The organism is Bacteroides sp. D1 (assembly GCF_000157095.2).
GTDB classification, from domain to species: domain Bacteria; phylum Bacteroidota; class Bacteroidia; order Bacteroidales; family Bacteroidaceae; genus Bacteroides; species Bacteroides xylanisolvens.
The window spans coordinates 106,556-164,226 of sequence record NZ_JH114344.1; the positions used below are offsets into that span (position 1 = coordinate 106,556).

The 57,671-nt window shown below is 42.8% G+C and carries 32 protein-coding genes; 18 read left to right on the top strand and 14 right to left on the bottom strand.

All coding sequences use genetic code 11. The annotated features are described in order from the left end of the window. Positions 1 to 299 precede the first annotated feature (299 nt). The 3 genes from BSAG_RS08035 (at position 300) to BSAG_RS08025 (ending at position 3,983) form a co-directional block, all read left to right on the top strand. The gene (locus BSAG_RS08035; protein WP_004315541.1) at positions 300 to 1,112 is read left to right on the top strand and encodes a Cof-type HAD-IIB family hydrolase; all 813 of its coding nucleotides are present in this window, start codon (positions 300 to 302) and stop codon (positions 1,110 to 1,112) included. A gap of 230 nt (positions 1,113 to 1,342) precedes the next feature. Continuing rightward, positions 1,343 to 2,824, top strand: coding sequence for a cysteine--tRNA ligase (cysS, locus tag BSAG_RS08030; RefSeq protein WP_004315539.1), 1,482 nt, complete (start codon positions 1,343 to 1,345; stop codon positions 2,822 to 2,824). Between the two features lie 253 nt (positions 2,825 to 3,077). Next, on the top strand, positions 3,078 to 3,983 hold the full coding sequence (locus BSAG_RS08025) for an IS982 family transposase (RefSeq protein ID WP_004315537.1): 906 nt from the start codon (positions 3,078 to 3,080) through the stop codon (positions 3,981 to 3,983). 16 nt (positions 3,984 to 3,999) lie between these two features. Here BSAG_RS08025 and BSAG_RS08020 read toward each other — a convergent pair whose 3' ends face one another. The 3 genes from BSAG_RS08020 to BSAG_RS08010 form a co-directional block, all read right to left on the bottom strand. After that, positions 4,000 to 6,861: a chondroitinase family polysaccharide lyase gene (locus BSAG_RS08020; protein WP_004315535.1), complete on the bottom strand. Its 2,862-nt coding sequence runs from the start codon at positions 6,859 to 6,861 to the stop codon at positions 4,000 to 4,002. A 130-nt stretch (positions 6,862 to 6,991) separates the two neighbouring features. Beyond that, positions 6,992 to 8,542 carry a sulfatase gene (locus BSAG_RS08015; RefSeq protein WP_004315533.1) on the bottom strand — a complete coding sequence of 517 codons (1,551 nt, stop codon included), beginning with the start codon at positions 8,540 to 8,542 and terminating at the stop codon, positions 6,992 to 6,994. Positions 8,543 to 8,706: 164 nt separating this feature from the next. Then, entirely contained in the window at positions 8,707 to 9,909 is a 1,203-nt protein-coding gene (locus tag BSAG_RS08010; RefSeq protein WP_004315531.1) for a glycoside hydrolase family 88 protein, read from the bottom strand. 205 nt (positions 9,910 to 10,114) lie between these two features. Between BSAG_RS08010 and BSAG_RS08005 the strand changes: the two genes are divergently transcribed. After that, on the top strand, positions 10,115 to 10,525 hold the full coding sequence (locus tag BSAG_RS08005) for a PaaI family thioesterase (protein WP_004315530.1): 411 nt from the start codon (positions 10,115 to 10,117) through the stop codon (positions 10,523 to 10,525). A 170-nt stretch (positions 10,526 to 10,695) separates the two neighbouring features. Here BSAG_RS08005 and BSAG_RS08000 read toward each other — a convergent pair whose 3' ends face one another. Both BSAG_RS08000 and BSAG_RS07995 read right to left on the bottom strand, forming a co-directional pair. Continuing rightward, positions 10,696 to 11,571: a DUF3108 domain-containing protein gene (locus tag BSAG_RS08000; RefSeq protein WP_008770449.1), complete on the bottom strand. Its 876-nt coding sequence runs from the start codon at positions 11,569 to 11,571 to the stop codon at positions 10,696 to 10,698. Next, entirely contained in the window at positions 11,516 to 13,432 is a 1,917-nt protein-coding gene (locus BSAG_RS07995) for an Ig-like domain-containing protein (RefSeq protein WP_008770450.1), read from the bottom strand. The genes BSAG_RS08000 and BSAG_RS07995 overlap by 56 nt, the downstream gene beginning before the upstream one ends. A gap of 337 nt (positions 13,433 to 13,769) precedes the next feature. Here BSAG_RS07995 and BSAG_RS07990 point away from each other — a divergent pair, with 337 nt between their 5' ends. Then, positions 13,770 to 14,381 carry a DsbA family protein gene (locus tag BSAG_RS07990; protein WP_004316803.1) on the top strand — a complete coding sequence of 204 codons (612 nt, stop codon included), beginning with the start codon at positions 13,770 to 13,772 and terminating at the stop codon, positions 14,379 to 14,381. A gap of 124 nt (positions 14,382 to 14,505) precedes the next feature. Here BSAG_RS07990 and BSAG_RS07985 read toward each other — a convergent pair whose 3' ends face one another. Next, on the bottom strand, positions 14,506 to 15,462 hold the full coding sequence (locus BSAG_RS07985) for an Rpn family recombination-promoting nuclease/putative transposase (RefSeq protein WP_004316804.1): 957 nt from the start codon (positions 15,460 to 15,462) through the stop codon (positions 14,506 to 14,508). 298 nt (positions 15,463 to 15,760) lie between these two features. On the opposite strand from BSAG_RS07985, the gene BSAG_RS07980 reads away from it, so the two are divergent. Continuing rightward, positions 15,761 to 16,237 carry an HU family DNA-binding protein gene (locus BSAG_RS07980; RefSeq protein WP_004310403.1) on the top strand — a complete coding sequence of 159 codons (477 nt, stop codon included), beginning with the start codon at positions 15,761 to 15,763 and terminating at the stop codon, positions 16,235 to 16,237. 96 nt (positions 16,238 to 16,333) lie between these two features. On the opposite strand, the gene BSAG_RS07975 is transcribed toward BSAG_RS07980, so the two are convergent. The 4 genes from BSAG_RS07975 to BSAG_RS07960 are packed head-to-tail and all read right to left on the bottom strand — an operon-like array spanning position 16,334 to position 25,730. After that, a complete protein-coding gene (locus BSAG_RS07975; protein ID WP_004310401.1) occupies positions 16,334 to 17,989 on the bottom strand; it encodes a RagB/SusD family nutrient uptake outer membrane protein in 1,656 nt (551 codons plus the stop codon). Between the two features lie 8 nt (positions 17,990 to 17,997). Next, the gene (locus BSAG_RS07970) at positions 17,998 to 20,769 is read right to left on the bottom strand and encodes a SusC/RagA family TonB-linked outer membrane protein (protein WP_004316807.1); all 2,772 of its coding nucleotides are present in this window, start codon (positions 20,767 to 20,769) and stop codon (positions 17,998 to 18,000) included. Positions 20,770 to 20,796: 27 nt separating this feature from the next. Next, positions 20,797 to 22,593, bottom strand: coding sequence for a RagB/SusD family nutrient uptake outer membrane protein (locus BSAG_RS07965; protein WP_004316808.1), 1,797 nt, complete (start codon positions 22,591 to 22,593; stop codon positions 20,797 to 20,799). Positions 22,594 to 22,604: 11 nt separating this feature from the next. Beyond that, positions 22,605 to 25,730 (bottom strand): SusC/RagA family TonB-linked outer membrane protein, encoded by a 3,126-nt coding sequence (locus BSAG_RS07960; RefSeq protein WP_008770452.1) that lies wholly within the window; start codon positions 25,728 to 25,730, stop codon positions 22,605 to 22,607. 485 nt (positions 25,731 to 26,215) lie between these two features. Between BSAG_RS07960 and BSAG_RS07955 the strand changes: the two genes are divergently transcribed. From BSAG_RS07955 to lpxA, 5 genes are all read left to right on the top strand, one after another. Further along, entirely contained in the window at positions 26,216 to 29,323 is a 3,108-nt protein-coding gene (locus BSAG_RS07955) for a glycoside hydrolase family 2 TIM barrel-domain containing protein (protein WP_004316810.1), read from the top strand. Positions 29,324 to 29,504: 181 nt separating this feature from the next. Then, complete coding sequence (locus BSAG_RS07950) at positions 29,505 to 30,680, top strand: efflux RND transporter periplasmic adaptor subunit (RefSeq protein ID WP_004316811.1); 1,176 nt, start codon at positions 29,505 to 29,507, stop codon at positions 30,678 to 30,680. A gap of 16 nt (positions 30,681 to 30,696) precedes the next feature. Next, a complete protein-coding gene (locus BSAG_RS07945) occupies positions 30,697 to 34,128 on the top strand; it encodes an efflux RND transporter permease subunit (protein WP_008019299.1) in 3,432 nt (1,143 codons plus the stop codon). An 11-nt stretch (positions 34,129 to 34,139) separates the two neighbouring features. Next, complete coding sequence (locus BSAG_RS07940) at positions 34,140 to 35,531, top strand: TolC family protein (RefSeq protein WP_004324284.1); 1,392 nt, start codon at positions 34,140 to 34,142, stop codon at positions 35,529 to 35,531. 18 nt (positions 35,532 to 35,549) lie between these two features. Next, complete coding sequence (gene lpxA / locus BSAG_RS07935; RefSeq protein ID WP_004298353.1) at positions 35,550 to 36,320, top strand: acyl-ACP--UDP-N-acetylglucosamine O-acyltransferase; 771 nt, start codon at positions 35,550 to 35,552, stop codon at positions 36,318 to 36,320. Between the two features lie 161 nt (positions 36,321 to 36,481). Here lpxA and BSAG_RS07930 read toward each other — a convergent pair whose 3' ends face one another. Next, on the bottom strand, positions 36,482 to 37,123 hold the full coding sequence (locus BSAG_RS07930) for a carbohydrate-binding family 9-like protein (RefSeq protein WP_004313859.1): 642 nt from the start codon (positions 37,121 to 37,123) through the stop codon (positions 36,482 to 36,484). Between the two features lie 112 nt (positions 37,124 to 37,235). Here BSAG_RS07930 and BSAG_RS07925 point away from each other — a divergent pair, with 112 nt between their 5' ends. From BSAG_RS07925 to BSAG_RS07895, 7 genes are all read left to right on the top strand, one after another. Further along, complete coding sequence (locus BSAG_RS07925; protein ID WP_004313858.1) at positions 37,236 to 41,294, top strand: two-component regulator propeller domain-containing protein; 4,059 nt, start codon at positions 37,236 to 37,238, stop codon at positions 41,292 to 41,294. A 292-nt stretch (positions 41,295 to 41,586) separates the two neighbouring features. Continuing rightward, complete coding sequence (locus tag BSAG_RS07920) at positions 41,587 to 43,122, top strand: sulfatase-like hydrolase/transferase (RefSeq protein WP_004313857.1); 1,536 nt, start codon at positions 41,587 to 41,589, stop codon at positions 43,120 to 43,122. A gap of 159 nt (positions 43,123 to 43,281) precedes the next feature. After that, entirely contained in the window at positions 43,282 to 46,440 is a 3,159-nt protein-coding gene (locus BSAG_RS07915) for a SusC/RagA family TonB-linked outer membrane protein (RefSeq protein WP_004313856.1), read from the top strand. Between the two features lie 27 nt (positions 46,441 to 46,467). Continuing rightward, positions 46,468 to 48,240: a RagB/SusD family nutrient uptake outer membrane protein gene (locus BSAG_RS07910; protein WP_004313855.1), complete on the top strand. Its 1,773-nt coding sequence runs from the start codon at positions 46,468 to 46,470 to the stop codon at positions 48,238 to 48,240. Between the two features lie 30 nt (positions 48,241 to 48,270). Beyond that, positions 48,271 to 49,371: a DUF5017 domain-containing protein gene (locus tag BSAG_RS07905; RefSeq protein WP_004313854.1), complete on the top strand. Its 1,101-nt coding sequence runs from the start codon at positions 48,271 to 48,273 to the stop codon at positions 49,369 to 49,371. 227 nt (positions 49,372 to 49,598) lie between these two features. Further along, positions 49,599 to 50,546 carry a tRNA-dihydrouridine synthase family protein gene (locus tag BSAG_RS07900; protein ID WP_004313853.1) on the top strand — a complete coding sequence of 316 codons (948 nt, stop codon included), beginning with the start codon at positions 49,599 to 49,601 and terminating at the stop codon, positions 50,544 to 50,546. A 54-nt stretch (positions 50,547 to 50,600) separates the two neighbouring features. Continuing rightward, positions 50,601 to 51,878: a DcaP family trimeric outer membrane transporter gene (locus BSAG_RS07895; RefSeq protein ID WP_008019293.1), complete on the top strand. Its 1,278-nt coding sequence runs from the start codon at positions 50,601 to 50,603 to the stop codon at positions 51,876 to 51,878. Between the two features lie 417 nt (positions 51,879 to 52,295). Here the strand turns inward: BSAG_RS07895 and BSAG_RS07890 are convergent, their stop codons facing one another. The 3 genes from BSAG_RS07890 to BSAG_RS07880 form a co-directional block, all read right to left on the bottom strand. Next, complete coding sequence (locus BSAG_RS07890; protein ID WP_004313851.1) at positions 52,296 to 55,367, bottom strand: chondroitinase family polysaccharide lyase; 3,072 nt, start codon at positions 55,365 to 55,367, stop codon at positions 52,296 to 52,298. Positions 55,368 to 55,402: 35 nt separating this feature from the next. Continuing rightward, positions 55,403 to 56,095 (bottom strand): DUF6250 domain-containing protein, encoded by a 693-nt coding sequence (locus tag BSAG_RS07885; protein WP_008770454.1) that lies wholly within the window; start codon positions 56,093 to 56,095, stop codon positions 55,403 to 55,405. 115 nt (positions 56,096 to 56,210) lie between these two features. After that, positions 56,211 to 57,581, bottom strand: a complete 1,371-nt coding sequence (locus BSAG_RS07880; RefSeq protein WP_008019291.1) for an LruC domain-containing protein — start codon at positions 57,579 to 57,581, stop codon at positions 56,211 to 56,213. Positions 57,582 to 57,671: the final 90 nt, after the last annotated feature.

The following is a 57,671-nucleotide window of genomic DNA, read 5'->3' on the forward strand; positions in this document are numbered from 1 at the left end:
TAACTTTCGTTATGCGGCTTTTATTTATCTAAATGTCATATCATCAATCAAGAAATCAGAAACAGGAGAAGCTACTACATCCGAAAAATACGAGTCTGGTTCAAAAAGAAAGTCCCTGCATCTGATGCATGACAGCACGACGACTCAGATCTGAAGCTTCTTTATTAATATTCAATACTTTACAAAAACATCTGCCAAGTTGAACAAACGATGGCTGGCTTAGCTAAAGCCACATCTTTTCCCCCACCACCTTGCGGAAAAACTTTTTTAATCTATCTTTGCACCCAAAACAACGCTACATGAAATACAAACTTATCGTGCTCGACCTTGACGGCACACTCACCAATTCTAAAAAAGAAATCACTCCCCGCAACAGGGAAACTCTAATACGTATACAAGAGCAAGGAATACGACTCGTATTAGCTTCCGGACGACCTACTTATGGTATTGTACCATTAGCCAACGAATTACGGATGAATGAATTCGGAGGTTTCATCCTCTCCTATAACGGAGGTGAAATTATCAATTGGGAAACAAAAGAGATGGTATATGAAAATGTGTTACCTAATGAAGTTGTTCCGATGCTCTATGAATGTGCCCGTACCCACCAACTAAGTATATTAACCTATGACGGAGCAGATATAATAACAGAAAACTCTCAAGACCCATACGTACAGAAAGAGGCCTTTCTCAATAAAATGGCAGTACGGGAAACAAACGACTTCCTCACAGAGATCACGCTTCCTGTAGCCAAATGCCTCATCGTGGGAGACGCAGATAAACTCATTCCGCTTGAAGCAGAACTTAGTCTCCGGCTACAAGGACATATTAACGTTTTCCGTTCAGAACCCTATTTCCTCGAATTAGTTCCGCAAGGAATTGACAAAGCTCTTTCTCTTGCTGTCTTATTGAAAGAAATAGGAGTAGCACGAGAAGAAGTCATAGCAATGGGAGATGGCTATAATGACTTATCCATGATTAAGTTTGCAGGACTGGGAATTGCTATGGGAAATGCACAAGAACCTGTAAAAAAAGCAGCAAATTACATCACTCTAAGCAACGAAGAAGACGGTGTAGCAGAAGCTATTGATAAGTTTTGCAGTCAACAATAACCAAACATTTACTTTCATGCCGACAAAATTTTAGTTTCTCGGTGAGAAACCTTTGGTTTCCCGTAATGAAACCATTGGTTCCCCGGTGTGAAACTTTTAGTTTCATACCGGGAAACTAATAATATTACCAGTAAAACAGCTCAAGAGCTAAAATCAACTCATCAAAGATAGAGCGCATATTCAGATTTTATACTAACTTTGCAGTTCCAATAAAACAAATATAAAATGTTATGGAACATCAACTTACCATTTACAACACCTTAGATAGAAAGAAAGAGTTGTTCGTACCGCTTCATGCACCTCATGTAGGCATGTATGTGTGCGGACCGACTGTTTACGGAGATGCCCATTTAGGACACGCCCGCCCGTCTATAACCTTCGATGTGTTATTCCGCTATCTCACCCACCTAGGATATAAAGTACGCTACGTACGAAATATTACCGATGTAGGTCATCTGGAACATGATGCCGATGACGGAGAAGACAAGATTGCCAAGAAAGCACGTCTGGAAGAGTTGGAACCAATGGAGGTTGTTCAATATTTCCTGAACCGCTATCATAAAGCAATGGAAGCACTGAATGTACTTTCTCCGAGCATCGAACCACATGCTTCAGGACATATCATTGAACAAATCCAACTGGTACAGAAGATTTTGGATGCCGGATACGCCTATGAAAGCGAAGGCTCCGTTTATTTCGATGTAGCCAAATACAACAAAGATCACCATTACGGAAAACTTTCCGGACGTAATTTGGACGACGTATTGAATACCACCCGTGACCTCGACGGACAAAGCGAAAAACGCAATCCCGCCGACTTCGCCCTTTGGAAAAAGGCACAACCTGAACATATCATGCGCTGGCCGTCTCCATGGAGCGACGGTTTCCCCGGATGGCACGCCGAATGTACCGCTATGGGACGCAAATACCTAGGCGAACACTTCGATATTCACGGAGGAGGAATGGACTTGATTTTCCCTCACCACGAATGTGAAATCGCACAATCGGTAGCCTCACAAGGTGATGACATGGTTCACTATTGGATGCACAACAACATGATTACCATCAACGGAACCAAGATGGGTAAATCACTCGGCAACTTCATCACTTTGGACGAATTCTTCAACGGTACTCATAAGCTGCTGGCACAAGCCTACACACCAATGACAATCCGTTTCTTCATCCTGCAAGCTCATTACCGCAGCACGGTAGACTTTAGCAATGAAGCACTGCAAGCATCCGAAAAAGGGCTGCAACGTCTGATAGAAGCCATTGACGCATTGGATAAGATTACTCCCGCACCGGCAACTTCAGAGGGAATCAACGTGAAAGAACTGCGCGCTAAGTGCTATGAAGCAATGAATGACGACTTGAATACACCGATTGTCATCGCACAGCTTTTCGAAGGTGCCCGCATTATTAACAATATCATTGCCGGCAATGCCACCATATCCGCCGAAGACCTGAAAGAGTTGAAAGAAACATTCCATCTGTTCAGCTTCGACATCATGGGATTGAAAGAAGAAAAAGGTTCTTCTGATGGCCGTGAAGCAGCCTACGGTAAGGTAGTAGATATGCTACTGGAACAACGTATGAAAGCGAAAGCCAACAAAGACTGGGCTACTTCCGATGAAATCCGCAACACACTGACAGCACTCGGATTTGAAATCAAAGATACTAAAGACGGTTTCGAATGGAGGCTGAATAAGTAATAAGAAAAGAAAGTGCTCAACGCACCGTGCAAATACAAAGAAGACCGGCTCACCACGAACCGGTCTTCTCTTTTTTCATAGAAACATGATAACTAATACCTCTCTTTAAATTCTTGTTTTCTCTTATCTTATTCACTAATTATTTAACGTGAGTTCGATATAAATCAATAAATATATCATTGCAAAATAGGCACATAGCGATAAAAGTATTAAATTTATAGTGACAAATTATAACATTTAAACGATTACCGCTATGTTTTCAGAGGCTAAAGTTACAGAGATTTATTGTATGGCAGATGATTTTTGCAAGGAATTTACATTGCAACAGAAAAAATATATGATTGAAGACAAAGGACATAAGCATCGCAACAAGCCGAACCGTATGAACGATGCGGAAGTTATGGTAATTCTCATCCTGTTTCATTCCGGTGGATTTCGATGTTTTAAACATTATTACAAAGAGTACGTCTGCAAACATTTGAGAGGCTTGTTCCCCCGATGTGTGTCTTATAATCGTTTTGTGGAACTGGAAAAAGAAATACTTCTTCCTCTGACCATTTTCATCAAAAAGGTTCTGCTAGGCAGTTGTACCGGTATCAGTTTTGTCGATTCCACTCCCTTACGTGTCTGCCGTAACCAACGAATATTGATTCACAAGACTTTCGAAGGACTTGCCGAGCGTGGAAGATGCTCTATGGGATGGTTCTTCGGATTCAAGCTGCATCTGATAATCAATGATAAAGGAGAGATCCTCAATTTTATGTTTACTCCCGGCAATGTGGATGACAGGGAACCATTGAAACAAGGAAAGTTTCTGGAAAACATAAAGGGAAAATTGTATGCGGACAAGGGATATATCGGTCAGACTTTGTTCGAGAACCTCTTTCTTAATGGTATACAGACGATTACTAAGGTCAAGAATAATATGAAGAACTCCTTGATGAGTATCGCTGATAAGATATTGCTTAGGAAAAGAGCTCTGATTGAAACTGTTAATGACGAATTGAAGAACATTGCACAGATTGAACACTCCAGACACCGTTCATTCAATAACTTCATTGCAAATGCATTGTCAGCGATAGCAGCCTATTGTTTCTTTGAAAAGAAACCCGCCATTGATGTGAAATTTGTCAATGACGGGCAACTGGCTATGTTCTGATTATATCGAACTCACGTTATTTATTTTCCATGAGCATTTCAACCGGCTGTCCATGCTGACAGGTTACCGTCAGTACGGTCTGGTCTCCCTGCTGTTCCAACCGGACATTTTCCATCGGGCTTGTCAATCTCCAATGTCCTTTAAGCCGTATCTCCTTAGTAATAGGACGACTGGGCTCTTTCGTTGTATACGTCTTCTCTTCTATATTCAGATTCGGATCACAGACGCTTAAACGGATACCCTTATCAGATTCCTTTGCATACATCACCATTGTTTCCGCAGGAATAGCCACGAACACTTTATCAGCGGCAGGCTGATAAGCTTCAAAAGCAGCATACGCCGTGATACCTGTCTTTTTATCATAAACAACGTGAGCAGTCTGATCGCGTTGCAACACCTCGTATGCAGGAGTTTTGCGCAGTTCGTCGAGATCGGAAGCAGAAGGCTGTATCAATACCATATATTCATAAGTCCCCTCTTTCGGCGCCTTGCCATGTTCTATCCAGGCAGAAGAAAATTTTCCTTTGGTTATTTCACGCGTCTTTTCATGCCGTGATTCCTGTTCTGCCACCTGTGCGCGAACGGTTCCGTCCACTACATGATAATAATTGTCATAACCATCATGAAGCCAATAGTTATCCTCTCCTACTTTGGGCTCCTTACCATTATATTTTGTCTGGAAAAGAGTCGTTTCCGTAGGATAATCCGCATTGGAGTTCGCAATACCTGTTCCCAGGCAAACCATCCGGTTATCAAAACAGAAAACGGATTTACGGGCCACAAAGTCTGGTGTGAAGTTCTCATAATCCCGTTCTGCCAATTTCATAGCGAACATTCCATTTTTACCATCTAAAGAACTGCTTCCGGAGAAATTCTCTTTGGAGCGTGCCATAGTCGTTCCTTTCAATGGGCTATCAAGCAAGTTGAAAGGCAAATGAATGGTAGTTGTGCCCGGCAAACGGTTCCAGTCCCATCCCTCCTGCACAAAACCGCTTCCGGCACGTGACACGGGATTTCCTTTCCCCATAATCTGCACGGAGCCATAACTCTGATAACGTCCGTAACGGTTATCTTTCGTATAAATTTCAGAGCCCCATACGTCAGTGGTATACCCTTTCAATGTCACCATCCAGTCCGCACGACGGAAAATGCCTGCCGAACCATAGTTGTAAACGAAGAATCCCTGTGGAGCCTGTGCCGGTTGAATACCTTCCTTCTTGAAGAAACGCGCATTCGGAGTATCACTATTGCGTATCAGACGTAAATAGTCAGCAGCCAGACCACGATCAAACGTATTTCCCTGACCGGATAAATCACCGGATAAAGCTATATTGGCAAATGCTTCGATATCATCGCTTCCCATCTTCCCTCCAAAAGGATGACGGCCACTGATTCCGATGCCCCATTCATAGAAATTGCAATAATTGCGCATAGCAATAAAGGCTGATTTCATGTGTTTGCGCGCATCTTCGGTCAGTTCAAAACTTGTACCATTGGTAAATGCAATATATTCTCCTACAGTCGCAAGTACTCCAGTGGTATATCCCGGATAGAAACCGCCATGATGGAAAGTCGTACCGTCTACCTTTATACCACCGATCGTTCCCGGAGTATAACGCAAAGAAGAAGATAGCCAACGTGACAAGCCGCTCAAAGCTTGCGCCTGTTCCCTTGCATCGGGAAACATCATAGCGGAAATAAATTTCGCCATCAATAACGTATGCCAGGAATCCAACAATTCATCACGTGTTGGAGAACATGGCTGACGAGTTTCTTGCAGAGCCGCCCAAAAACGCAATGTGGAGAGATAAGCATCCCGATGAGGATGTTTATAGATAGCATCACGCATCAGCCAGGCAGTTGTATATATCTTACGTACCTGATAACCATAATGATGATTGGTACCCATACCGCTACCGTATGCAAATCCCTGATCGATAGCATAGTCGAATACGGTAAAGTAGTTTTTCTTTGATGTTTCGTTCTGGTTATAATAAGCATCATAGGCAAAGCCGGAAAGCATCGTTTCAATATCGTTCCATGACATTTCTCCTTTCTTCTTGTCCTGTTCATCAGGAGCAACAATAGGAGTTCCTATAAATCCCGTCCCAGCGATGGATGGACTGATAGCCGCTTTCTCAAATGTTTTATAGGCAGCATTAATCGGTCCTTGCGGAGCCTTTTTCACTTCCAGAAAGTCAGTCAAACGTTGTTCGATAGTCTTCAGCTCCTTCTTTTGTTCGCTTGTCAATTTAGAAGGCAGAGGAATATCATACGACTGTTGTTCCCATTTCCACACGAGACACCAATGCCACAGGTCACGATTAGACAGCCCATTATTGGTAGGCAACTGTTGGTCGGGAGTGGTACGAAGATTCATTTTCTTTTCCGGAAAAATCAGACGGTCAAGAAAGATACGTCCCTTCCGTTGCGGGGCAACCAGCCGATAGGCTACGATCTTCTTATCTTTCTTGTCGCCCTGCATATACTCAAAAGAGATCCAGCAAGCCCGCCAGCCTGCTGCCTGCAAACGATAAGAGAACCAGTAAGAGACTTCTCCCTCCTTATTCAGAAACTCAAAACGAATAGAATCCTGCTGCGGTTTCTCATTATAAATCCACAAGGTAATGCCGAACTGCTTCTCGTTTCTCGTATTCAACGATAAAGGAGCAATTTGAACATCCAGCGTAGAACCGGGCTGAAAGTCCCATTCCAGACTACTTTCACCCTCCTTGTAAAAAAGAGAAGAGATTTTCACTTCTCCCTTTCCGGAAACTTTAAATGCTTCGGGTACTTCCTCTTCAAATCCGATGAGTTGGGCGAAAGCTGAAGGAATAATTCCCAAAAGGAATAATATTATAAAACAACTGCTTTTCATTACTGAATTGTTATCTTTTTTAGGCACGGATTACACGGATGAACGCGGTTACTTTGCAACAATGACAACACTAAAGACCGTGAATCCGCGTGATCTGTACCTAAATGATTATATAAGAATACATAAATCGTTAATAAGGAATCCTGTCCGACAGAATCTTTTCCGTATACCAAGGATCATTAATCTCCTTTAGCATAGCTCCCATTTCACCGCAAAGTTGTGCCACAATCTCCTTATTTTCTTCCAAAGGCAAGTTATGCAGTTGATATGGATCTTTTACATCATCGAACAAAAGACTTTTTTTCAACTCCTTCGTATCACGGTCGATATATAAAGCCAATGTATATTGAGCCGTCTTGATACCTCTTGAAGAAGGGAAGTAAGTTTGCACCAATCCATTTTCATCTTTATCACCGTCTACATTCTGAATGTACAGCGCACCGGTAGGACGAACGATTTCCGCCTTTTCATCGAAGAAAAGAGGAGCAAAATTACGTCCCTGCACTTCTGCCGGGATAGAATCACCCAGCCCGCACAAGCCAAGCACCGTAGGCATAATATCAGGAGCGGAAAGCAATAAATCATCCACCCTCGGCTGAATCTTACCGGGGAAACGAACCAGGAACGGAATATTCATAGATTCGGAATAAGGGGAATTCTTCGGATCATCGGTACGCTGGCTGCACATCGTTTCACCATGATCGGAAGCAAAGATGACAACTGTGTTCTTATCTAATCCCATCTCTTTCAATGTTTCCAGAATCTGACCGAAAGCACGGTCCACACCGGTTACGGAGGCGAAATAATAACGGGCGGATGCTGCCTTCTTCATCTTCAAATCTACATTCGGGCGAATCAACAGACTATCCAAAGGCTGGTCTTTATAAAGATTGAAATCTTGTTCCTCGCAGTCATTCAAAGAACGGTACGGGCTGTGAGGAGGATTCATACCTACCATAATAAAGAAAGGTTTCTTGGTATCGCGTACGTTACCGTCATTTTTCAGATAAGAAACAACCTTGCCTGCTTCATGCAGGGGCGACCATTCTTTCGGATCATGCCTCTTGCCGTCCGTATCCCAATAATGCGGGTTCTTATGTTCATCAAATGTACCGTAAGAATACCAGTAATTAAAACCATGACGACGTTCTTTCGGAGTATAAGCATCCCATGCCGGACGTTTCTCTTCCACATATTGTCCCGGATGTTCGGGATCGTTCGGAGTTGGGAAGTCGGCATGAAGTTTGCCGAAATAGGCACAGTCGTAACCTGCTTTACTAAATACATCACCAATACATTCCGCATCTTCGCGTAAGGAGCTGATCGGACGTGAGGAGTTACAATTCAATGGTACACCACTTTTATTCGGGTACATACCAGTCAGTAACATTCCACGATGAGGGCTACTCAACGGGCAGTTACTCTGTGCAGACGACAGTACCATCGATTCACGCGCAAACGCATCTAAATTGGGAGTATGCACGGGGTCTCCTTTAAAATTTACTTTATCCCGAAATCCGTCCTGGCTCCAAAAGCCCATTGCCTGATTACGGTATTGATCGGGAAATACATAAATTATATTGGGATGTTCTGCTTGTTGGGGCACTTGCTTCGGAGCCTTGCAACCCTGTGCGGCAAACAGCGTCAGGCCTCCTACAAGAAGGTTAATAGGTTTATTCATGATAGTTTACGATAAATGATTTAAACAGGTTAGTAATAAATGATAAGAGAGGAATAATAAACAATCAATGCTGAATGATAAACGGTAAACATGTTACGTTAGAATCTGTAGAGTATTCATCGTTCACTGCTTACCGTTCATTATTTTTTATTATTTCTTATTCCTCATTTCTTTTCCAAATCTCTTTTACGCATCAGTCCTTCCAGGAAGTAATAGTCAGCATAGTTCAGAGGGACATCGATTTCCTGACCGTGAGGAATACTACCTACTGAATGCATCAGGATAAAGTTTCCATTTGTTCCAACCTTTGCACGATAAGCAGGCGACCCTAAACTCTCCATAATCTTATCAGCGGTTTCCTTGTAGTGATTATCCGGCAGGTAACCATCCAGTTCGTAAAGGGCAGAAGCTGTACAAGCGGCAGCAGAAGCATCACGCGGTTCGTTTGGAATATTCGGAGCATCGTAATCCCAGTAAGGAACGAGATCTTCCGGCATATTCTTATTATTAAATATAAAATTATATACTTTTTGTGCCTGGTCGAGATATTTCTTGTCTTTCGTGTAACGATAGCAAGTAGTGTATCCGTAGAGTGCCCAAGCTTGTCCACGGGCCCAAGAAGATTCATCCGCATATCCCTGTGCAGTTTGTTTCTTACGCACTTCACCTGTCTCCGGATCGTAATCTACCACATGGTAGCAGCTATTGTCCGGACGGAAGTGGTGAGCCATTGTTGTATCAGCATGTTTCACTGCAATATTATAAAAAGTAGAATCACCTGAAAGAGCGGTTGCCTCAAACAAGAGTTCGAGATTCATCATATTATCAATAATCACCGGACATTTCCATCCACGCGTTCCCTGCCAGCCTCTATCGGCATCCCATGACTGGATAACGCCTGCATTCGGGCGAAAACGGGTAGAAAGCGACTTAGCTGTTTCAATAATTACATCTTTATATTCTTTCTTGTCCGCCAAACGGTATCCGTTCAGATAACTGCAACCGATCATAAACCCTACGTCATGATGCCATTTCAGATATTTTACCGAATCAAGAGCTTCCGTATATTTTTCGGCCAATGGTAACCATTTCTGATCTCCGGTCAGATTATATGTGAGCCACATACTGCCGGGGAAGAAGCCGGAACACCAGTCTTCGATAGGTATATAGGATATACTACCGTCTTTGTTGATAGTTCTTGGATTCAGGATCTTACCGGATTTCTCAATAATGTCCGTTTGAATCGTGTTTTGTGCAACTGCGTTGTCGATGTTGTCTTGAATAAAGTCTACTTCAACCTTTTTTTGTCCGCCGCAACTCGTTAAGATCAAAAGGGAAAGTCCTAATGCGCTAAGAATTGTTTTCATAATACATGGATTGTTTATTAAGTGATTAATTTTCTTGATTGCAAAAATAGTGCATTTAAAGAGAATAGACCGACCCAAATAATCCAAATGAGGAACTATTTTGGTACATTTGCAAAAGATTTTGGATTTATGAATTATGATTTATGCCTGAATGACATTTTCATAAATCAGAATCCACCCCATAAATCATAAATTATAAATCATCATGACACCACAAGAATTCTTTAAGAATGACATATTTGCCAAAAATGCAGGTATAATTCTGCTGGAAGTAAGAAAAGGGTATAGTAAAGCCAAGTTAGAAATAAAAGCCGAACATCTTAATGCAGGTGCCCGCACACAAGGAGGAGCCATCTTTACGCTGGCAGACCTTGCGCTTGCCGCAGCTGCTAACTCGCACGGCACACTAGCTTTCTCTCTCTCGTCCACTATTACTTTCCTGCGTGCCAGCGGCCCCGGAGACACTCTCTTTGCCGAAGCACGCGAACGCTATATCGGCCGAAGCACAGGTTGCTATCAGGTAGATATAACAAACCAAGACGGAGAGTTGATTGCAACTTTTGAATCCAGCGTATTCCGAAAGGATCAAAAAGTGCCTTTCGAAGTTCAGGAATAAAAACAGGAAGGTGCATCAACACTTTTAAAAGTATACCTTTTAGACACAGATAACGCGGATGATACGGATAAGAAGATAATAAATCCGTGTCATCCGCGTTATCCGCGTCTAAAAAATAACAGGTTGGCAGGTCAATTTACTTCTGATATGCCTTCGTTTTTTCTCTATATCTATTTAACGATAGAAGTCAGCGGATGCCGGTTACCGGTCACATTATTCAGGAATGCTTTTGCCGAACCGAAGTTCAGGAATAAATCCAAGCGGACAGGAAGATGGTTCAAGTCGTCCGTCACGAAGAAAGTAATCACCTCCTTTTCTTTTCCTTTCTTATCATATTCTACCAATGAGAAGATCAGGCAACGGTAAGTAACTCCATTCTCCGCTTTTACATTTTCTTTCCCACGGTAGATAAGCGTTTGCTCTTCCACTTTACGGCCCGTAGCCATCGGGAACTTAATTTTGTCTCCTACCTTATAATCCGCAGGGTCGTAAGAACGTGCCTGCGCCAGAATGCTTAACATATCGTATATACAGCGGCTATCGCTAGCTTCAGATTCATCAAACGCTCCATCCCGGTAAGTACGTTTCTGGTTTACGAGGCAAAGACCGTCCTTATAAGAAAACCAAGCCTCATCGACCGTGTAACGTTTTCCCTCTTCGGCACCTTTGCGGAAATAGCGTGGTTCCAGTTTTTCACCGATCACACAAGTCAGCGTATCGCGCATCTTGAAAAAGAAATCTGCCCGTTTGCTACCTAAAGCAAGCAGGTTGATCCGGTAGGCTGGCTGCGAATGATAAGTGGTCGCATTCGTTGTCAGACTGGCGAGTCCGGCTTTCACCCAGACAAACTTCCAGTTGAAGTATAAATCATACATTACATGTTCGCCGGATTGAAACGCATCATTCTTCGCTTCACATTGGGCACTGGCAGGGAGGGCGAAGATTCCCGTCAGTAATGCCACCAATCCAATAATAAGGTTACGTCGAGCGTCAACGACGGCGGTTCTGATTATTTCGATCCCTATCTTTCTTTTTCTTGTCTTCATCTGGTTTTTGTTTTTTAAGTTCGTCCGGTTTCTGCTTATCTACTGGAGTCGCATGAATATCCCACGGTTGGGTCACATCCCACAACGCTTTATATTCCAATATCGTCGGATAGTAGTAAACAGCCTCCGGCTGGATGCCTTTAGCAAAGTCTCCCGTGTCCCATTCACCATTTCCATTTGTGTCATTGATTAGTCGGGCTGCATATTTTCCCGGATTCAGGAAGTAGAAATCGACCATTCCGTCCTCTTCCACTCTCCGCTTACGGACCACCTTGTCCTGGGCGTCAAGCAATTCGACAAAGGCCAGTGAGTCTGCTCCCGTCACATTGAAATGAAGTGTGAAATATTCATCTTCACTACGCACCTTGAATCCTTGTTTTATCTTATCGGTAAATAATCCGTATATTCCGTGGAAGGCAGTCGAGTCTACTGAGAATTCATATTCCAATGTCGGTTCCCAGTCATAATACAGATTAAATTTCTTCAGATTCACTGAATCCTGCTCAAACTCGAATGGTATATCTTTCCAGAGCGTATCTACTTTTTGCCGCAGATGTATGGCAGCAGTGTCATAACTGGCTATCGGTTCTTCAAAATTCAAAGAAATATAGCCGTATACATCCATTGACGAAGGGGCACTAACATTCACCGGCAAGAACTTCGTCGGTTCGGGTTCATCCTCTTCCCCTTTCTTTTTCTTCTTTTTCTTTTTGTCCTTATCCGGCTCCTCTTTCTTATATTTCTGTTTCGAAACAAGGTTCAGCGTATCCGTACGGGGCACTAGCTGATTCAAAGTATCCGTATAAAGATAAGTCAGACTCATGGCCAGCGTATCCTGCTTGAAGAGCAGAGAATCTTTCACCCAATAATGGATCGTATCGTTCCGCTGATTCTTTTCGATGACAAAAGCATCCTTTTCATCGAAGTTCAAGCCTTTCAAGACAGGCAAAGTGTCCGCCTTACCGGCGAAATAGAAAGTGAACTTTTGAGGAACCAGCCTTTCCGACTTGATAAGGTATTGTGAATAATTGAGTTCCTTAAAAGCACGGAGAATGACATCATCCGGCAAATAATGCATATATTTCTTCTCAACAATCGTGTCGTAAGTTAACGAGTCCACCCAAGCCGTATCCATGCGGATGCGTTCTTCCATGCGGGGGATAATCAACGAATCGTGGAAAGCGATCATCTCGCTCTTCTGGTTGAAGGCAAAGTTCTGGTCGGCATCCATCAATCCATAGATACGATATTTGCCGGGAGCTACACCACGGATGGAGAAACGTCCACGGCTGTCCGTACGTGCCACACGGTCGAAAGGCAATTTGTTGAAAGCCGAATCGTTCAGGTTGGAATGTAGTCCGACAAGCATACCTTTAATAGGCTCCAGGTTAGAGGCATCGAGCATTGTTCCTGCTACTTCCATCGTATCGATTTCCGTACCGGTAGAGAACGTAAATGCAAAGTTACCCAACGGATTACCTTCATTATTGTCGACAATTGCATCCGAGAAGTCAATCGTGTAGGTCGTGTTAGGTTTCAGAGAGTCGAGCAGGTTGACTTGTATTCTCTTGCCGGAAGCCTTGATTTCCGGTTGCTGTATCTGGGGAGGGGAAACAACGACTTTCTCGGTCGCTTTCTCCAGCTTAATAAACTCGTCGAACATCAAAGAGACTTTAGTCCTTTTATTATTCAAAGCCCCCGCCTCCGGAGTACTGCCGATGAAACGGGGCGGCGTCTCATCGTATGGTCCACCGTCGGGCCGTCCAATACTGGCGCAGGAATATAACATCGCCCCCAGCGTTACTACCGGAAGCACCTTGCGAACTATTTGCTTTATCTTTTGATTCTCAAATTGTAACATGCTGCAAAAATAAGCGTTCTTATTCAATAAATACCACACTTTCTAGCTAATTTATTAAAAAAGGAAAGGGTGACTTAAGGTAATAAACAATATTTGCGACGTTTTTATTTTTTTCCTGCTAATATAATTAGTTTTATTGCCTAAAGAGATTACCTTTGTTGCCTAATCTTTTTTCGTTTAACTATAGTTATACGCAAAGATAACCATAGTCTTCCTTGCGTATAACTATAGTCATACGAAAGGGAGACTATAGTCAAACGAAGTAAGAATAACGAATGAAACAAATCCGCGCAGGCAATCGGATAGATAAAAGTGCCGATATAAAACAATTCTGATTATGAGTATACATTACGACCTTTACGACACGCCCGACATTCAGAAGAAAGGCGAAGAACAACCGCTTCATCCCCGTGTTGTTTTCAACGGAACGATCGATCAGGAAGAATTTCTGGATCGTGTTCACAAATTCACCGGAATAAGCCGTAGCCTACTGGTAGGTGCCATGCAGTCTTTCCAAAATGAATTGCGAGATTTGCTTGCAAACGGATGGATTGTAGAACTGGGTGACATCGGATATTTTTCCGTATCTCTACAAGGACCTCCCGTAATGAAAAAGAAAGATGTGCATGCACAATCCATCAGCTTGAAAAACATCAATTTCAGGGCAGGCAAACAGTTCAAGAAAGAAGTGGCCCAACAAATGAGACCGGAGCGCGGAGCATCGTTCACCCGCCCTCACGGGAAAGGACGCAGTGAAGAAGAATGTCTGAAGCTAATCAATAAACATCTCCAACAATTTCCCTGCCTGACCCGTGCAGATTATTGCCGAATGACAGGACATGACAAACAACGGGCGATCAATGAGTTAAACACCTTTATCGAACGTGGATTATTGATCCGTTATGGAGCGGGTAAACTGGTGGTTTACGCAAAGAAAAGTGAAGAATAAATTACAATCATTAGCGGAATGACCAAAATTCTGCACTGGACAAAAAACAATTGTTCAGTGCAGAATTATTTTTATATATTCTATAGAAAGAGGAGTTCTTAAATAAGAAAATAGCAAAAAACAATTAGAGTTTCTCTATTTCTTCTGACGACAAACCGGTAACCTGTATAATAGTATCAACGGGGAGATTGAGAGATTTCAACTTACGAGCAGTGATTGTTTTTTCTTTTTCGATTCCTTGCTCAATGCCTTGCTCAATACCTTTTTCAATGCCTTCCTTAATGCCTTCCTCAAGTCCTCGTTGTCGTCCTTCTTCAAGTCCAAGCTGGTGTCCTTCTTCATGCCCTTCTAATTTAGCAGTACTCAACACATCATTCTGTATCATTACCGCATCTATATGGCGATCGTATGCCAGCTTTTCAGCCTTATCCATATTATAATAAACCAGTTTCTTACGAGCCTCTTCAAGTCCGGGTGCCTTTGTATCGGGACGTATGCACCCTGTCTTCAGATATTCGATCCATTCTTCCAGAGGAGTAACAGCTACTTTATTAAACTCATTCACACGGATAAGGAAATATTCTGGAAAGATTTCAGCAGGCAGCTTACGAACAATAGCTCCCTGTTCTTTGGTAGTAACTTTCAGATGATCGCCCGTGTGTACACCTAAGAATGTATTCTGTCCATGATAAAGGTAATCACTTCCTTGCCCAATGTCGAAATAAAGAATACTGATAGAATATACTTTCTTCACATTAGAGTAGATTTCGCCCAGATCAATATGTTCGGTAATAGTCTTAGCTACTCCATACAGGATTCGCTCCAGATAATAGAGTTCACGAGTATTTTGAACTTCGACAAGAATTATTTCATCTTTACTATTGCGGGCTTTAATATCAACACGATTAAATTTATCATCCTCCCGTTGCTGATTACCTTCACTTTCTAAAATTTCAAGAATATGAATCTCCTCACCTAATAATACTGTGAGGAAACCTTCAAGCACGCCAAAGTTAGCCTTATTGCGTAAAAGGCGCTTGATTGCCCAGTCAAAACGAATATATTTGTCTTTCTGTTCCATAAGAATACGTTTTTAGCAAAGGTAAGAATTATATTGGTAAAAGGGATAAATTTCAGCCAAAAGTATTATAGAATCATAACCCTTATCAGTATATATAGAAATTACTTGTGAAAGTAGTCCTTCCGTTCCATCTTTTTTACATAAAATTCCCCAATACAGCAGCATTCTACTTATTAACTAATTTATTAACGCACAATTCTTTTTCAGCTTGGTCATGAATTTCGGAAACCATATCTTTGCATCGTGATCACAAAACAACAATAAAACAGATTAACTAACTATTAAAAGAAGAAAGACTATGGCATTAAAGTATGTTGTCAAGAAAAGAGTTTTCGGCTTTGACAAAACAAAGACTGAAAAGTATGTAGCACAGAATGTAATTACCAATACGGTAAATTTCAGAGATTTATGCAAGGAAGTATCCATGTTCGGTATGATTCCCGAAGGCGCAGTGAAACACGTGATTGACGCACTGATTGATACATTGAACACCAATCTCAACAAAGGATTGTCTGTACAATTAGGCGATTTCGGATGTTTCCGTCCGGGCATGAACTGTAAAAGTCAGAATGAAGAAAAAGATGTAGATGCCGATACCGTTCGACGAGTGAAAATCGTATTTACTCCGGGATATAAATTTAAGGATATGCTGGATAATGTAAGTATCTACAAGACGGAAGGAAACGGCGGCACCTCTTCCGGAAATGGAGGGGGAAATAAACCGGAAAATCCGGACGAAGGCGGTAGCGGTGAGGCCCCGGATCCTGCAGCATAAAACTGGAACAAGGGACCACACATAGAAAAGGACTTCTTCCCATAACAATGAACCCTAAAAGTTAGACAAAAACTTTTAGGGTTCGCTTAGTCATAGTTACCAGCCTGTATTTTGACCTAAATTAGGATTCTTATAATATTCAGTCTGTGGTATAGGATATAAGTACATCTTATCATCCCAGTTACGTGTTTCAAGCAATTCTTTCTTATAAACAGGCAAGCCGTTTTCCATAGTGATCTTGATGCAATAAATAGCTTTGGTTTTATCACCGATTTTCCAACGGCGGATATCCCAGAACCTATGGTCTTCGAACGCAAGTTCCACTCGTCTTTCACGACGGACGCTTTCAGTAAACGCATCGCCGCTTGTTGTAATGGCAGGCATATCAGCAGCAGCACGCACCTGATTCAGTGCCGCACGTGCAGACAACGGATGGTCATTATCCGTATAATCAGCGTCTTTCCAGGCATCCATTGCTTCCGCATAGTTCAGGAGAATTTCCGCATAACGGAATATGATGAAATGGTGCGGTTTCTTTTTCTCATTGGAAGGAGCTAGAGAAACAGTCTCATTCATATACTTCTTCAAATAATAACCTGTGGTAGTCGCTCCGGTTGTTCCGGCACCGTCTTTTCCTCCTTCATAAGACTGGATGGTCGAGTTCATCCATGTATCGCCATTGCAAAGCACCGTTTTATAGAATCTCGGGTCTCTGCCTTCATACGGATTCTGCCCCGGTGTAATCTGTTCCCAGTCAAAGTCTTTTCCATTAGTCATCTGGAAGGCATCCACCAGGTTCTGGGTGGGCACGTTGCCTGTTTTCCCCTTTTCATAACTGATGGGCAAATTGTTAGCTTCAAAATCAAAGCTTTCCCCATTTCTACGTTCAAAAATTAATTGCGGAGATTTCAATACATCGTTTCCACCATTCTTGTCATACAGAGGATCTACATTCGTCTTCGGCAAACTGTACCAGTTCTCTTTTATGATAGCATAAGCCGCATCGGCAGCCGCTTTCCATTTATCGGCATCCTGTGCGGGATTATGCAACAAACTCGCCGCATAAAGAAGAGCACGGGATTTCAATGCCAACGCTGTACCTTTGGTCACACGTCCCGTCTCCGCCCAAAAGTCCTGATGACTGACAGGCAGAGTTTTGGCCGCGTCACTACATTCGTCACAGATATATTTTATCACTTCATTGAAAGAAGTCTTTTCCACGCCGTTGATTTCATCCAAAGCATACGTACGTGTCAAAAGTGGAATATCACCGTATCGTTTAGCCAGTTCGAACAGATAAAAAGCTCGCAACACCCGTAATTCTTCACGATACATGGTAGCTTTGGCAATGTCTTCTTCATACGTGTCGTTCCAGCGGAAACGCTCCAGTTTTTCCTGTGAATAGTTTTCAAGGAATGAATTGACGGAACGGATAGCTCCATAGCACTTCGACCACATATTATCGACTGCATTGTTGGGACTCCAGGCATTGTTATAAAAGTCGTGAACACTATTATCACTCCAGACATAAACAGAATTATCCGTTGCAGACTCCCTCAAAGCCCCGTCGAGCACTCCGAGATCTCCGGGCAACTGGCTATAAACATAGGTAGCCAAACCTTTCACATTGCTAAAGTAGGAATAGGCCTCTTCCCTGTCCAAGCCTGTCGATTCGTCCAATTCGAGCAAGCTACACCCCGATACGGATAATAGCAAACCTGTATATAATAGGATATATTTTCTCATGGTCATCTCACATTTTAGAAGTTAATATTCAACCCGAAATAAACAGAAGTCATATCCGGATAATTGATTTTCAGATCTTCACAGTTCATATGCTTCACATGATCGAGCGAAAAAAGATTATTAGCTCTCGCATATACCTGAATCTTCTCCATTTTCACTTTCTTCGCCCAAGAGGAAGGAAGGTTATAGTAGACATTCAGGTTACGAAGTTTGAAATAGCTCCCGTTCTCCAACCACTGTGTACTGTTTCTGAAGTTATTGGCATTATCCAGCGTGGTCAGGCGGGGGACATTTGCGATGTCTTTCGTTTCTTCCGTCCAGCGGATTCTGTCATTCAGATACCAGTTGGAAATATTCGTGTTGTTTCTCAACGGCCAGTATACGCTGGCAGTGTTCAACATCACACTATAATGGGCTACTCCTTGAAACAGAGCATCCACGCCAAAACCTTTATATTCAAATCCCAAATTAATGCCATAATAAATCTCCGGTATGGCAGTGGAATATCCTATCGCCTTCTGGTCATTGTTGTCAATCACGTTATCGCCATTCAGATCCCTGTACTTGACATCACCTGGACGTACTTCCGAGAATTTCTGCACCGGACTGCTCTTTATGTCCGCCTCATCTCTGAAATAACCGATAGCCTCCCAGCCAAAACACTGCCCGACAGGGTAACCTTTTTTAGACAAATAGCCATACGGCTGATATCCCTCACCATTTTCTACGACTTTACTTTTGGCATAGGAGAAGTTGGCTCCGATATAATAGTTGAAGTCCTTGTATTCCTTTTTCCACATGGCAGAGAGTTCCGTTCCTTTTGTTTCCACTTTTCCTGCATTCATCTGCGGAATAGTAACCCCGATTGCCGATGAGATCAGCCCACTTCCGTCAATCAGGATATTAGTACGCTTGTCATAAAAACCGTCAATAGAAAAAGTCAGTCCCTTGAACAGGCTCATATCCAAACCGATATTATATTTATCCGCAACTTCCAGATCCAGTTGTTCCATTGCCAACACTCCTTCCTTCAGGCTACTTCCGGCAGAAGTATTTCCGGCCTGAAAATAGTAAGCACCGCTTCCTACCCAATATTGCTTATCCATGTCATAATCATAAATATCATATCCGGAGCGTCCGTAAGAAGCACGAAGTTTCAGATAGTCAAAAGCGGAAATTTCTTTCATGAAATTCTCGTTCGAAAGTATCCAGGCGGCAGAAATGGCGGGATATGCACGATACTTATCGTTCTTCCCCAATACGCTACTTCCAAAACAGTTGGCTACGATATCCACCATATAACGGTTGTCAAAATTATAACCTGCGGTTCCGATGATGTATTGACGGTAACGACTGTTATTAGCCCCTGTCAACGTCATTGATTCTTGACGAAACATAGCACTGGCCGTAAAATCATGTTTATCCCATGTCCGGTGATAATTGACCTTCGCTTCAAAATTGGCATGTATGTATTGATTGGCCAATCCTTTGTTGCTGATTTCCAGTTCATCGTTAGGATTTCCGTAATTCGTGTAAATCGGTTCTCCGTCTGTGCCTTTTTCAATGGTCTGGTACATAAAACTTTTCTTGGCTGTTTCCTGATAGGTCGCATTATTATCATAAGCAATAGCGAGTTCCGCACTCAACCCGCGAGTCAATACAGACAAATCCTGCACCAACCGTAAATCCGCCTGCAACATACGCTGATTCAGTTTATAATAACCTACGTCCGCCAGATTGGCTATCGGGTTTGTTTTCAGCACATTGTTACTGCCCCAGAATCCATTCTGTGTCTGCACGGGAAATGCGGCGGACGGGGTGTTGAAAATCTGTTCAAACAAAGTAGCTTCCGACGTGGTGGGACGCTTGGTCTCTCGCAGCATACCGAGCATACTCAATTTCAATTTTGTCGCGTCCGTAATATCCACATCCAGATTCATGCGAAGATTGAGGAAGTATTTCTTCATCTGGGAGTTATAGCGATCTGTATAATCAGTGTACTTGCTATTCAGCAGTCCCATATCGTTTTTGTAATTGAGGACACTGAAATAACGAAGCCGCTTGCCACCCCCGCGGAAAGTGATGTCCAGTTGATGACTGGTTGTATGATTGCGTAACGCTTCTTTCTGCCAGTCCACATTCGGATAAAGATCGCTATTGCCTCCGGACAGGAAAGAAGCTTCATCCATGTCCGGTTGCAAGCCATCATATCTCAATGCTTCATTACGGGCTTTGGCATAGGTATAAGCATCGGCAAATTCCGGCTGATTAACAGGGAAGCCTAAACCAAACTTGTAGTCTACTTTTATATCCTTCTGGCTATATATACCGCGTTTGGTAGTTATCAATACCACTCCGTTGGCGCCTCTGCCTCCCCAAAGAGCAGTAGCAGCACCGTCTTTCAAAACGGATATTGATTCTATTTCCGAAAGGTTAATATATTCGAGAGGGCGTGCAAAACCATCTACTACAAATAAAGGTGTATCTCCATTCAAAGAACCGCGTCCCCGCACATTGAGACGAGATTTATCTGTGCCCCAACTAGTGTTCTGCATCACACTCAATCCCGGCAACAAGCCATAAATGGCATTGTAAGGACTAGTGGCAGCATTTTTATCTAATTCATTCGAATAAATGGTAGAGACAGCCTGTGTCTTCCGTAATTCGGTGGTCGTCTGTGTGCCCAGATCGATTACCTTATCTTGTCCTTCATTATTTTGCGCTATACCCGTAGTGGCAAACGCCAACGAGAAAGCTACGATATAAAGTGATTTATTCATAATCATTCTTCTTATTGTTCAACGATTTGATTATTACCAACCCGGATTCTGAATCAATCCATATTTCTTGTTTATCTCATCTATAGGCAGAGGCAACAGGAAATACTTGTCGTTCCACTTTTCAGGTTTTGCATACTGACGCGTTTCCGCCATTGCATGAGATACGGTATAAGAAAAGCCGCTTGGCTCACCGGCCGCTTTTTTAATAATCAGACGTGACAATTGTCCGGTAAATATATCTGAGCGTTTCCAACGTACCAGATCGAAATAACGTACTTCTTCATAGCCGAATTCAATGGCTCTTTCGCGTAATATTGCTTCACGCAACGGTTTGCCGGCCGGAACATCTGTTGCCGAAATCGCAGGCATACCCGCACGCAGTCTGGTTTTATTCAGATAATCATAAGCCGTATTACCAAACTCATCACGGACTTCCGCCTTATTCAATTCGTTCATCGCTTCGGCCATATTCAAATAGACCTCCGGAAGGCGGATCAACGGACAAGAATAAAATTTACCATTCACTTCGTCATTGAAGTTCCGTATGAATTTTCTCATGGCAACCCCATTGTAACTCATTCGTCCGTCTTTATAAGGCGCCTGGGTGGCTCCTTCGTAAATTTGCACTTTCTGGGCGCCCCTAAACTTATCTCCATTCACAGCAACCGTTTCATATAAGCGGATGTCTCTTCTGGGGTTTCCGTCCTTATCAAAGAAAGGGAATTTTTTATGGTCCGGATTGTTCCAGTCGAATTCTGTTCCGTCTTTCATCTGAAACATATCGACATAAGTCAATGTAGGAGAAGCAACTCCATAACGTACCTGGGCAAACGGAAGCTTTCCCGTAGCATAAGTGGTGAATCTTCTGGAAGAAATCAAGACTTCACCGTTATGGCGATTGAAATATCCTGCTGCAAAATCATCGCGGGGATTACCTGTATTCACCAGTTGATAAGCGTCTGAGTTCTTTTTATTAGCCCGCATAAATTCTAATCCGGCATCCAACGCCTTCTGCCACCTGTCCGGTGAATAGTTGCCATACCAAGTAAGGAACTGAGACGAAGCATCTCCTTCCAGATAGGGCTTTTCAGCATTAAATAAAGGACTCGCCACAAACTGAAGCACTCTGGACTTTAACGCTAAAGCAGAAGCAGCCGTCATTCGTCCGTCATTATCTGCATTCACCTGCCAAGGCAGTACAGAGGCTGCCGCATCCAGTAATCCAACAATCTTCTGTACGGTTTCTTCTACTGTCATACGGGGAAATTTCATCGCATCTTCTGCCATATATGCATGGTCTATCCACGGCATACCACCATAATAACGGAGCATTTGAGAATAATGATAGGCAATGATTACTTGCGCTTCCGCTTTTCCTATCGCTTTCTCATCCGCAGTCATATCCGGCACTCTATCCACATTCTCAATGTAAATGTAGGCTCTTCGAATACCATAAACCGGCCCTACTCCTATCGTAGTATTGGCGACATCCAACCGATATGGAAGATGTTCCAGATATGTATTTGTTCCGTCCACTGTTCCTGTATAGAATTTAGGCGCTCCCTTTTTCGTCCAGTCACCCAGATCGGTTAGCATTTCCAGAACGCCATATCCCAGACGTCCTTGCATCGGCAGATAATCCGGCAGGGAATGATAAGTTTCCGCCAGTGCCTGCTCAGCATATACCTTTTTGTTAAAAACAGAATCGATATTCTGTTCGTTACTTATCGGCTTATCCAGAAATTTCTCTCCAAATTTAAGGTCTTCGCACCCTATCAGTGTCAATACAGAGAGAGAAAGACAACCTATATATTTTTTATAGTTTTTCATTGTCAGCACTATTAAAAGGTTAGATTAATACCTAAATTATATATTTTAATGATAGGGTAAGAATCCGCATTATTCGGATTACATTCAGGGTCCATGATGTCAAACTTATCAAAAGTCAGCAGATTATAGCCTGTCAGTTTTATGCCTAACTGCTGGATACCCAGTTTCTTCAACATCTTCTTATCTGTGAAGTTATATCCTATTGTCACATTCTTCAGCTTCAAATAAGAACCGTCTCGCACCCACAAAGAGGAAGAACGCATATTATAGACTGCATTTGTCTCTGTAAACCGCGGTGTAGTAGCTGTATTAGCTGTTTCCGGTGTCCAGCGCGTATCTGCATGGAACTGCATCAAACCACGGATTTTACCATTACCAAAAGGTTCTCTGAAAGCTCCGTCCAGCAACAAAGAGCGTTGTGCAGCACCAGTCCAGTTCATCGTCAGGAAAAAGCCTTTGTAATTGATACCATAATTCAATCCGAATGTATAAGCCGGACGAGTCGGGTTTCCAATGATAGTCTGGTCGTCGGAAGTTATTTCCTCATCACCGTTCAAATCCCGGTATTTCACATCACCCGGCTTCACGGACACACCCGGATCGGGCAGACCTGCCACCAGTTTGCCGTTCTCTCCGAAATCCGCTTCTGTATAGAAACCGTCCGCCACATACCCGAAGAGTGTTCCGACCGGATTTCCTGTCCGCCACATATAAGGTTCATTAGGCTCAACCTCGTCTTGGAAAATAATCTTATTCTTTGAATAGGAAACGTTTGCCTGAACATTATACTGAACCTGCCCGATCTTGTCATTCCACCTCACTTCTACCTCATATCCACGGTTTTTCACTTTACCCATATTTACAGCAGGTAGAATAGATGAAGTCAATCCCGTTAATAAAGGTACTGTCTTACGATTGATGAGAATATCCTTACGTTCTTCGAGGAAATAGTCCAAAGAGATTTTCAGACGGCTCTTCAAGAAATGAACGTCCAATCCATAGTTCTGTTTCAGCGCAGTTTCCCAAGTCACGTTCGGATTGCCCAGACGCTTCTCCAATGCACCCAGAATTAACGCCTTGCTGTTATAACCAAAGTTGAATCCATACTTATTGTTATTCCACCCGTCTACTCCGCTCAGATTCACATCATAAGAATCCGGCAAGAACAAAAAGCGGTTATTTCCAAGATTGTCATTTCCGACCAAGCCGACAGAAGCGCGGAATTTCAGATAATCAACCACCTTCTGTTTTTTCATGAAGGCCTCTTCTGACAGGATATAACCGATGGAACCGGCAGGAAACGCACCGAATCTCTTACCCGGAGCAAAATTCTCAGAACCATTATAACCGAAGTTAACTTCTGCCATATAACGAGATTTGTAATCATACGTCAGACGGCCTACAAAACCGATGTAAGCAGACGGTACTCCCACCCACTGAGCGGGATAGTATTTCTTACTCTGATTGTACAAGAACAATCCCCCGACATTATGAAAACCAAACTTACGGTTATATCTCAAGCTTGCTTCCAGATACCAGTCTCGTGCCCGTGACGAAGTTTCCTCATATTGCAAGCTCTTATTTTCTCCTTTAATCTTATAAACAATATTCTTGTTGAAATCCGGCGAATCATAACCAAGTGACGGATCTTCCAAAGAAGATTGATAGAAAGGCATAAATTGTTCCACTTGCCCTTTACGCTTTTTGGTAAAGCCATAACTCGTATTATAAGCACCTTTTATTTCAGCCGACAACCCTTTGGTTATGAAGTCTAACTTCTGATTCAACAGAAGGTCCAGATTCATCGTATTATTAATAGCTGTTGAGTAACCTGTCCCATAACACTTAGGCAAAGCACTATTGCCCAGATTGATTTTATTATCAAAACGTTCTTCGGGGGTAACTATGAGTTGTCCGTCAATCACACCCGGACTACTGAACGGAGTTGTCTGATTAATCAGTGTCCAAATCGAATTAGTCGCATCATTAATCATCGGCTCATTTCGGTTACCTACAATCCCGCCGATACCGATCTTCAGCGTGGTAGTCTTAGTTACATTAAAGTCTAAATTCGCGCGATAATTATATCTTTTGTATTTATAATTATTATCATACCCCACTCCTTCAAACTGTTTCAGCAAGCCATTCTGATATAAGAAACCTAAAGATATGAAGTAACGTATATCCTTTGTTCCTCCGGAAATATTAAGGTTATGCTGCGTTTGCACAGATGTTTTATTAAGCAGGTACTTTCTCCAGTCGATACTGGGGTACATAATAGGTTCATCATTCAATCTGAACCGTTCAACTGCATAATTATTAAACACCAAATCGTTCTCGGTAGCATTTGGCTTATCATTTGTTATAATCTCATTTCTCAAAGTAGCATACGTATAGCTATCTGCCATTTTAAGCATTCGGGTAGGCATCTGGATACCAACTGAAGAATTCACTGAGATTTTCGCTTTACCTTCTTTACCACGACGTGTAGTCACCAAAATTACGCCATTTGCACCACGCACACCGAACACGGCAGTAGCAGAAGCGTCTTTCAGAACCGTCACGCTCTCTATTTCATTCGGGTCCATTTGATAAAACGAACGTTCTATACCATCCACCAAAATCAAAGGAGAGGAAGCACTTTCTGTTAAGGAACCCACTCCGCGAATAAATACCTTAGGGTCCTCCTGCCCCGGCTGACCGCTAGTCTGAACGGATGAAAGTCCTGTAATCTGGCCCGCCAGCGAATTGGCCACACTTGCATTCGGCGAACGTATCAACGCCTCATTGTTTACAGCAGAAATAGCTCCTGTCAGAGTTTCTTTCTTTTGTGTACCATAGGCCACAACTGTAACTTCCTGAAGTTCATTGGCCGTTTCTTTTAAAATAATTTTCAGTTGTTTGCGTCCATTTAATGGCACTTCTTGAGGTTCATATCCCATGAACGAAATTTGCAGAACTGCTTTTTGAAGATTGCTTACTTTTAAATGGAAAACACCATTCATGTCAGTAATAGCACCGTTAGCCGTGCCTTTTTCCTTTACATTGGCACCAATCACCTCTAAGTTGGATTCATCCAATACAGTTCCCGTTACTGTATTTTGCGCCCATGCCAAGAGCGAACAACACATAAGCATTAACGTACTAATGCACCTCTTGCATCTTTTTAGTCTCGTTAGTTTGTTCATAATAATAAATTTAAGAATTTGAAATAGGTTTGTTAAAAACACTCGCCGCAAAATAAGTGAATATAACAGTTTTTAAGATACAATTATCATACTAAAAAGGGACAAAATAGTACAAAATAAGAAATAAAAAGCATTAAAATTAGCTGTATTACTCATAGTATCAGGATGTCACGCTAGAAAAATACAGCCTATTCATCGTTTCTTCTTTACTTTACCATACTCGAGAGGTGATACTCAAAAAGTTAATTTACCAAGTTCTTCTTTCATCATAAATCTATGCCAACTTCACATACCATTACCAGACTCCATTGAATAGTTCATAAATAAATTAAAATTGAACTATTGACATACCTATTAGACTTATTATTCTCCTTTATTAATCAAATTATTCCCTATCTTTGACTCCAGAAATTCAAACCTAATACAAAAAACCCATGAAGAAACAACTACTCTCTTGCTGCTTGGCTGCATTGGGACTGACAGCAATTCAAGCGCAAAGCTTCAACGAGTGGAAAGATCCGGAAGTGAATTCCGTAAACCGTTCCGCTATGCACACTAATTACTTTGCTTTCGCATCGGCTGATGAAGCTAAAGCCGGCATTAAAGAAAATTCCGCGAATTTCATGACCCTGAACGGTCTTTGGAAATTCAACTGGGTGAGACACGCAGACGCGCGCCCGACCGATTTTTATCAGACTAATTTCAACGACAAAGGTTGGGATGACCTTCAAGTTCCCGGCGTTTGGGAGTTGAACGGCTACGGTGACCCTATCTATGTCAACGTAGGATATGCCTGGAGAAGTCAATTCAAAAACAACCCTCCGCTAGTGCCGACAGAAAACAACCACGTAGGCTCTTACCGCAAAGAAATCATCCTTCCTGCCGACTGGAAAGGCAAAGAAATTTTCGCACATTTCGGTTCGGTAACGTCCAATATGTACCTTTGGGTGAACGGACGCTACGTAGGATATAGCGAGGACAGCAAACTGGAAGCTGAATTCAACCTGACTAACTACCTGAAACCGGGTAAGAACGTCATCGCCTTTCAAGTTTTCCGCTGGTGCGACGGCAGCTATCTGGAAGATCAGGACTTCTTCCGCTACTCCGGCGTAGGACGCGACTGTTATCTTTACGCACGCGACAAGAAATACATCCAGGATATTCGCATCACTCCCGATTTGGACAGCCAATATAAAGACGGTACATTGAATATAGCCGTTGACCTGAAAGGAAGCGGCACAGTAGCTTTAAACTTGACAGATGCTCAAGGCAACAGCGTAGCGACTGCCGACCTGAAAGGTTCGGGCAAATTAAACACAACCCTATCCGTCTCCAATCCGGCGAAATGGACTGCTGAAACGCCTAATCTCTATACACTGACCGCTACACTGAAAAACGGCAACAACGTAGTAGAAGTAATCCCTGTTAAAGTAGGTTTCCGCAAGATTGAATTGAAAGGCGGACAGATACTCGTAAACGGACAACCGGTACTCTTCAAAGGAGCCGACCGTCACGAAATGGACCCGGACGGCGGTTATGTGGTTTCTACCGAACGTATGTTGCAGGATATCAAAGTGATGAAAGAACTCAATATCAACGCCGTGCGTACCTGCCATTACCCAGACGACAACCGTTGGTATGACCTGTGCGACCAATACGGTCTGTATGTAGTAGCCGAGGCAAACGTAGAATCTCACGGAATGGGTTACGGCGACCAGACACTGGCAAAGAACCCAAGTTACGCCAAAGCTCACATGGAACGCAACCAACGCAACGTACAACGCGGATACAACCATCCGTCCATCATCTTCTGGTCACTGGGTAACGAAGCCGGCATGGGACCGAACTTTGAAAAATGCTACACCTGGATTAAGAATGAAGACAAGACACGTGCCGTACAGTACGAACAAGCAGGAACCAGCGAATTCACCGATATTTTCTGCCCGATGTACTATGACTACGACGCCTGTATCAAATATAGCGAAGGTAATATCCAAAAGCCGTTAATCCAATGTGAATACGCACACGCTATGGGTAATTCACAGGGAGGATTCAAAGAATACTGGGACATCATCCGCAAATATCCGAAATATCAGGGCGGATTTATCTGGGACTTCGTAGACCAGTCCTGCCACTGGAAAAACAAAGACGGAGTAAGCATCTACGGCTATGGCGGCGACTTCAACAAATACGACGCTTCGGATAATAACTTCAACGACAACGGTTTGATCAGCCCCGACCGCGTACCCAATCCGCATGCATACGAAGTAGCTTATTTCTATCAGGATATATGGACGACTCCTGCCGATCTTGCCAAAGGTGAAATCAACATCTTCAACGAGTATTTCTTCCGCGACTTATCTGCTTATTACATGGAATGGCAATTACTGGCAAACGGAGAAGTAGTGCAAACAGGCATCGTATCCGACCTGAAAGTAGCGCCCCAACAAACTGTGAAAGTGCAAATTCCATTTGACACAAAGAACATCTGTCCTTGCAAAGAATTACTGCTCAACGTGAGCTACAAACTGAAAGCTGCCGAAACACTGCTGCCGGCAGGAGCTACCATCGCTTACGACCAACTAAGCATCCGTGACTACAAAGCACCGGAATTGAAACTGGAAAACCAACAGGCATCTAACCTTCCGGTCATCGTGCCCACCATTTTGGACAACGACCGCAACTTCCTGATTGTGAAAGGTGAAAACTTCTCTATGGATTTCAACAAACACAACGGTTATCTCTGCCGTTACGACGTCAACGGCATGCAACTGATGGAAGATGGCAGCGCACTGACTCCTAACTTCTGGCGCGCACCGACCGACAATGACTTCGGAGCCGGACTGCAACACAAATATGCTGCCTGGAAGAATCCTGAACTGAAACTGACTTCTCTGAAACATGCTATTGAAAACGATCAGGCAGTAGTTCGTGCCGAATATGACATGAAGTCGATTGGCGGAACATTATCGCTGACTTACACCATTAACAACAAGGGAGCAGTGAAAGTTACCCAAAAGATGGCGGCAGACAAAAGCAAGAAAGTTTCTGACATGTTCCGTTTCGGTATGCAAATGCGTATGCCGGTCAACTTCAACGAGATAGAATATTACGGCCGTGGTCCGGGAGAAAACTATGCCGACCGCAACCACGCGGCCATGTTAGGTAAATATCGCCAGACAGTGGAAGAACAATTCTATCCTTACATCCGCCCGCAGGAAACCGGAACAAAAACGGATATCCGCTGGTGGAGACTTCTGAACATCAGTGGCAACGGACTGCAATTCGTATCGAGTGCTCCTTTCTCCGCTTCTGCCCTGAATTACACCATCGAGTCATTGGATGACGGCGACGGCAAAGACCAGCGTCACTCACCGGAAGTAGAAAAGGCAGACTTCACCAACTTCTGTATCGACAAGGCACAAACCGGACTTGCCTGTGTCAACAGTTGGGGAGCTATCCCACTGGAAAAATATCGTCTTCCTTATCAGGATTATGAGTTAAGTTTTATTATGACTCCTGTATATCATAAAATAAAGTAAAAAACATAGTTAAAAAACACGGTATCAGAGAACAAGAATACCGAATTTAAAGTACTTTTGCAACCGGAAACTAAATTATCTAATTTAGTTTCCGGTTTTTCTTCCTTAACCCCCTTATCTATATAGATGAACAGCACACTGGCAACAAACGCATTAAATTAAAAAACAGATATTTATAAGTATGAAAAGTAGAATTGTTTTATTTGCATTTTGCGTAGCCCTCTTGTCTAGTTGTGGCAATAAGGGCAATGACACAGGAAAGGTTCCTGAATATGCAGTACAAGAGTTACAAAAAACGACTGCCAATTTAACAACTGCCTATCCGGCTACAATTAAAGGAAAACAAGATGTAGAAATCCGCCCCCAAGTATCGGGCTTCATCACGAAACTCTGTGTAGACGAAGGAGCAGCTGTCCGTAAAGGACAAGTGTTGTTCATTGTTGATCCGACTCAATACGAAGCAGCTGTACGCACTGCCAAAGCAGCAGTAGCTACAGCAGAAGCAGCAGTGAGTACTCAACAGATGACGTATGACAATAAGAAAGAGTTGAACAAAAAGCAAATCATCAGTGACTATGACCTGGCAATGGCAGAAAACTCCTTGGCACAGACTAAAGCCCAGTTGGCACAAGCAAAAGCGCAACTGACCACTGCTCAACAGAACTTGTCATTCACACAGGTTAAAAGTCCGTCAGATGGCGTTATCAACAATATCCCTTATCGTGTAGGAGCATTGGTAAGCCCTTCTATCGCTACACCGATGACTACTGTTTCCGAGATTGACGAAGTATATGTATACTTCTCAATGACAGAAAAGGAATTGCTGGCAATGACTAAGTCCGGTAGCACTATCAAAGAAGAAATCAGCAAAATACCGACTATCAAACTGCAATTAATCGATGGTTCCACATACGATATAGAGGGTAAAGTAGATGCTATCACAGGCGTTATCGACCAATCTACCGGTTCGGTAAGCATCCGTGCTATCTTCCCGAATAAGGAACATGTATTGCGTAGCGGAGGTACTGCAAACGTTCTGATTCCTTATACCATGGAGAATGTAATCACTATACCGCAGTCTGCAACAGTAGAAATCCAGGATAAGAAGTTCGTTTATGTTTTGCAACCGGACAACACGGTAAAATATACAGAAATCAAAATCTTCAATCTGGATAACGGAAAAGAGTACTTGGTTACTTCCGGTTTGAATTCAGGAGATAAAATCGTAATCGAAGGAGTACAAAACCTGAAAGACGGTCAGAAGGTTCAGCCTATCACACCGGCGCAAAAAGAAGCAAACTATCAACAACATTTGAAAGACCAACACGACGGTAATTTAGCCACAGCCTTCAACTAATAATCAGATAATCATTATGAAATTAGATAGATTTATTAACCGTCCGGTACTATCAACCGTTATTTCTATCCTGATAGTCATCCTGGGGGCTATCGGATTGGCGACACTGCCTATCACGCAGTATCCGGACATCGCGCCTCCTACCGTTTCGGTAAGAGCCACCTATACGGGAGCCAGTGCATCGACCGTATTGAATTCTGTGATTGCTCCGTTGGAGGAACAAATCAACGGTGTAGAAAACATGATGTATATGACCTCAACTGCGTCAAACACGGGTTCCGGTGAGATATCCATATATTTCAAACAAGGAACAAACCCGGACATGGCCGCCGTCAATGTACAAAACCGTGTTTCTATGGCACAAGGTCTGTTGCCGGCCGAAGTAACTAAAGTCGGTGTAACCACTCAAAAACGCCAGACTTCCATGCTGGTAGTATTCTCTCTCTATGACGAGACAGATACATATAGCGAATCGTTTATTGAAAACTATGCTAAGATCAACTTGATTCCTCAAGTACAACGTGTACCGGGTGTGGGTGACGCCAACGTTTTGGGTCAGGATTATTCTATGCGTATCTGGTTACGACCGGACGTCATGGCACAATACAAGCTCGTTCCCGGTGATGTTTCCGCTGCTCTGGCAGAACAGAATGTCGAAGCTGCTCCAGGACAGTTCGGTGAACGCAGTAACCAGACTTTCCAATACACCATCCGTTATAAAGGACGCTTGCAACAGCCTGAAGAGTTTGAAAATATCGTTATCAAATCTCTTCCTGACGGTGAAGTACTCCGTCTGAAAGATATAGCAGAAATTCAGCTGGACCGCTTGGGATATAACTTTACCAACCGGGTAGACGGTCACAAATCTGTGACTTGTATCGTATACCAGATGGCAGGAACCAATGCGACACAAACCATCAGTGATATTGAGGCATTGTTGGATGAAGCATCAAAAACGTTGCCTACCGGATTGAAACTGAACATCTCCATGAATGCCAATGACTTCCTTTTCGCTTCTATCCATGAAGTGGTGAAGACGTTGATCGAAGCATTTATCCTGGTGTTTATCGTAGTGTATATCTTCTTGCAGGATTTACGTTCCACATTGATTCCGACTATCGCCATTCCGGTAGCTCTGATCGGTACTTTCTTCATCCTGTCCCTGGTAGGATTCAGTCTGAACTTGTTGACGTTATGTGCGCTCGTGCTTGCTATTGCGATTGTGGTCGATGATGCGATTGTGGTCGTCGAGGGTGTGCATGCCAAGCTTGACCAAGGTTATACATCTGCCCGTCTGGCTTCTATCGATGCCATGAATGAATTGGGTGGTGCTATCGTATCTATTACGCTGGTTATGATGGCCGTATTCGTTCCGGTAAGTTTCATGGGAGGTACAGCAGGAACATTCTATCGTCAGTTCGGTATGACTATGGCTATCGCTATCGGTCTGTCCGCATTGAACGCATTGACTTTGAGTCCGGCTTTGTGCGCCGTTCTTCTGAAACCTCACAAAAAAGAAGATGGAACAACGGAAGACTCCACATTGAAAGAACGTATGAAAGTAGCCTATACGGCAGCCCATACAACTATGATCAACAGATATACCGAAGCTATCGGAAAGATGTTGCATCCGGGAATTACACTTACTTTGACGCTTATTGCCATTCTCGGCATGATCTTTGGTTTGTTCAGTATCAATCCGATAGTCACTGCAATTTTCGTAGTGCTTAGTATTCTGGCACTGATCGGAATGAGTACGAAGAAGTTTAAAAACAGATTCAACGATACATACGAATCAATCCTGAAACGTTATAAGAAACGAGTACTGTTCTTTATCCAGAAGAAATGGTTGTCTATGGGATTAGTTGTCGCTTCCATTGCGATACTTGTATTCTTCATGAACACCACTCCGACAGGTATGGTGCCTAATGAAGATACCGGAACGCTGATGGGAGCAGTGACATTACCTCCGGGTACTTCCCAAGACCGTTCTGAAAAAATCCTGGCACGTGTAGACAGTCTGATCGCTTCCGATCCTGCGGTATTGTCACGTACCATGATTTCCGGATTCAGCTTTATCGGTGGCCAGGGACCATCATACGGTTCTTTCATCATCAAACTGAAAGACTGGGACGAACGTTCCATGATACAGAATTCAGACGTTGTAGTCGGTTCCTTATATATGCGTGCACAAAAGATTATCAAAGAAGCACAGGTATTGTTCTTCGCTCCTCCTATGATCCCGGGTTACTCGGCATCTACGGATATTGAGGTCAATATGCAAGATAAGACCGGTGGTGATCTGAACAAATTCTTCGATGTGGTTAATGATTATACGGCAGCATTGGAAGCACGTCCGGAAATTAATTCAGCAAAGACTTCCTTCAACCCGAATTTCCCGCAATACATGATTGACATTGATGCGGCAGCTTGTAAAAAAGCTGGCATCAGCCCGAGCGATATCCTCACTACTATGCAAGGATATTACGGAGGTTTGTACGCATCCAACTTCAATCGTTTCGGTAAGATGTATCGTGTTATGATTCAGTCAGATCCGTTATCACGCAAAAACCTGGAATCTTTAAAAAATATCAAGGTGCGTAATAGTGCAGGCGAGATGGCCCCGATTGCCCAGTTCATTTCTGTGGAGAAAGTATATGGTCCGGATATTATTAGTCGTTTCAACCTTTATACCTCTATGAAAGTAATGGTAGCTCCGGCAAGTGGTTATACATCCGGTCAGGCATTGACGGCTCTTGCCGAAGTTGCTCAAGAAAACCTGCCTACCGGTTATACGTATGAACTAGGAGGTATGGCGCGTGAAGAGGCTCAAAGTAGCGGAAGTGCTACCGGACTGATTTTTGTACTCTGTTTTGTATTCGTTTACTTATTGTTGAGTGCACAGTACGAAAGTTACATTCTTCCATTGGCCGTATTATTATCCATTCCGTTCGGTCTATTAGGCAGTTTCCTGTTTGTGAATGGTGTAAGTGCTATCGGTAATATTTCGGCATTGAAGATGATTCTGGGTACGATGTCAAACAATATCTATATGCAGATCGCGTTAATCATGTTGATGGGTCTGTTGGCGAAGAATGCCATCTTGATCGTAGAGTTCGCCCTAGATCGTCGCAAGATGGGTATGAGTATCACTTGGGCAGCTGTATTGGGTGCCGGTGCTCGTCTCCGCCCGATTCTGATGACATCATTGGCGATGGTAGTCGGTTTGCTTCCGTTGATGTTTGCCTTCGGTGTAGGTGCCCACGGTAACCGTACACTAGGTACTGCCTCTATCGGTGGTATGTTAATCGGTATGATTTGCCAAATTTTCATCGTTCCTGCCTTGTTTGTTATCTTCCAGTATCTGCAAGAGAAAGTTAAACCGATGGAATGGGAAGATATTGACAATGCAGATGCCGTAACAGAGATTGAACAATACGCTAAATAATGAAATTCGATATGAAGAAACAGATTCTATATATGTTGTGCGCAACTGCTCTCTTGAGCAGCTGCCACATCTATAAGTCGTATGACAGACCCGAAGATATCACTACTTCCGGCCTGTATCGCGATCCGGTAGCGGATAATGATACACTGGTTTCGGATACAGCCAACTTCGGTAATCTGCCGTGGAGAGAAGTCTTCACCGACCCGCAACTCCAGTCACTCATCGAAACGGGACTGAAACAAAATACTGACCTGCAGAGTGCAATACTATCAATCAAAGCAGCCCAGGCTCCGTTGTTGGCAGCCAAACTAGCCTATGTTCCAGCTCTGGCCTTGTCCCCACAAGGTACTATCAGCAGTTTTGATAATAGTAAAGCAAGTAAGACTTATTCACTTCCGGTAACCGCCAGTTGGGAGATTAGTCTCTTTGGAGGCTTGCTAAATGCCAAACGAGGTGCAGATGTTGCCGTTAAGCAGGCCAAAGCTTACAAACAAGCTGTACAAACGCAGATTATTGCCAATGTTGCTAATCTGTATTACACTTTATTAATGCTTGACCGCCAACTGGAAATCACCAGAGAGACAGCAGAAATATTAAAGCGTAATGCCGAAACAATGGAAGCAATGAAAAATGCTGCTATGTATAATATCAATTCGGCAGGTGTCGAACAGAGTAAAGCGGCTTATGCACAAGTGATGGCCTCTATTCCGGAAATAGAACAGAGCATCCGCGAAGTGGAAAATTCTCTATCAACTCTTCTTGGAGAAGCTCCCCGCCATATCCAACGCGGTACCATCGAAAAGCAAATTCTACCATCCGAATTTTCAGTAGGCATACCTATCCAATTATTATCCAACCGTCCGGATGTAAAAGCGGCTGAAATGTCACTAGCTTCTGCTTATTATAACACGAACTCCGCACGTTCCGCTTTCTATCCACAAATTACACTTAGTGGATCTGCCGGATGGACAAACAGCGCAGGCTCTGCTATCATTAATCCGGGAAAATTCCTGGCTACTGCCATCGGCTCACTGACACAGCCTCTCTTTTATCACGGAGCAAATATCGCTAAACTGAAAATGGCCAAAGCGCAGGAAGAACAGGCGAAACTCTCCTTCCAGCAAACGCTGTTGAATGCCGGTAGTGAAGTCAGCAATGCGCTAAGTTTATACCAAAAGACGAGTGAAAAGGTAGAATCTCGTCAAATGCAAGTAGAATCTGCCAAAAAAGCTTCGGAAGATACAAAAGAATTGTTTAACTTAGGGACTTCAACCTACCTGGAAGTATTGTCTGCACAGCAGGCTTACTTGAGCGCACAAATCTCACAGGTTTCCGATTGCTTTGATCGGATGCAGGCTGTAGTAAGCCTTTACCAGGCACTGGGTGGTGGAAGAGAAGAATAACTTTAAACATATACTATTATGATTAGTCCGTTAGCTTACGTAGATCCCGAAGCAAAGCTGGGCAAGAATGTAACCGTTCTGCCTTTTGCCTACATTGAAAAGAATGTAGAGATCGGGGATGACTGCGTCATCATGTCTTACGCTAGTATCCTGCAAGGTACTAAAATGGGAAAAGGAAACAAGGTACATCAGAATGCTGTCCTCGGAGCGGAACCACAAGATTTCCACTATACTGGAGAAGAAAGCAGCCTGATTATCGGAGATAATAACGATATTCGTGAGAATGTAGTAATCAGCCGCGCTACATTTGCCGGCAATGCTACCAAAATCGGAAACGGAAACTACCTGATGGATAAAGTACATCTTTGCCATGACGTACAAATCAACAATAACTGTGTGGTAGGTATCGGCACCACTATTGCAGGAGAATGTACGTTGGATGATTGCGCTATCCTAAGTGGAAATGTCACTTTACATCAATATTGTCACATCGGAAGCTGGACACTGGTACAAAGCGGCTGCCGTATATCTAAAGATGTACCTCCATACGTTATCATGTCAGGAAATCCGGTAACATATCATGGTGTAAACGCTGTAGTTCTTTCTCAACATCACAATACATCGGAAAGAATCCTTCGTCACATCGCTAACGCATACCGTTTGATTTATCAGGGTAATTTCAGCGTTCAGGATGCCGTACAGAAGATTATCGACCAGGTTCCTATGAGTGAAGAAATCGAGAATATTGTAAATTTCGTGAAGAACTCGGAAAGAGGGATTGTGAAATAAACAATATAACATCTATAAAAAGAAAGGGTGATGCTCAAAAAAAGCGTCACCCTTCTTTTTTATAGATGGATGACGCAATAGATAATATTTTTACAAATGGAGGATACTTCAGTGATTCAGCAACACTAGTGATTCATCTTCAAATCCAGAAATTCAATTCATCATTCAAATTCCAAAGTACCGAAAAAATCGGGGCGATGGAAATCCGGTTGGTCAATCTCTATCGGACTCCATGAAAGAAAATGAGGAGTCTGCAACTCATCACCACACTTATAGAAATTAGCTTTTATCTCCTTTCCATCGAGTGATTCAATCTGATGCTTAAAGAATACAGCATACGGAATGATGAGAGCAACTTCCCAGTCTGTCTCCTCGACACGTTCTGCAAAAGGCTGATTACCCAGACTAGACCAACGTTGTACGAGAGCAGTCACTTCTTTCGGTGCATGTTCCCGGTTGTTACGAACTGGGCCGGCACCTATCAGGATAGTTCCGATGCAATTACATTCTATATTATAATAGATCCCGTCGCCTGCAGGTATAGAAAAGAATTCCACACAAGAGTCAGTCCATACAGAACCGTTATCTTCTCCATACTTGGCACGTACACTCTCCTCTTTCACTTTAAAATGTAGCAAGATTGAGTTCTGCGTGTGAGCAATTCGAAAACTCACTTTAGGTTTGTAAGGATATTCAGCCCAATTGACACACTGGATCGGCTGAAAATCTATTTTTTCTTCATCGAATAGTTTAGGAAGCGAACAAGCCTCCACGTTAGCCGCACTAATTTTCTTTACTTTCATATATCTTTCGTTTGAATGATACAAATATAGTTACTTTCTTCTAATAAGGTTCACTGAAATCGAATAAAAACAATATATTTGCATAGATGTAAACACCTTAAAAAATAAATTAGTGAGAAAAGTAATTCTTTTATTTCTGCTATTTTTAAGCGTAGCTGGAGTCCGCACACAAGGTCAAAACATCACTTTTAGCCACTTGACCACGGACGACGGACTCTCCCAATTTTCTGTCAATAGCCTTTATATTGATGAACGGGGGATTATATGGATTGGCACGCGTGAAGGACTGAACCGGTATAACGGTAACGATATCAAAAGTTTCAAACTTAATAAAAACGATCCGAACAGTTTGTTCAGCAATACAGTGCTGCGTATCACCGGAAACAAAAACGGGAAGGTATACCTGCTCTGTACGGACGGGGTAGCAGAGTTCGATCTGACCACACAAAGATTCAAAACGTTGCTGCAAGGCAATGTGGATGCTATTTATTTCAACGAGAAATTATATATCGGGAAAAGAGAAGAAGTGTTTGTATATAATGAAAGTACCGGAAACTTCGATCTCTACTATCATCTTGCCGGAAAAGATATCACCCTCTCCTGCCTCCACCTGGACGAAAAGAAAAATCTGTGGATGGGAACTACCAGTAACGGACTTTACTGTTTATCGGGAGACAAAAAGATTTCCCAACCTGTCACAAGAGGTAATATCGCGAGTATTTACGAAGATTCGTCTAAAGAATTATGGATCTGTACCTGGGAAGAAGGACTCTACCGGATAAAAACAGATAGTACCATTGAGAACTTCCGTCATGATCCTAAAAATCCAAACAGTATTTGTGCCGACTTCGTAAGGAGTTGCTGTGAAGATAATGCAGGAAATCTGTGGATAGGAACCTTTCACGGGTTAAATCGCTATGAAAAGAGCACAGGTAAATTCCAACTTTACACTGCCAACGCGAACAAACCCGACGGACTTACCCACTCCTCCATCTGGTGCATCGTCAAAGATGAACAAGGAACAATTTGGCTGGGTACTTATTTCGGAGGTGTCAACTATTTCAATCCGGAATATGAAATCTATACCCGCTACAAGACAGGAGATACAGAGAAAGAAGGTCTAAGTAGCCCGATTGTCGGCAGAATGACTGAAGATAAAGACGGAAACTTATGGATTTGTACCGAAGGCGGTGGCGTGAATGTGTACAACCGGAAAAATAACACCTATCGGTGGTATCGCCACGAAGAGGGCAAAAATAGTATTTCCCATAACAACGTCAAAGCAATCTATTACGACCGGACTAATGAAATCATGTGGATAGGTACACACTTGGGAGGATTGAACAAACTCGACCTGCGTACCAACCGTTTCACAGTCTACCGGATGAAAGCCGGAGATCCAACCTCGCTACCTTCGGATATCGTCCGAGACATTGTACCTTATAAAGACAAGCTGGTTGTTGCCACACAAAACGGTGTTTGTCTTTTCAATCCGGCAACAGGCGCTTGCCAACAACTCTTCAAAGAGACGAAAGAAGGAAGAGGTATTGGCATGGTAGCCAGTCTTTATATTGATAAAGACGGTACACTGTGGATTGCGGCTACCGGGGAGGGTGTTTATTCTTATCGGTTCGACAGCGGTAAACTTACTAATTATCCACACAATCCCGCTAATCCGAACAGCCTTAGCAACAATAATATCAACAGTATCATGCAGGACAGTAATGGTAATCTATGGTTCTGCACCTCCGGAAGTGGTCTCGACCGTTACCGCAAGGAAAGTGATGACTTCGAGAACTTTGACGTACAGACAGATGGTTTATCCAGCGACTGCATCTACGAAGTATGCGAATCGTCCATACAGAAAGGAGACTTATTGCTGATTACCAATCAAGGCTTCTCACAGTTCAACTATCCAAGCAAGAAATTCTATAATTACGGTACGGAGAATGGATTCCCGTTGACTGCCGTCAATGAAAACGCACTATTTGTGACACATGACGGAGAAGTATTCCTTGGCGGTATTCAGGGAATGATTTCTTTCTGGGAGAAGAAATTACATTTCACTCCCAAATCATATAATATCATTCTTTCCCGCCTGCTTGTCAACGGAAAAGAAGTAGTTCCGGGAGATGAAAGCGGTATCCTGGAACAGTCGATCTGTCATACTCCGGAAATCAGTCTGAAAGCGAATCAATCGATGTTTAGCATCGAATATGCCACTTCCAACTTCATCCCTGCCAACAGAGATGAAATTCTCTATCGCCTGGAGGGTTTCTCAGACGAATGGAACCATACTTACCGGAAGCAAACGCTGATTACTTATACAAACCTGAATCCGGGTAAATATACCCTTGTCATCAAATCACAGAGGGAAGGAATAAAAGAGGCCAGACTGCTGATTATCGTACTCCCTTCATGGTATGAGACATGGTGGGCTTACCTGATTTATACCATTGTCACTATCAGCCTGTTATGGTATCTTATTCAGAACTATAATTCGCGCATCAAACTCCGTGAGTCTTTGAAGTACGAAAAGAAGCATATTGAAGACCTCGAAGCATTGAACCAGTCGAAACTCCGTTTCTTCACTAACATCTCACATGAATTCCGCACACCGTTAACGCTGATTGTGGGACAAGTGGAAACTTTGCTGCAGGTGCAGACATTTACGCCTAACATATATAATAAGGTGTTGGGAATTTACAAGAACAGTCTCCAATTACGGGAACTGATTACGGAACTACTTGATTTTCGTAAACAGGAACAGGGTCACATGAAGATCAAAGTTAGCCAGCACAATCTGGTTAACTTCCTGTATGAGAATTATCTGCTCTTCCTCGAATATGCGAGCAGTAAACAAATCAACTTCAAGTTCAACAAACAGAAGGATGACATTGAAGTGTGGTATGACCAAAAGCAGATGCAGAAAGTGATAAACAACCTGCTGTCTAATGCAGTGAAGCATACCAAGGCCGAAGATACAATTTCGATTAATGTATCGCAGGAGAAAGACCATGTCATCATTGAAATAAAAGATACAGGTACAGGTATCGCCGCTGCCGAAATTGATAAGATATTCGACCGTTTCTATCAGACCGAACATCTCAACTCGCTGAATACCGGAGCCGGTACAGGCATCGGACTGGCACTGACGAAAGGTATTGTGGAACTTCATCACGGCACAATCCGGGTGGAAAGCGAACCGGGCAAAGGAAGCAGTTTCATTATCACCCTCAAACTAGGCAAGGAACACTTCACAGAAGAGCAAATAGCGAAAGATGATACGGAAACCATCCAGCAAACAGAGACTATTGTTCCTTCAGTAGAAATAATCCCTGATTCGGAATGGAAAGAAGAAGATAACAAGCGTATCGAAGACGCCAAAATGCTGATAGTGGAAGACAATGAATCTATCAAACAGATGTTAGTCGGTATTTTCGAAACATTCTATCAAGTTAGTACGGCTTCCGACGGAGTAGAAGCATTAGAGATGATACAGAAGGATATGCCGAGCATCATTTTAAGTGATGTCGTAATGCCACGCATGTCGGGTACGGAACTTTGCAAACAGATCAAGACGGACTTTAACACTTGCCATATTCCGGTGGTATTATTAACCGCACGTACTGCTATAGAGCACAATATCGAAGGTTTGAAGATTGGTGCGGATGATTATATCACGAAACCGTTTAATACCAATCTTCTGATTTCCCGCTGCAATAACCTGGTTAATTCCCGCCGGCTATTGCAAGAGAAGTTCAGCAAACAACCACAGGCTTTTGCCCAAATGTTGGCTACCAACCCGATGGATAAGGAGATGCTCGACCGCGCGATGGCCATTATCGAACGTCATCTGGACAATACGGATTTCAACGTTAATATCTTCGCCCGCGAAATGGGTATGGCACGTACGAACCTATTCACTAAACTGAAAGCAGTTACAGGCCAGACCCCGAATGATTTCATCCTAAGCATACGTCTCAAGAAAGGCGCTGTCATGTTAAGGAATAACCCGGAGCTGAATATCACGGAGATCTCTGACCGGATTGGGTTCTCCTCCTCCCGCTATTTCAGTAAATGTTTCAAGGAGATTTATCACGTCAGTCCGCTGGCTTATCGTAAAGGAGAAGAGAGCGAAGAAGAAGGAGACGGAGAAGAAACAGATTAGCAGGCAACTATACAAGCACTCTTGCAAAATAATCTTATATTATTAGGCACGGATCACACGGATTTCACGGATTAAAAAACGATGAGTATGAAAACAACAGCGTTAATCCGTGTAATCCGTGCCTAAATTTATGATATAAACGGTTTCTTAATCCGGACATCTTCGCCCGAATAAAGAAGGTAACCTCTTAAGTGTACTATTTTGTACTTCACTTGTACATTCCTACTCATTCTTTTTCTTCCATTCGCTTATCTTTGTGTTCATTACATTATTTCCTAAAACATTCAGCATTATGAAAAACGTTTCGCGTCTACTTCCCCTATTGTCCGGCATCGTCACGCTGTCAGGATGCAGTCATGCACCCCAAAAGAGCAATGGGCAGAACAACCAAAAGCCTAACATTATTTATATATTTGCAGATGATCTCGGCATTGGTGATTTAAGCTGTTATGGAGCAACGAAAGTGAGTACTCCCAACATCGACCGGTTGGCAGGACAAGGAGTACAATTCACCAATGCTTATGCAACTTCTGCCACCAGCACTCCTTCCCGTTTCGGACTCCTGACAGGTATGTACCCCTGGAGACAAGAAAACACAGGAATCGCTCCCGGCAACTCCGAACTCATTATCGACACTACCTGCGTCACCATGGCAGATATGCTGAAAGATGCAGGATACGCAACCGGTGCAGTAGGCAAATGGCATCTGGGACTCGGTCCGAAAGGTGAAACCGACTTTAACAACCGGATTACCCCTAACGCACAAAGCATTGGTTTTGACTACGAATTTATTATTCCGGCTACCGTAGACCGTGTACCTTGTGTATTTGTAGAAAACGGACATGTCGTAGAACTTGACCCCAATGATCCTATCACCGTAAACTACGACCACAAAGTAGGCGACTGGCCTACGGGAGAAGAGAACCCAGAGCTCGTCACTTTAAAACCCAGCCAGGGACACAACAATACAATTATCAACGGCATTCCCCGTATCGGCTGGATGACCGGAGGAAAATCCGCCCTTTGGAAAGATGAAGACATAGCCGATATCATCACCAACAAGGCCAAGAATTTCATTGCATCCCATCAGGAAGAACCCTTCTTCTTATATATGGGTACGCAAGACGTACATGTACCACGCATCCCCCACCCACGTTTCGCAGGCAAAAGCGGACTCGGCACTCGTGGCGACGTCATCCTGCAACTGGACTGGACCATCGGTGAAATCATGCACACACTGGACAGCCTCCACATCGCAGACAACACCATCCTGATCTTTACCAGCGATAACGGTCCTGTTATCGACGACGGCTATCAAGACCAAGCTTACGAACTTCTCAACGGGCATACTCCGATGGGGATCTACCGTGGTGGGAAATACAGTGCTTACGAAGCGGGGACACGCGTTCCATTTATCGTCCGCTGGCCTGCCCGAGTAAAGCCGAACAAGCAACAAGCTCTTTTCTCTCAAATAGATGTGTATGCATCGCTCGCCTCCCTTTTGGACCAACCTTTACGTAAAGGAGCTGCTCCCGATAGTCAAGAACATCTGAACGTACTCCTCGGCAAAAATAATACAAACCGTGAGTATGTCGTTCAACAGAATCTCAATAACACACTTGCCATCATAAAAGGTCAATGGAAATACATCGAACCGAGCGACGGCCCCGCTATCGAGTATTGGACGAAAATGGAGTTAGGCAACGACAAACAGCCTCAACTTTACGATTTATCCTCCGATCCATCGGAGAAAACGAATGTATCAAAACAATACCCCGACATAGTGAAAGAATTATCTGAATTACTAGAATCCGTAAAAGAAAAATAGTTTATGAGAACAGGAAAATTGTATGATTTTGCACCAATCTTGAATAATTCTATCCATATTAGAATATTCAATCCATCTATCTTTGCAAGCGTAGATTCAATAAAATCACTTAATTTTTAATATATGAAAAAACATTTATCCACTCAAACTAGAAAAAGGATGCTCTCCTCCATCGGACTGATCCTGTTTTCTGTTTCTTTTATACTTGCACAGGTACTTGTTAAAGGTACAGTGAAGGATAACTTAGGAGAAGGAGTGCCGGGAGCCAGTGTCCAGGTAAAAGGTACTTCGCAAGGAACAATCACTGACCTTGACGGTAAATTTGCTTTTAACGTGCCCAATAAAAATTCGATATTGGTTATTTCTTTCATTGGTTATGTCACAGTAGAAATGAAGGTGGACACTCAAAAGCCAATGGTTATCACATTAAAGGAAGACACAAAGACACTGGACGAAGTGGTAGTAGTCGGCTATCAGGAGATACGCAAGAAGGATCTGACTGGCTCTGTTGCCAAAGCCAGTATGGCGGAACTACTTAGCACTCCGACTGCTTCTTTCGGCGAGACATTGGGCGGACGTATTGCCGGTGTCAACGTAAGTTCGGGCGAAGGTATGCCGGGCGGACAGATGAACATCGTCATCCGTGGTAACAACTCTTTGACACAGGACAACTCTCCTCTTTATGTCATTGACGGTTTCCCGGTGGAAGACCCCTCCATAGCCGCAGCCATTAATCAGAACGATATCGAGTCACTCGACTTCCTGAAGGATGCCTCTGCTACCGCTATCTACGGTGCCCGTGGTGCCAACGGTGTCGTGATGATTACAACCAAGAAAGGAACAATCGGCCAACCTAAAATTAAATACGACGGAAGTTTCGGTATTCAGCATATCACCAAAACGATCCCGATGATGGATGCCTATGAATTCGTCAAACTACAGGCAGAACGTAGTCCCAAAGATATGGAAACTACCTACTTCATGAATTATGACGGTAAGAAATGGGGACTGGAAGATTATAGAAATATCCCGCAATATAACTGGCAGGATGAAATCTTCCGCAGCGCATGGATGCAAAGCCACAATGTCAGCCTGACCGGTGGTTCGGAAGGAGTTCGCTACAATGCTTCTTTATCTTATTATGACCAGGACGGTATCTTGTTGGAATCAAACTACAAACGTGTACAAGGCCGTATGGGTACTACCATCCAAAAGAAGAAACTGAAAATCTATCTGACGACCAACTATTCCAGTACTACAACTACCGGTGGTTCTCCTTCCCAGAACTCATACAGTGGTATGAATAACCTGTTCTATAGTGTATGGGGATATCGCCCTGTGACCGAACCGGACAGACCATTAAACTCGTTGATGGATAACATCATGGACGACGCGATAAACAATACCAACGACTATCGTTTCAACCCTATCATGTCTTTGAAAAATGAATATCGCAAGACGTACGCGAACTATATCCAGTTCAACGGATTTGCAGAATATGAATTTATCAAAGGATTGAAGTTGAAAGTTTCCGGCGGTTACACATTCGATACCCGCAAAGGGGAAACATTCAACAACTCGAAAACTCGTTATGGTAATCCGAAATCATCCGATAAGGTGAATGCAGAAATCTACCATTCTCAACGTGCAACGTGGTTGAACGAAAATATTCTAACCTATCAGACCAATATCAAACGGAAACATTTCTTCAATAGCATGGTAGGTGTAACCCTGCAGAATTCCGACTATGAATACTATTCATACAAAACGGTACAGATTCCGAACGAAGCACTCGGCATGGCGGGAATGAGTGAAGGAACTCCCAGTACGACTAAATCATTAAAGAGTTCCTGGTCTATGCTTTCTTTCCTGGGCCGTTTGAACTATAACTATAAATCATTGTATTATGCAACGGTTTCTTTCCGTTCCGACGGTTCTTCCAAATTCCGTGGTGATAACCGTTTCGGCTACTTCCCTTCCGGTTCATTGGCATGGGGATTCATGGAAGAAGATTTTATGAAACCATTGAAGTCTGTTGTTTCTTCAGGTAAATTAAGAGCAAGCTGGGGATTGACCGGTAACAACCGTGTAGGCGAGTATGATACGTATGCTTTATATCAGATATTAAAAGATAAAGTCGGAGATTTTATTTCGATCGGTAGCCTACCGAGTGGTGTATATCCGTTCGAAAACAGCCTGACAAGTGTAGGTACAGTGCCCACTTCCTTAAGAAACAGAAAACTGAAATGGGAGACTACCGAACAGTGGAACCTAGGGCTGGACTTAGGCTTCCTGGACGAACGCATCGGATTAACCGTAGACTGGTATCGTAAAACGACTCGTGATTTGTTGCTGAATACTGCACTTCCCACCTCTTCCGGTTATTTCAGTGCCATGAAGAATGTAGGAAAGGTACGCAATCAAGGTATCGAGTTCACATTGAACACGACCAATATCAAGAACCGTCATTTCTCATGGACTACTAACTTTAATATCGCATTCAACAAGAACAAAGTATTAGAATTGGCCGAAAACCAATCTTCTCTGTTGAGTGCAGCCAAATTTGACCAGAACTATAACTCTCAATACAGCTACATTGCCAAAGTGGGTTATCCGATGGGAATGATGTACGGATTCATCTACGAAGGTACATACAAATACGAAGATTTCGACAAAGTAGGTGATACATATACACTGAAACGCAATGTTCCGTATTTCTCTTCCGAAAGTAATACACAACCGGGTATGCCGAAATACGCAGACCTGAATGGTGACGGTATCATCGACGATAACGACCGCACTATGATCGGTAACGGTATGCCGAAACATACGGGCGGATTTACCAACAATTTCGAATACAAAGGATTTGACTTGAGCATCTTCTTCCAATGGTCGTATGGAAACGATGTATTGAATGCCAACCGCCTGTTCTTCGAGAACAGCAATAAGACACGTGACTTGAACCAGTACGCAAGTTATGCAGACCGTTGGACACCGGAAAACCCGGAAAGTAATATTCCGAGAGCTACCGACTCCGGTTCCAACAAAGTGTTCTCTACACGCATTATCGAAGATGGTTCTTTCCTTCGTCTGAAAACCGTATCTTTAGGATATACACTGCCGAAACAACTGACCAAGAAATGGAAGATAGACAATGCACGTGTATTCGTTGCCGGTCAAAATCTATGGACATGTACAGGATATTCCGGTTATGACCCGGAAGTATCTATCCGTGAAGGCGCACTGACTCCAGGACTGGACTTCTCCGCTTATCCGAGAGCCTACTCTATCAGTTTTGGTATAAACTTAGGTTTTTAATCAATCATCCTTCAAACAATTACGTATATGAAAACAATAAAAATAATCATCATATCACTTCTTATCGGACTTAACCTGACTTCCTGCGATTTCCTGGAAAAAGACCCGACATACACCACTCCTGAAAACTTCTTCAAAAATGAAGCGGACGCTACCTCTTGGCTGACAGGAACCTATGCCATTCTGGGACAAAGTTCCTTCTACGGAAATGAATTCTTATACCTTGTAGGAGGTGACGATCTGGGACACTATGGTGGTGCCAACCGCGGACCTAACAAAAGTGGGTTGATCTGTAACAATGCCAATACAAGTGATCCGGCCGTTGCAGCATTGTGGTACACATTATACTCCGGCATCAACAGAGCCAATATTTTCCTGGAAAATATTGATGCAGTGCCCGATATGAACGACGACACCCGCAAGCAATACAAAGCCGAAGCCCGTTTCTTACGCGCATTCTATTATTTCACTTTGGTAGAATGTTGGGGAGATGTACCTTTCAAAACTAATTCTACAGAAGATGCTTATAACCTCGCCATCCCGCGTACAGACAAACAGACGATCTATGATTTCATCATCAGAGAGATGTACGGTTCTGCCGAGGATCTCAAATCCGCCCAAGATTTGAACTACTTGCCGGGACGTGTTTCCAAATCGGCAGCTTGGGGTATGTTGGCACGGGTATATATGTTCAGAGCCGGCGAACCTAAGCGCGACAAGGAAGTAGGTTTAGCCAACAGTACGACAAATGCAGAGATTACAGAATACTTCAAGAAAGCGAGTTACTATGCACAGTTAGTCAGAAACGAAGGACATTCACTGACTGCCAAATATTGGGATTTCTTTATCGACATTTGCTCTGATAAGTATAACACAGCTCTCAATAAGGATGGTGCCAAGGCTAATGAAAGTATTTGGGAAGTAGAATTTGCAGGTAACCGTTCAACGGATGTACGTGCAGAAGGTAGAATCGGTAATATCATTGGTATTCAGGGTAAAGATCTTTCTTCCAAAGCATCCATCACCGGTAAAGGTGATCCGGGTTATGCATACGCTTTTATCTGGAATACTCCTAAACTGCTCGAATTGTATGAAGCAAACGGTGACATTGACCGTTGCAACTGGAACATCGCTCCATTCACTTACACCCAGTCAGCAGGAGAAGGTACTCCGGTAGACGGTCGTGAATTTGTAAAGGGAAAAAGAGATGAAGTGGAACAACAATACTGGGACAAATCCTTCAGCTATGGTAAAACAGAGCCGGGTTCCACTTACGGTGATCGTGAATCGAAGAACGATGCCAATAAGAACCGCAACAGAGCTGCCGCCAAATATCGTAGAGAATATGAAGCAGACAAGAAGAGTAAAAACGATACTTCCATCAACTTCCCTCTTCTCCGTTACTCTGACATTCTGCTAATGATTGCAGAGGCGGAAAATGAAGTCAACCATGGTCCTAATGATCTGGCTTATGAATGTATCAACGCAGTAAGAGAGCGTGCAGGAATCAACAAGCTTGCTGCAAATCTGGATGAAACCAACTTCCGGAAGGCTATCAAAGACGAACGTGCAATGGAACTCTGTTTCGAGTACACACGTCGTTTCGACCTGATCCGTTGGGGAGACTATTACAAACTGATGCAGGAACAAGTGGACAAGGCACAGGCTGACGAATCCTGGAAGTTCGGAATCAATGTATATACTTACTTCAATATTCCGAAGTCTTACAATTATTTCCCGATTCCTGCCAATGAAATAGGATCAAACGGTGCTATCAAGACGAATAATCCGGGTTGGTAATTCTCTTAATAACTTTAAAAAGAAAAGGACATGAAAACAATATATAAAAGTTTGATGACTATCGCTTTTGCCGGACTATCCCTGGCTTCATGCGACAAGGAATTAAAAGAAGAAACAGCAATGGAAGTGGGTGTGGTGACAGACAGCAATGTCAGCTTCGATGGCAAAACTGTGACTGTAAAAAAAGGAAGCCCTGTAACGTTCAGCTTCGATGGCGACCCTGATTTTATCAGCTTCTTCAGTGGAGAAATAGGCCATGAATACAAACATCGGGACAGAATTGAAATGCAACCGGAAGACGTAGAAAAATGTGAAATCAATTTCTCTATATTATATGACTATGGCAATGCGAAAACCATCGAAGGTTCTACTCACATATTAATATCCGATCGATTTGGAGGAATTAGTGGCAACAACGTGGAAAAAGACAAAGAAGCTGTTACTAACTGTGACTGGACGGAACTTGTCAGCCAGGAAGATCTTCCCAAAGCAACCAAAGTTACTAAAGACTATTCTTGCCCTTTGACTTCTTACTTGGGCAAGGAAATCAGCATTGCTTTCCGCCTGAATCCCCTTGACAACAGCGCTACAATGCCTGTTATACATATTAAAGGATTACAACTTAATCTAGAATTCAACAATGGGAAATCAACCACAATTAATGCAAAGAACTTCGAATTCTCGGCTTTAAATGTAACCTACAATTTAGATGATCTTTCAAAAAACAACACTCATCTTACCAAACTGAAGGAAGCATTAGGAAACAAAAATCTCACACTTGAAGAAATGAAAAGTGCTGAATATGCAGACAAGATAGCATACACCACAGTGGATGGTAATATTCCTTATTTTTGGAGAATTAGCCAACCAAACGATTTCGTAACTAGCGGGGGTAGCAAAGATTATACCAAAGGAGATACTTGGCTTATTTCCAATCCAATCCTCCTCAATGGTTCCTGCGATCCTGACGCTGGTGTAGCCATCAAAAATATCTCGCAAACATTAGAGATATACTCACATACCTACGAGGAGGCCGGAACATATACCGCTACCTTCGTAGCCAACAATGCAAACTACGTCCATCAAGGTGGTCAAGTAGTACGTGAACTGACTATAAACGTTGTAGAATAAAAGCATATCCCCCAATTTTTCTAACCTTCAATCATAGAAAACGTTTATAAAAATCAGACTTTAATCAATTTAACATCAGAAAGAGAGGGACCGCGAGGTTCCTCTCTTTTACTTTTACCATATCTTTCCACCCTCTTCCCTTTCTTCTCCTCCGAAAAAGCATTTTTCTTTACTCAACTAGCGTATAAATCAACATTTATATATAAGTTTGCACAAAAATAAAAACAATGCAAAAGACTCTTCCTATTCATTTTGCCCCATTACAAGGGTATACCGACGTGATTTACCGTAATGCTCATGCTGCCTGCTTCGGAGGTATAGATACTTATTATACCCCATTTGTACGACTCGAAAAAGGCGGATTTCGCCATAGAGATGTCCGAGGAATCGAGCCCGGGAATAATCAAGTACCCCATCTGATTCCACAACTGATAGCTCCCTCTTTTGAGAAAGCAGAAAAAATCTTATCCCTACTCATTGAAAAGGGATATAAGGAAGTCGATATCAATATGGGGTGCCCTTTTCCCATGCTGGCTAAACGCCACAATGGTTCCGGTATTCTTCCTTATCCCGAAGAAGTGCAAGCGTTACTTAGCTGGCTGATTACGGAATATCCGCAAATTAGTTTTTCTATCAAAATGAGGTTGGGTTGGGAAGATCCGGAGGAATGTCTGAAACTGGCTCCGATTATCAATGAGCTCCCCCTACGACAAGTGGTTATGCATCCCCGCTTGGGAAAACAGCAATATAAAGGAGAAGTCGACCTTAAAGCGTTTGAAGCCTTTCAGGGAGTCTGCAAACATCCGCTCATCTATAATGGGGATATCAATAGTGTAGAAGATATTCACCGCATTCAGGAACAGTTTCCCGGACTAGCCGGAATGATGATAGGACGGGGATTACTTGCCAACCCGGCATTAGCTTTGGAGTATAGACAAAACCGTGCACTCGAGTTCGATGAAATGAGAGAAAAATTGCAATCTATGCACAAATGCGTATACAATCAATATGCAGAACAGTTGGAAGGAGGAGACGAACAACTTCTGAACAAAATGAAAACTTTCTGGGAATATTTAATGCCGCAAGCAGACAGAAAATTACTGAAAGCAATTCATAAAAGCACAAGTCTCAATAAATATAATCAGGCAATCCTTGCCTTTTTTAATCAACGATGAACTGATAACCAGTAATTTTACGTAATTTTGCGCCCGTTTACAAACATGCACATTATGAAAAAATACATTCTAATCTTTCTTTGTCTGATAACCGTATCGGGCAGTTTCGCACAAATGCAGGATTTCAAGTTCAAATTCTACGGACAGATTCGTACTGACTTCTATTATAATAGTCGTGCTAACGAAGAAACCGTAGACGGATTGTTTTATATGTATCCAAAAGACAAAGTGCGTGATCCGGAGGGGAACGATTTGACCTCAACACCCAACAGTAACTTCTATACTTTATATTCACGCCTTGGAGTAGACGTTGCCGGTCCAAAACTGGGAACAGCCAAGACGTCTGCCAAAGTAGAAGTCGACTTCCGCGGCACAGGCACTTCTTATTCGGTCATTCGCCTTCGTCATGCTTATTTGAATCTGGATTGGGGTAAATCGGCTTTATTGCTCGGGCAAAACTGGCATCCGTTATTCGGAGATGTGTCTCCGCAGATTCTTAATCTCTCCGTAGGAGCACCGTTCCAACCATTCAGCCGTGCGCCACAAATTCGTTATCGCTATACAAACAAGAATTTCCAACTTACCGGAGCCGCAGTGTGGCAATCACAATATACTTCACAAGGACCGGAAGGGAAAACACATAAGTATCTGAAGCAAAGCTGTATTCCCGAAATTTACTTAGGATTAGACTATAAAAGTAAACAATTGCAAGCAGGAGTAGGCGTCGAAATGCTTTCACTGAAACCTAGAACGGAAGCAATACTCCATCATTATTTTACAGACCCGTATACCGGCTATATGCATTCAATGGAAACAACCTTCAAGGTGGACGAACGCATTACCACCCTGTCCTACGAAGCCCATGTAAAATATACGAATAAAGATTGGTTTATAGGTGCGAAGAGTGTATTAGGATCCAATCTGACACAAGCTTCCGGTTTGGGTGGATTCGGGATCAAGTCTGTCAACGAACAAACGGGAGAACAAGAATATACTCCGATACGTTTCTCCAGCTCTTGGTTCAACGTTGTCTACGGACAGAAATGGAAGCCGGGAATCTTCGTAGGCTATGCCAAGAATCTGGGAACAAGTGATGCACTATATGCTCCCAAAGGAAATGATGCAAAACTTTATGGAACAGGAACAGACCTTAACCAATTAGTTACGGCAGGAGCAGAACTGACCTACAATGTCCCCCACTGGAAATTCGGGTTGGAATATACATTAAGCTCTGCATGGTATGGTTCGCTCAATACGTCCAATGGGAAAATTCAAGATACCCATGCCGTATGTAACAACCGTATTGTTGCCGTTGCCATGTTTATGTTCTAACCTCTCTATACAATTATTTTAATTATATATCTGTCACCTGTCACCGATTGCTGCTTAACGGTTTGATTATTAACAATTAACACCGTGACAGCAATAGGTGACAGCAGTGTGACAACAATAATGCTGTCACCAGAAACAGATAAGCTACATTTCACAACGCGGAGGTATTCACTCCGGAAGCTCCAGGCAATCCTATTTATTTCATGAATGCATTACCCTTGTTTCTCGTAGGGAAACTTTTAGTTTCAAGGCTTGAAACCAAAGGTTTCGTACCGGGAAACTAAAGTTTCAGCATTGGGAAACTGTAGTTTCAGCACCTAGAAACAATAGTTTCAACGGCATGGAAACTATGGTTTCTCCAAGAGAAACTACTGTTCCCCTATCAGGGAAAGCAAATGATCTCCTATTGTCTGACTTTTATCTCCTTAACTCCACTTCAAAGCTAGCACCATCTTTGCAACTGAACTGCAAAACTGTTTGCTTCTTATCAGAAGAAATCACCTTGCAAAAGGGAGTTTCTTCTACATTCCATTGCCCTTTTATCGTTACAGTCACAGGTATTTCACCACTGGCATTTTCAATCCATGGTCGTGAATAGATACTACGTTCGATACGTTTCCCATCTTTATCAAACGCTTCATCGCTTGGACCGCGATACAAAGCCAAATCCGGTTGTGCCACCGTCAACTTAATCTTATCAGCAGATTCTTTATGAGTCATAACCAAACAGGAAGTATCCACACGTTGTAATAAGCCACCCGGCAATGTCGTTTCAGAAGTTTCAAACAACACATAAGAAATGATCTGTTCGGAAACGGACTCAACAATATGTGCATTCCTGTCTTGCCGTAATACCTTATAAGTAGGCTTCTTTGCAAATTTCTTCATCAGAGCTTCATTCGTCTGAGGCAAAACAGCGTATTCATAACTTCCGTTTTTCGGTACCTTTCCATGATCTACAACCAAAGAAACCCAATCACCCTTTGTTTCCTTTCCTGTATTTTGCATTCGCGAGTATTGAGGAAAGTTCTTCTCAAACCGGATGGGAGTTGGAACATAATAACCCGTTCCCAAATGATCTACGTATACTTTCTTATCTCCTTGATAATTTTTCCAATAATCATGCCCTGCTTTATCAGTAACTGCCAATTGGAAGATAGTCGTTTCTGTCGGGAACTCCGTATTTGTATTTTCAATATCCGAACCAAGACAAACAATCATTCCATCGATGAAATGGTAAGATTTACGTGCCCGATGTGATCCGTTGTACTTATCATGCTCATGTAACTTCATTCCGAAATTACCATTCATCTTCTGTTGAGACAAACCACCGGCAAAAGCCTCGTCGGAGTAAAGCATCTCTTCCATTCCAGAGTAACTATCCACATTGAGCACCTTAGCCTGCAATTGCTCCAATGGCAAATGAATAGATGTCACTCCCGGAATACGGTTCCAGTCAAAACCTTCCTGCTGCCAGCCGCTAGTGGCGGGAGTTACTGTCTGTCCCGGTGCAGCAGTCAATATTTGCAAACTGCCGTGTGCCAGGTAACGACCGTATAGATTTGCTCCCAGATAATGCTCTGCCGCCCATAGATAACGGGAATGTCCGCGTGCCACAGCCGACCAGTTACTACGACGTTGGACAGAGACGCAACCATATCCCATCGCTATATTTCCCTGCGGGTCCGGTTCCGGACGGAAACCTTTCTCCACAAGACGTTTTGCCACCTTACGTTCTTCAGCATTTGAAACCTTAGGCATATATTCGGGAGAGTCATTTTCAATACTTGGGTCTGAAATCAGACGGAGGTAAGAAGAAGCCATTTCACTATCATATTCCTCCTTTCCATCGGGAGAACCGGCTAAAGCCATCATAGCAAAATGCATAGGAACCAGTTTACCTTTTCCATCTGGATGACGACCGGACATGGGAAGAGGGAAGTTCAGCTTATTGCAATAGAAACGCATGGTCAACAGTACATTTTTCACTGTTTCATGAGCTAACTCGGAAACAGCAAATTCCGTCCGGCTGAAAAGATAGATCATATTGGTTGCTCCATCGAGTCCGCCCACAGCATAAGCCGGATAGTTATTTCGATGATGGAAAGCACCTCCGTCTACTTTAAACGAACCGGACAATCCCAATGCAGGACGGCAACCAAAATCAATCCAACGGGAGAAAGACCGGAGATATTGTAGTTTTTCCGGTGTATCTTCCATCATTAAAATGCTGGCAATGCGTCCTGTGGTCTGTGTATTGAAAGAGTCCATATCAATTCCATTGACTTCCGGTTTAGGGTATACTTCGTTAGTAATCGCATACCAGCGTAATGTCCGTTCGGCTTCCTGAAGTTTCCCGGTTTCCCTAAGCACATCTTTCATCAGAAAATATGCCAGGTACAGACCGCGAACACTATAGCCATAATGATGGATATTTCCCCAACAACTACCATAAGCTACCCCCTGATCGGTTATGTGATCGTACATTGCTAAGAACTTCTTCTTCATTTCTTCCCGAATCACCGGATTTACCACATTATTATATGCAACGGCAATTCTTTTCATCAGGTCGAAATAAGCACGCATTTCCACTCCCATTTTAGTCAGCATATCTTTATCCCAGTTCGGTATGATCCGTTCATAAGCTTCTGAAGCACGTACCATGTAAATAGGTACTCCCGATACTTGACCATTCTTGTAAGTTATCTGATAGAAATCATATTTCTTGCGGATGGTTTCTACTTCTTTATCTGTCGTTTTCCCTTTCGTGTAGATCATATCACGAAAACGCTTTTCCAACAGTTGCATTTCTGCTCTTTGCTTATCGTCTACAGGAGTCAATTCAATATCCGGTTTCAAAAGCGAGTGTTGATAGACAACCAGCCAATGGTTGGTGGTTCCGGCATTGACAAAAGGGACTTGCAGATCGGCCGTCTGTTGACGTGCATCAACCTTAGTAGCCGTAATCAAATGATCGATGAAAAGGCTTCCTTTTGAATTTGGAGCAATAATCCGGAGTTCATTCATACCTTCTTCCGGTGTGCCTTGCATATCACGTTCATAGCAAACCCATGCGGCGCGCCAACCACTGAAATTAATACCAAAAGGGAAAGATGTGCATCGTTTGCCGTCTTTCAGAAACTGAAACTCAATGATCGTATCTTGGGGAACTTCATTATAAACCCACACAATAAAAGCCGAAAGATATAAATCCTTGCCGGTCGGATCTTTCTTCTCAAACTTCAGGTCTTTCTTGAGTTCCAATATACCACCCGGTTCAAATGTCCATTCCAACGAATGTTTTCCATCTTTATAATGCAGATCAGATACCGACAGGCGGGAATGGGTAGCGGTGATGCAATCCGGTATTTGCGGTTCTTCAAAAGAAAACATCCGTTCATCTGTTACAACTTGAGCATGAAGGAATGCTGAGCACAAAAGAGAAAACAGAGTTGTCACTCCAAATTTAGTAAAAGGTTGTTTCATCATGGAAATATAGTCTTATTAGGTTTTCAGTATATAAGTCAAAGTATAGTCGCTTTAAAATCTGTAAAGAGTACGTGATTCTGCAAAAGACGTAAACCGAAGTGTCCGTCACCTTCACCACCCGCAAGGGTATAGCGGAACAACTCTTCATCATTCACAGAATAAGTTGTGATTCCCTTTTCCACTCGAATCCGAATCTCATACCACTGATTGGGGACGAGTAAATGAGAGGCATCGGTATATTCTTTCAATAAAGGTTTCACCTTGTCATCTGCCACTCCATAATATTCTCCTTTGTATCGACGGAAACGGGTCGTTGAATTATCATTTCCTCCGTATCCAACGTAGAAAAGGTTTAATGTGTTATAGTTTTTAAAGATGCCGTCACGCCACTGACTACGGGCAAAAAGATCATCAGGGTATTTAGGATCATTGGCAGCCCAGAAGCAGTTCAGATCACTCAAGCGGTCATACTTTCCACCTTGCATCACCATACAAATACGATAACATATTTCATAATCGCCCGTCAATCGTTGCCGATACCACATAGTCAGTCCGTCCGGAACTATCAATTCTAATGTATCTGCACGTTCTATTATCTGCAAAGCATGGGATGCATCTTCTATTTTCCATTGCTGCACAAAGGAAGCTTTGTGCTGTGCCAAAAGCACCACACTATTTAAGAGAAAAAAAGTAATCAAACTGTAGCCTATAAAAAATCGCTTCGTCATTACGGTATTAGTTTAAAGATTATTCTTCCGAATACAAAGAAACCCCTCTTTTCGAAAAAAGAGGGGTTCAAATTGTACAAAATAACTCAAATAACGTATTGACAGATAATTTGCATTACCAATATCTTATAGTTTTTTCATCAACAAAGTTCTCATACCATTTCTGGTTTGAAGCACCCTTACTATCTACCCATTTAGTAAAATCAGGATATGCTTCTCTAAATGGTACACGTTCATAAGCATGACGTGTGCCAACCGGAAGTTTAACTCCCCAAGTGGAACCTTTGGTATTTGAATAATAAACATTTGCATCCAGTGTAGTGTCACCCGCAACCAATGCTTCATATTCTGCTTTGTAAGCAGAAGTCGGTGCATAACCCCTCATGTGTATTTCTTTACCACCGTTCACCTTAATAAAGAAATTCTGTCTATTAGTATCTAAAATCAACTCTCTAAATGCTGCAAGCTGAGCATCTCTTTCGGCTCCAGTTAATCCTTCTTTACCAATCAGTCTAACTTCAGCACGCAACATAGGTAGTCCTTCTCTTACTTTTCCTTGTGTTACCTGAAACATATCCTGATTATTATCCATCAAAGAAGTTAAACCATCCAGTGTAATAACAGTTCCTTCCGCTTGTGCTTTATCCACTGTCAATATTGCGAAACGCGGTTCTTTGCGAGTATCATTACTCCAATTCCAATTTTTATTTTCAACTTTCACTATATTTTTTGTAGAAAGTTCCTCTTTAGCTAAGTCTGTCATTGTTCCCTGACCACCTTTTAGTACAAGGCTTGCAGTAATCCGATCAACATACTCGCTTTTCAAACCATCCAGTACAACACCTAACACAGTCGGGTATATACCACCTACAGCACGAACATCCAAAGTCAACAACAATTCTTCTTTACCTCCTACAGTCTCCATCATCTGTTGACTATGACATTCAGTCACCTTCAAGTCATACTCGAATACAACATCGTTGAAATCTTCATCATACCATGAATCCAGTTGAATAGGCCAACCATCTTCGAACATCACCACACCTGTGTTATGATAGAAAAGATAGCCTTGGTCCGTTTCATTTGTCGGCTGCACTGCATCTTCAGGAAGCGCAAGAGTTACCGATGCCAGACGGTTTGTTTCAAAATTGAAACCAGTACTCTGATCTACACCACGACTAACAGGAGACAAAGCAAATTCTTTTGTAGCTTCTGTTCCCGAAACTGTATTGTATTTCATATACACTTTCTCGCAAGCAGCAGGAACATTCAACGTAAGAGTACGGGAATCTTTCACTAATACATCTCCCACAAGCAGACTCGCTTCAGAAGCACTTTTATCGGAATATACATTCACAAGTGTAGAAGCATTTACCGGGTCAACAGTTCCCGAACCATCGTTACCTTTTTCCAACTCATTATCAGAGCAGGAAGTAGTAACCAACATTGTCCCCATAAGGACGTACATCAAACTTTTAATTTTCATCTTAATCTAATTTTTAAATTTATTGTTTGTTTCAGTTTCCCATGAAAGCTCTACCTTATCACACCCAATATCCGAGCTCTATATGTTAAC

What these genes read in the sequence shown, in the direction of transcription:
- BSAG_RS07995 (WP_008770450.1), bottom strand. Translation starts at nt 13,432, where the DNA reads ATGTTACAATTTGAGAATCAAAAGATAAAGCAAATAGTTCGCAAGGTG.
- BSAG_RS07955 (WP_004316810.1), top strand. Translation starts at nt 26,216, where the DNA reads ATGAAGAAACAACTACTCTCTTGCTGCTTGGCTGCATTGGGACTGACA.
- BSAG_RS07950 (WP_004316811.1), top strand. Translation starts at nt 29,505, where the DNA reads ATGAAAAGTAGAATTGTTTTATTTGCATTTTGCGTAGCCCTCTTGTCT.
- BSAG_RS07960 (WP_008770452.1), bottom strand. Translation starts at nt 25,730, where the DNA reads ATGCTTATGTGTTGTTCGCTCTTGGCATGGGCGCAAAATACAGTAACG.
- BSAG_RS07970 (WP_004316807.1), bottom strand. Translation starts at nt 20,769, where the DNA reads ATGATTATGAATAAATCACTTTATATCGTAGCTTTCTCGTTGGCGTTT.
- BSAG_RS08020 (WP_004315535.1), bottom strand. Translation starts at nt 6,861, where the DNA reads ATGAAAAGCAGTTGTTTTATAATATTATTCCTTTTGGGAATTATTCCT.
- BSAG_RS07965 (WP_004316808.1), bottom strand. Translation starts at nt 22,593, where the DNA reads ATGAAAAACTATAAAAAATATATAGGTTGTCTTTCTCTCTCTGTATTG.
- BSAG_RS08005 (WP_004315530.1), top strand. Translation starts at nt 10,115, where the DNA reads ATGACACCACAAGAATTCTTTAAGAATGACATATTTGCCAAAAATGCA.
- BSAG_RS07990 (WP_004316803.1), top strand. Translation starts at nt 13,770, where the DNA reads ATGAGTATACATTACGACCTTTACGACACGCCCGACATTCAGAAGAAA.
- BSAG_RS07975 (WP_004310401.1), bottom strand. Translation starts at nt 17,989, where the DNA reads ATGACCATGAGAAAATATATCCTATTATATACAGGTTTGCTATTATCC.
- BSAG_RS07880 (WP_008019291.1), bottom strand. Translation starts at nt 57,581, where the DNA reads ATGAAAATTAAAAGTTTGATGTACGTCCTTATGGGGACAATGTTGGTT.
- BSAG_RS07885 (WP_008770454.1), bottom strand. Translation starts at nt 56,095, where the DNA reads ATGACGAAGCGATTTTTTATAGGCTACAGTTTGATTACTTTTTTTCTC.
- BSAG_RS08010 (WP_004315531.1), bottom strand. Translation starts at nt 9,909, where the DNA reads ATGAAAACAATTCTTAGCGCATTAGGACTTTCCCTTTTGATCTTAACG.
- lpxA (WP_004298353.1), top strand. Translation starts at nt 35,550, where the DNA reads ATGATTAGTCCGTTAGCTTACGTAGATCCCGAAGCAAAGCTGGGCAAG.
- BSAG_RS07930 (WP_004313859.1), bottom strand. Translation starts at nt 37,123, where the DNA reads ATGAAAGTAAAGAAAATTAGTGCGGCTAACGTGGAGGCTTGTTCGCTT.
- BSAG_RS08035 (WP_004315541.1), top strand. Translation starts at nt 300, where the DNA reads ATGAAATACAAACTTATCGTGCTCGACCTTGACGGCACACTCACCAAT.
- BSAG_RS08015 (WP_004315533.1), bottom strand. Translation starts at nt 8,542, where the DNA reads ATGAATAAACCTATTAACCTTCTTGTAGGAGGCCTGACGCTGTTTGCC.
- BSAG_RS08025 (WP_004315537.1), top strand. Translation starts at nt 3,078, where the DNA reads ATGTTTTCAGAGGCTAAAGTTACAGAGATTTATTGTATGGCAGATGAT.
- BSAG_RS07980 (WP_004310403.1), top strand. Translation starts at nt 15,761, where the DNA reads ATGGCATTAAAGTATGTTGTCAAGAAAAGAGTTTTCGGCTTTGACAAA.
- BSAG_RS07945 (WP_008019299.1), top strand. Translation starts at nt 30,697, where the DNA reads ATGAAATTAGATAGATTTATTAACCGTCCGGTACTATCAACCGTTATT.
- BSAG_RS08000 (WP_008770449.1), bottom strand. Translation starts at nt 11,571, where the DNA reads ATGAAGACAAGAAAAAGAAAGATAGGGATCGAAATAATCAGAACCGCC.
- BSAG_RS07895 (WP_008019293.1), top strand. Translation starts at nt 50,601, where the DNA reads ATGAAAAAATACATTCTAATCTTTCTTTGTCTGATAACCGTATCGGGC.
- BSAG_RS07900 (WP_004313853.1), top strand. Translation starts at nt 49,599, where the DNA reads ATGCAAAAGACTCTTCCTATTCATTTTGCCCCATTACAAGGGTATACC.
- BSAG_RS07905 (WP_004313854.1), top strand. Translation starts at nt 48,271, where the DNA reads ATGAAAACAATATATAAAAGTTTGATGACTATCGCTTTTGCCGGACTA.
- cysS (WP_004315539.1), top strand. Translation starts at nt 1,343, where the DNA reads ATGGAACATCAACTTACCATTTACAACACCTTAGATAGAAAGAAAGAG.
- BSAG_RS07890 (WP_004313851.1), bottom strand. Translation starts at nt 55,367, where the DNA reads ATGATGAAACAACCTTTTACTAAATTTGGAGTGACAACTCTGTTTTCT.
- BSAG_RS07910 (WP_004313855.1), top strand. Translation starts at nt 46,468, where the DNA reads ATGAAAACAATAAAAATAATCATCATATCACTTCTTATCGGACTTAAC.
- BSAG_RS07940 (WP_004324284.1), top strand. Translation starts at nt 34,140, where the DNA reads ATGAAGAAACAGATTCTATATATGTTGTGCGCAACTGCTCTCTTGAGC.
- BSAG_RS07985 (WP_004316804.1), bottom strand. Translation starts at nt 15,462, where the DNA reads ATGGAACAGAAAGACAAATATATTCGTTTTGACTGGGCAATCAAGCGC.
- BSAG_RS07915 (WP_004313856.1), top strand. Translation starts at nt 43,282, where the DNA reads ATGCTCTCCTCCATCGGACTGATCCTGTTTTCTGTTTCTTTTATACTT.
- BSAG_RS07920 (WP_004313857.1), top strand. Translation starts at nt 41,587, where the DNA reads ATGAAAAACGTTTCGCGTCTACTTCCCCTATTGTCCGGCATCGTCACG.